The sequence below is a fragment of the Aureibacillus halotolerans genome, from assembly GCF_004363045.1.
Taxonomy (GTDB): domain Bacteria; phylum Bacillota; class Bacilli; order Bacillales; family DSM-28697; genus Aureibacillus; species Aureibacillus halotolerans.
Map to the genome: position 1 here is coordinate 342,020 of NZ_SNYJ01000002.1, position 57,671 is coordinate 399,690.

Annotated in this window: 58 protein-coding genes (1 of these 58 cut by a window edge); 53 read left to right on the forward strand and 5 right to left on the reverse strand. The window is 44.0% G+C overall.

What is annotated here, in order from left to right:
* Window positions 1–282 precede the first annotated feature (282 nt).
* Window positions 283–1,206, reverse strand: coding sequence for a COX15/CtaA family protein (locus EV213_RS03800; protein ID WP_133579160.1), 924 nt, complete (start codon window positions 1,204–1,206; stop codon window positions 283–285).
* A 426-nt stretch (window positions 1,207–1,632) separates the two neighbouring features.
* On the opposite strand from EV213_RS03800, the gene cyoE reads away from it, so the two are divergent.
* The 9 genes from cyoE to EV213_RS03845 all read left to right on the forward strand — a co-directional run bounded on the left by cyoE (window position 1,633) and on the right by EV213_RS03845 (window position 9,823).
* Window positions 1,633–2,592 (forward strand): heme o synthase, encoded by a 960-nt coding sequence (gene cyoE / locus EV213_RS03805; protein ID WP_133579161.1) that lies wholly within the window; start codon window positions 1,633–1,635, stop codon window positions 2,590–2,592.
* A gap of 51 nt (window positions 2,593–2,643) precedes the next feature.
* A complete protein-coding gene (coxB, locus tag EV213_RS03810) occupies window positions 2,644–3,699 on the forward strand; it encodes a cytochrome c oxidase subunit II (RefSeq protein ID WP_133579162.1) in 1,056 nt (351 codons plus the stop codon).
* Window positions 3,700–3,723: 24 nt separating this feature from the next.
* Window positions 3,724–5,613: a cytochrome c oxidase subunit I gene (gene ctaD, locus EV213_RS03815; RefSeq protein WP_133579163.1), complete on the forward strand. Its 1,890-nt coding sequence runs from the start codon at window positions 3,724–3,726 to the stop codon at window positions 5,611–5,613.
* On the forward strand, window positions 5,613–6,221 hold the full coding sequence (locus EV213_RS03820; RefSeq protein WP_133579164.1) for a cytochrome (ubi)quinol oxidase subunit III: 609 nt from the start codon (window positions 5,613–5,615) through the stop codon (window positions 6,219–6,221). Before ctaD ends, EV213_RS03820 begins: the two co-directional genes overlap by 1 nt.
* Window positions 6,222–6,224: 3 nt before the next feature.
* On the forward strand, window positions 6,225–6,566 hold the full coding sequence (gene ctaF / locus EV213_RS03825) for a cytochrome c oxidase subunit IVB (protein ID WP_133579165.1): 342 nt from the start codon (window positions 6,225–6,227) through the stop codon (window positions 6,564–6,566).
* Between the two features lie 78 nt (window positions 6,567–6,644).
* Window positions 6,645–7,556, forward strand: coding sequence for a cytochrome c oxidase assembly factor CtaG (gene ctaG, locus EV213_RS03830; protein WP_133579166.1), 912 nt, complete (start codon window positions 6,645–6,647; stop codon window positions 7,554–7,556).
* 31 nt (window positions 7,557–7,587) lie between these two features.
* Window positions 7,588–8,055 (forward strand): DUF420 domain-containing protein, encoded by a 468-nt coding sequence (locus tag EV213_RS03835; RefSeq protein ID WP_133579167.1) that lies wholly within the window; start codon window positions 7,588–7,590, stop codon window positions 8,053–8,055.
* A gap of 115 nt (window positions 8,056–8,170) precedes the next feature.
* The gene (locus tag EV213_RS03840; RefSeq protein ID WP_133579168.1) at window positions 8,171–8,665 is read left to right on the forward strand and encodes a GNAT family N-acetyltransferase; all 495 of its coding nucleotides are present in this window, start codon (window positions 8,171–8,173) and stop codon (window positions 8,663–8,665) included.
* A complete protein-coding gene (locus EV213_RS03845; RefSeq protein WP_133579169.1) occupies window positions 8,666–9,823 on the forward strand; it encodes a GNAT family N-acetyltransferase in 1,158 nt (385 codons plus the stop codon). It begins immediately after the preceding gene.
* Between the two features lie 166 nt (window positions 9,824–9,989).
* Here EV213_RS03845 and EV213_RS03850 read toward each other — a convergent pair whose 3' ends face one another.
* Entirely contained in the window at window positions 9,990–10,355 is a 366-nt protein-coding gene (locus EV213_RS03850) for a YugN family protein (protein ID WP_424923023.1), read from the reverse strand.
* Window positions 10,356–10,536: 181 nt separating this feature from the next.
* Here EV213_RS03850 and EV213_RS03855 point away from each other — a divergent pair, with 181 nt between their 5' ends.
* The 12 genes from EV213_RS03855 (at window position 10,537) to EV213_RS03910 (ending at window position 19,902) form a co-directional block, all read left to right on the forward strand.
* On the forward strand, window positions 10,537–11,580 hold the full coding sequence (locus EV213_RS03855; protein WP_133579171.1) for a CAP domain-containing protein: 1,044 nt from the start codon (window positions 10,537–10,539) through the stop codon (window positions 11,578–11,580).
* A gap of 82 nt (window positions 11,581–11,662) precedes the next feature.
* The gene (locus tag EV213_RS03860; protein WP_133579172.1) at window positions 11,663–12,661 is read left to right on the forward strand and encodes a Gfo/Idh/MocA family protein; all 999 of its coding nucleotides are present in this window, start codon (window positions 11,663–11,665) and stop codon (window positions 12,659–12,661) included.
* Complete coding sequence (locus EV213_RS03865; protein ID WP_133579294.1) at window positions 12,661–13,638, forward strand: Gfo/Idh/MocA family protein; 978 nt, start codon at window positions 12,661–12,663, stop codon at window positions 13,636–13,638. The genes EV213_RS03860 and EV213_RS03865 overlap by 1 nt, the downstream gene beginning before the upstream one ends.
* Window positions 13,639–14,267: 629 nt before the next feature.
* Window positions 14,268–14,663: a spore coat protein YlbD gene (ylbD, locus tag EV213_RS03870; protein WP_166639148.1), complete on the forward strand. Its 396-nt coding sequence runs from the start codon at window positions 14,268–14,270 to the stop codon at window positions 14,661–14,663.
* A 3-nt stretch (window positions 14,664–14,666) separates the two neighbouring features.
* Window positions 14,667–14,909, forward strand: a complete 243-nt coding sequence (locus tag EV213_RS03875) for a YlbE-like family protein (RefSeq protein ID WP_133579174.1) — start codon at window positions 14,667–14,669, stop codon at window positions 14,907–14,909.
* A 259-nt stretch (window positions 14,910–15,168) separates the two neighbouring features.
* Window positions 15,169–15,834, forward strand: a complete 666-nt coding sequence (locus EV213_RS03880; protein WP_133579175.1) for an ABC transporter permease — start codon at window positions 15,169–15,171, stop codon at window positions 15,832–15,834.
* 17 nt (window positions 15,835–15,851) lie between these two features.
* Entirely contained in the window at window positions 15,852–16,850 is a 999-nt protein-coding gene (locus tag EV213_RS03885; RefSeq protein ID WP_133579176.1) for an ABC transporter ATP-binding protein, read from the forward strand.
* 4 nt (window positions 16,851–16,854) lie between these two features.
* The gene (locus EV213_RS03890; RefSeq protein ID WP_133579177.1) at window positions 16,855–17,592 is read left to right on the forward strand and encodes an ABC transporter permease; all 738 of its coding nucleotides are present in this window, start codon (window positions 16,855–16,857) and stop codon (window positions 17,590–17,592) included.
* Between the two features lie 25 nt (window positions 17,593–17,617).
* Window positions 17,618–18,523, forward strand: coding sequence for an ABC transporter substrate-binding protein (locus tag EV213_RS03895; RefSeq protein WP_133579178.1), 906 nt, complete (start codon window positions 17,618–17,620; stop codon window positions 18,521–18,523).
* Between the two features lie 146 nt (window positions 18,524–18,669).
* The gene (locus EV213_RS03900) at window positions 18,670–19,020 is read left to right on the forward strand and encodes a hypothetical protein (RefSeq protein ID WP_133579179.1); all 351 of its coding nucleotides are present in this window, start codon (window positions 18,670–18,672) and stop codon (window positions 19,018–19,020) included.
* A gap of 72 nt (window positions 19,021–19,092) precedes the next feature.
* On the forward strand, window positions 19,093–19,536 hold the full coding sequence (locus tag EV213_RS03905; protein ID WP_133579180.1) for a YlbF/YmcA family competence regulator: 444 nt from the start codon (window positions 19,093–19,095) through the stop codon (window positions 19,534–19,536).
* 45 nt (window positions 19,537–19,581) lie between these two features.
* Window positions 19,582–19,902, forward strand: coding sequence for a YlbG family protein (locus EV213_RS03910; protein WP_424923019.1), 321 nt, complete (start codon window positions 19,582–19,584; stop codon window positions 19,900–19,902).
* A gap of 60 nt (window positions 19,903–19,962) precedes the next feature.
* On the opposite strand, the gene EV213_RS03915 is transcribed toward EV213_RS03910, so the two are convergent.
* The gene (locus EV213_RS03915) at window positions 19,963–20,358 is read right to left on the reverse strand and encodes a DUF7147 family protein (protein WP_133579181.1); all 396 of its coding nucleotides are present in this window, start codon (window positions 20,356–20,358) and stop codon (window positions 19,963–19,965) included.
* 1,569 nt (window positions 20,359–21,927) lie between these two features.
* On the opposite strand from EV213_RS03915, the gene EV213_RS21195 reads away from it, so the two are divergent.
* The 3 genes from EV213_RS21195 to coaD are packed head-to-tail and all read left to right on the forward strand — an operon-like array spanning window position 21,928 to window position 23,155.
* Window positions 21,928–22,053 (forward strand): hypothetical protein, encoded by a 126-nt coding sequence (locus EV213_RS21195; RefSeq protein ID WP_279512745.1) that lies wholly within the window; start codon window positions 21,928–21,930, stop codon window positions 22,051–22,053.
* Window positions 22,054–22,105: 52 nt separating this feature from the next.
* Window positions 22,106–22,663: a 16S rRNA (guanine(966)-N(2))-methyltransferase RsmD gene (gene rsmD / locus EV213_RS03925; protein WP_133579183.1), complete on the forward strand. Its 558-nt coding sequence runs from the start codon at window positions 22,106–22,108 to the stop codon at window positions 22,661–22,663.
* Window positions 22,664–22,669: 6 nt separating this feature from the next.
* Window positions 22,670–23,155, forward strand: coding sequence for a pantetheine-phosphate adenylyltransferase (coaD, locus tag EV213_RS03930; protein ID WP_133579184.1), 486 nt, complete (start codon window positions 22,670–22,672; stop codon window positions 23,153–23,155).
* Between the two features lie 138 nt (window positions 23,156–23,293).
* Here the strand turns inward: coaD and ylbJ are convergent, their stop codons facing one another.
* Window positions 23,294–24,499 carry a sporulation integral membrane protein YlbJ gene (gene ylbJ, locus EV213_RS03935; protein ID WP_133579185.1) on the reverse strand — a complete coding sequence of 402 codons (1,206 nt, stop codon included), beginning with the start codon at window positions 24,497–24,499 and terminating at the stop codon, window positions 23,294–23,296.
* 84 nt (window positions 24,500–24,583) lie between these two features.
* Here ylbJ and EV213_RS03940 point away from each other — a divergent pair, with 84 nt between their 5' ends.
* Complete coding sequence (locus EV213_RS03940) at window positions 24,584–25,621, forward strand: SepM family pheromone-processing serine protease (RefSeq protein ID WP_133579186.1); 1,038 nt, start codon at window positions 24,584–24,586, stop codon at window positions 25,619–25,621.
* A 6-nt stretch (window positions 25,622–25,627) separates the two neighbouring features.
* Here EV213_RS03940 and EV213_RS03945 read toward each other — a convergent pair whose 3' ends face one another.
* The gene (locus EV213_RS03945) at window positions 25,628–26,848 is read right to left on the reverse strand and encodes a nucleotidyltransferase (RefSeq protein WP_166639149.1); all 1,221 of its coding nucleotides are present in this window, start codon (window positions 26,846–26,848) and stop codon (window positions 25,628–25,630) included.
* A 148-nt stretch (window positions 26,849–26,996) separates the two neighbouring features.
* Between EV213_RS03945 and EV213_RS03950 the strand changes: the two genes are divergently transcribed.
* The 28 genes from EV213_RS03950 to EV213_RS04085 form a co-directional block, all read left to right on the forward strand.
* Window positions 26,997–27,536, forward strand: coding sequence for a YceD family protein (locus EV213_RS03950; protein WP_133579188.1), 540 nt, complete (start codon window positions 26,997–26,999; stop codon window positions 27,534–27,536).
* Between the two features lie 14 nt (window positions 27,537–27,550).
* Window positions 27,551–27,724 (forward strand): 50S ribosomal protein L32, encoded by a 174-nt coding sequence (gene rpmF / locus EV213_RS03955; RefSeq protein ID WP_133579189.1) that lies wholly within the window; start codon window positions 27,551–27,553, stop codon window positions 27,722–27,724.
* Window positions 27,725–27,887: 163 nt separating this feature from the next.
* Window positions 27,888–28,385, forward strand: a complete 498-nt coding sequence (locus EV213_RS03960; protein WP_133579190.1) for an RsfA family transcriptional regulator — start codon at window positions 27,888–27,890, stop codon at window positions 28,383–28,385.
* 1,213 nt (window positions 28,386–29,598) lie between these two features.
* Window positions 29,599–29,976 carry a DUF3397 domain-containing protein gene (locus EV213_RS03965; protein WP_133579191.1) on the forward strand — a complete coding sequence of 126 codons (378 nt, stop codon included), beginning with the start codon at window positions 29,599–29,601 and terminating at the stop codon, window positions 29,974–29,976.
* A gap of 124 nt (window positions 29,977–30,100) precedes the next feature.
* Entirely contained in the window at window positions 30,101–31,723 is a 1,623-nt protein-coding gene (gene bshC, locus EV213_RS03970) for a bacillithiol biosynthesis cysteine-adding enzyme BshC (protein ID WP_133579192.1), read from the forward strand.
* Between the two features lie 439 nt (window positions 31,724–32,162).
* Entirely contained in the window at window positions 32,163–32,594 is a 432-nt protein-coding gene (gene mraZ, locus EV213_RS03975) for a division/cell wall cluster transcriptional repressor MraZ (RefSeq protein ID WP_133579193.1), read from the forward strand.
* A 45-nt stretch (window positions 32,595–32,639) separates the two neighbouring features.
* Window positions 32,640–33,572 carry a 16S rRNA (cytosine(1402)-N(4))-methyltransferase RsmH gene (gene rsmH, locus EV213_RS03980; RefSeq protein WP_133579194.1) on the forward strand — a complete coding sequence of 311 codons (933 nt, stop codon included), beginning with the start codon at window positions 32,640–32,642 and terminating at the stop codon, window positions 33,570–33,572.
* A gap of 25 nt (window positions 33,573–33,597) precedes the next feature.
* Window positions 33,598–33,960 carry a cell division protein FtsL gene (gene ftsL, locus EV213_RS03985; protein ID WP_166639150.1) on the forward strand — a complete coding sequence of 121 codons (363 nt, stop codon included), beginning with the start codon at window positions 33,598–33,600 and terminating at the stop codon, window positions 33,958–33,960.
* A gap of 14 nt (window positions 33,961–33,974) precedes the next feature.
* The gene (locus EV213_RS03990; RefSeq protein WP_133579196.1) at window positions 33,975–36,257 is read left to right on the forward strand and encodes a penicillin-binding protein; all 2,283 of its coding nucleotides are present in this window, start codon (window positions 33,975–33,977) and stop codon (window positions 36,255–36,257) included.
* Between the two features lie 60 nt (window positions 36,258–36,317).
* Window positions 36,318–38,267 (forward strand): stage V sporulation protein D, encoded by a 1,950-nt coding sequence (locus EV213_RS03995; protein WP_133579197.1) that lies wholly within the window; start codon window positions 36,318–36,320, stop codon window positions 38,265–38,267.
* A 34-nt stretch (window positions 38,268–38,301) separates the two neighbouring features.
* Window positions 38,302–39,780: a UDP-N-acetylmuramoyl-L-alanyl-D-glutamate--2,6-diaminopimelate ligase gene (locus tag EV213_RS04000; RefSeq protein WP_133579198.1), complete on the forward strand. Its 1,479-nt coding sequence runs from the start codon at window positions 38,302–38,304 to the stop codon at window positions 39,778–39,780.
* A complete protein-coding gene (locus tag EV213_RS04005; protein ID WP_133579199.1) occupies window positions 39,770–41,134 on the forward strand; it encodes a UDP-N-acetylmuramoyl-tripeptide--D-alanyl-D-alanine ligase in 1,365 nt (454 codons plus the stop codon). The genes EV213_RS04000 and EV213_RS04005 overlap by 11 nt, the downstream gene beginning before the upstream one ends.
* Before the next feature lie 15 nt (window positions 41,135–41,149).
* Window positions 41,150–42,124, forward strand: coding sequence for a phospho-N-acetylmuramoyl-pentapeptide-transferase (mraY, locus tag EV213_RS04010; protein ID WP_133579296.1), 975 nt, complete (start codon window positions 41,150–41,152; stop codon window positions 42,122–42,124).
* Window position 42,125: 1 nt separating this feature from the next.
* The gene (murD, locus tag EV213_RS04015; protein WP_133579200.1) at window positions 42,126–43,478 is read left to right on the forward strand and encodes a UDP-N-acetylmuramoyl-L-alanine--D-glutamate ligase; all 1,353 of its coding nucleotides are present in this window, start codon (window positions 42,126–42,128) and stop codon (window positions 43,476–43,478) included.
* A gap of 48 nt (window positions 43,479–43,526) precedes the next feature.
* A complete protein-coding gene (gene spoVE, locus EV213_RS04020) occupies window positions 43,527–44,618 on the forward strand; it encodes a stage V sporulation protein E (RefSeq protein WP_341770320.1) in 1,092 nt (363 codons plus the stop codon).
* A 21-nt stretch (window positions 44,619–44,639) separates the two neighbouring features.
* Complete coding sequence (gene murB, locus EV213_RS04025) at window positions 44,640–45,539, forward strand: UDP-N-acetylmuramate dehydrogenase (protein WP_133579202.1); 900 nt, start codon at window positions 44,640–44,642, stop codon at window positions 45,537–45,539.
* Window positions 45,540–46,826: 1,287 nt separating this feature from the next.
* On the forward strand, window positions 46,827–47,627 hold the full coding sequence (locus EV213_RS04030) for a cell division protein FtsQ/DivIB (RefSeq protein ID WP_133579203.1): 801 nt from the start codon (window positions 46,827–46,829) through the stop codon (window positions 47,625–47,627).
* Window positions 47,617–48,318: a DUF881 domain-containing protein gene (locus EV213_RS04035; RefSeq protein WP_243739981.1), complete on the forward strand. Its 702-nt coding sequence runs from the start codon at window positions 47,617–47,619 to the stop codon at window positions 48,316–48,318. The genes EV213_RS04030 and EV213_RS04035 overlap by 11 nt, the downstream gene beginning before the upstream one ends.
* A 4-nt stretch (window positions 48,319–48,322) precedes the next feature.
* Window positions 48,323–49,033 (forward strand): DUF881 domain-containing protein, encoded by a 711-nt coding sequence (locus tag EV213_RS04040; RefSeq protein WP_133579205.1) that lies wholly within the window; start codon window positions 48,323–48,325, stop codon window positions 49,031–49,033.
* 1 nt (window position 49,034) lies between these two features.
* Window positions 49,035–49,406: a small basic family protein gene (locus EV213_RS04045; RefSeq protein ID WP_133579206.1), complete on the forward strand. Its 372-nt coding sequence runs from the start codon at window positions 49,035–49,037 to the stop codon at window positions 49,404–49,406.
* A 221-nt stretch (window positions 49,407–49,627) separates the two neighbouring features.
* Window positions 49,628–50,914 (forward strand): cell division protein FtsA, encoded by a 1,287-nt coding sequence (ftsA, locus tag EV213_RS04050; protein WP_133579207.1) that lies wholly within the window; start codon window positions 49,628–49,630, stop codon window positions 50,912–50,914.
* A 39-nt stretch (window positions 50,915–50,953) separates the two neighbouring features.
* Entirely contained in the window at window positions 50,954–52,123 is a 1,170-nt protein-coding gene (ftsZ, locus tag EV213_RS04055) for a cell division protein FtsZ (protein WP_133579208.1), read from the forward strand.
* A gap of 1,082 nt (window positions 52,124–53,205) precedes the next feature.
* Window positions 53,206–54,120 (forward strand): sigma-E processing peptidase SpoIIGA, encoded by a 915-nt coding sequence (spoIIGA, locus tag EV213_RS04060; RefSeq protein ID WP_166639151.1) that lies wholly within the window; start codon window positions 53,206–53,208, stop codon window positions 54,118–54,120.
* Window positions 54,121–54,123: 3 nt separating this feature from the next.
* The gene (sigE, locus tag EV213_RS04065; protein WP_133579210.1) at window positions 54,124–54,855 is read left to right on the forward strand and encodes an RNA polymerase sporulation sigma factor SigE; all 732 of its coding nucleotides are present in this window, start codon (window positions 54,124–54,126) and stop codon (window positions 54,853–54,855) included.
* 54 nt (window positions 54,856–54,909) lie between these two features.
* On the forward strand, window positions 54,910–55,722 hold the full coding sequence (gene sigG / locus EV213_RS04070; protein WP_243739988.1) for an RNA polymerase sporulation sigma factor SigG: 813 nt from the start codon (window positions 54,910–54,912) through the stop codon (window positions 55,720–55,722).
* A 162-nt stretch (window positions 55,723–55,884) separates the two neighbouring features.
* Entirely contained in the window at window positions 55,885–56,133 is a 249-nt protein-coding gene (locus EV213_RS04075; protein WP_133579212.1) for a YlmC/YmxH family sporulation protein, read from the forward strand.
* 82 nt (window positions 56,134–56,215) lie between these two features.
* Window positions 56,216–57,004, forward strand: a complete 789-nt coding sequence (gene pgeF / locus EV213_RS04080) for a peptidoglycan editing factor PgeF (RefSeq protein WP_133579213.1) — start codon at window positions 56,216–56,218, stop codon at window positions 57,002–57,004.
* Between the two features lie 3 nt (window positions 57,005–57,007).
* Window positions 57,008–57,671 carry the 5' portion of a YggS family pyridoxal phosphate-dependent enzyme gene (locus EV213_RS04085; RefSeq protein WP_133579214.1) on the forward strand. It continues 17 nt past the right edge of the window, so 664 of the gene's 681 nt are visible here — the first part of the coding sequence; the start codon lies at window positions 57,008–57,010; its stop codon lies beyond the right edge, outside the window.

Here is a 57,671-nt window from a genome sequence, read left to right on the forward strand (position 1 = left end):
TGTCTTTCGAGGCGCGAAGGCTAGAGAAGCGCGGAGTTGCCATAAGGCAATGAGCACTGAACATGCCAAAGCAACAAAGAAAGCGAGCGTTTCTCACAATGAGGAATCAGGCTAGTTGAAAACGCTTGTCTTTCGAGGCGCGAAGGCTAGAGAAGCGCGGAGTTGCCATAAGGCAATGAGCACTGAACATGCCAAAGCAACAAAGAAAGCGAGCGTTTCTCAACAGCCTGGCGAGCGTTTTCATCCGCCTGAAAAAGTAAAAGCAGCGTAGAGGATGCCCCCCTACGCTGCTTTTCTTTCTGCCTTTTCAACTCGATAACTTCGGTATGAGAGCAAGAGCAAATAGCTTAATGTGCCGAACAAGCAAGAAATGAACAATGCGTGTAACAAAGAAATGGACAAGGAAAGCAATGTAATAATGATGAGTGCTCCAGAGATCACTTGTAGACTGACGAACATGAATGCGAGGGTCAGAATCCATTTCACCGATTTTGAGACATCTGATTTACGCCAAGTTCGAATGAGGAAGAAGAGCAACCAGAGAAAAAACAGGCCTGCGGCGGCACGATGTCCCATATGAACCCATTCGTACATATTTGTCGGAAGTATGCCTCCCTCATTTGAACAGAAAGGATAGCCTTGACAAACGATGCTTGCACCAATATGACGGACAAATGCGCCTGAATAAACGACGGCATACAAATACACCATAAGCCATACGAGCTCTTTTCTCATCCCATGAGGAATGCTTACGAGTCGCCGTGGCTTTGTTGAAGTATTTTCAAAGACGAATAAGGTTAAGAGTAGCGTTGAAGAAAACGAGACAAGGGAGATTCCAAAATGGAGAGCCAAAATAAAATCAGACTGCCCCCAAACGACGGCTCCAGCTCCAATGAGTGCTTGTAGAACGAGAAAAAAAACGGATAAAATGGATAAGAGGCGTGCTTCCTTAGAGCGAAAGCGAACGAATGCCCAAACGGAAAAGATACCTACGATAATACCCGTATACGCTGAAATCGAGCGATGACTCCACTCAATTAATGTATCTTTAGATAAATCCTGTGGAAGAAACTCTCCGTGGCACAAAGGCCAAGTCGTTCCACAGCCAGCACCTGAGTCTGTTTTTGTTACGAGCGCACCGCCTAATAGAACGAGCAGCATACAGAAAACAGAAAAGACGCCTAATGCTCTCATTAGTTGTTGCAATTCATCACCTTCTTATGTTGTAAAGACGCTTCCTCTGTATCATATAGTGTCATCAGCCAAAGATCAAAAGGAAACGACTGCCGATGACAAAGAAACTCCCCAATACCGAAATTTCTATGAAGGATTTCATAAATAGCTTGAAACTTGTCCTGCATTTTGCTAGAAATAGATGAGGGGATTATGATGTTAATGCACACATATTTTTCCTAGTCGCGCACTAGGAATGATTGGAAAAGGTAGGGACACAAAACTGTCATACATATTTTTGCGACAGTCCTCCTAAAAACCATGGTTTGTGTTTTAATTGGGTACGACAACTGTCTTTTTCCATTTAAACACGAGGTCGTCTGCTTTTTATCCACAAACATGGTACAATGTAATTTGGACAGGGTCATAACCTTTGTTCTAAGGAGAGGGAGGATGACGATGAGCATAAAACAGTCGTCTCATATTGTAGAAGAAACAGGTTCCACAGTCGAGAATGCTGAGACTCAACCAATAAATAAAAGCTTTGTTGCAGAGCTTTTTTCACTTGTTAAAATTGGTATTATTAATTCCAATGTGATGACCACCTTTGCTGGTATATGGTTGGCATTGTATTATACAGATAGTTCAATTACGTCCAATTGGATACCTGGCGTTTTGGTATTGCTCGGTTCAGCACTCCTTATGGCTGGTGCTTGTACAATAAACAACTATTATGATCGAGATATTGATGCCATTATGGAACGTACACAAAGCAGACCAACTGTTACTGGGAGGTTTAGCAATAGTTTCGTCATCGCTGCAGGAGTTGCGTTCACCTTTTTAGGTCTTGCAATGTTGTTTTCCGTGAATGCAACAGCTGGTGTCATTGGCCTAGTTGGTTGGTTTTTTTATGTCGTCTTGTACACAATGTGGTCAAAACGTCGCTATACATTAAACACAGTTGTAGGAAGTGTCCCAGGAGCCGTTCCGCCATTAATTGGGTGGGCAGCTATTGACCCAACACTTTCTCATCCAGCTGCATGGATATTGTTTATGATCATGTTTTTGTGGCAGACACCACATTTTTTGTCACTCGCCATTAAGAAAACAGAAGACTATCGCAAGGCTGGTATACCGATGCTCCCAGTTGTTTACGGTTTTGCAATGACAAAGCGGCAAATTTTGATTTATATGGTTTGTTTGTTGCCTTTGCCTTTCTATCTTGCATCACTTGGGACGATTTTTCTCATCGTAGCGACACTGCTAAACGTGGGCTGGATTTTTCTCACGATTTACGGAATGAGATGGAAAGATAAAATGAAATGGGCAACCGGTGTGTTCGTCTATTCATTAAACTATCTAACAATTATGGTCGTTTTAATGGTAGTAGTTACGCTTCCACACGTGTTGTTGCCTTAAGCAACAACACGTATGAATATACAACAATGAGGAAAGTGGGGGACTAAACGCATGAAAAGTGCTGAAAACAACTGGCGCCGACGTATAATGTATTCCCTTTTTGGCTTGTGTGCAGTAATGCTCGCTGGCTGTGGACGGGAAAATTTATCTGCGCTTCAGCCTAAGGGCGAAGGGGCAAGCATGCTTTATGACTTAATGGTGATCAGCATCGTAATAATGATCGCTGTCTTCTTAGTCGTTATTGCCATTTATACGTATGTGCTTGTTCGTTACCGTAAGAAAAAAGGGGATCAAGATATTATCCCAGAACAGGTGGAAGGAAACCGTAACCTGGAGATTCTCTGGACGGTTATTCCAATCCTATTGCTGTTGATTTTAGCCGTACCAACAGTCAATTACACGTTCCAACTTGCCGATACTTCAGAGATGGAAGCTGAAGATAGCGACAATTACGTTGTGGATGTTACGGCAAACGCTTTCTGGTGGAATTTTGAATATCAAGGGCAAGAAGTGACAACGTCTCAAGATTTATACATACCAACAGGCGAAAAAGTTTTTGTCAATCTTTCTTCTGCAGATGTTATTCACTCATTTTGGGTTCCGGCTATTCAAGGAAAAATGGATAATAACCCTGGAGACAGCAACGTAAATACGATTTATTTGGAGACTGATGATGAAGGCGTTTACTGGGGGAAATGTGCAGAATTTTGTGGGCCTTCCCATGCGCTCATGGATTTCCGTGTCATCGCAGTCTCTCCTGAAGAGTTTGACGCATGGCTTGCCAACATGAAAGAAGGACCTGGAGAGCCTTCCACTGAGATTGCTGCTGCGGGCGAAGAAATTTTTGCGCAAAGTTGTGCAAGTTGCCATGCAGTTGAAGCTGGAGCAGTTGGTGGAGTTGGTCCAAATCTAACCAGCTTTGGCGACCGTGAGAAAATTGCAGGAATTCTTGAACATAACAGTGAGAATTTAAAAGAATGGATTCGTAATCCACAAGAAATTAAGCCGGGCAACAATATGCCTCAATTTAGCGAGGATCAAATTTCCGATGAGGATCTTGATGCGCTAGCAGAGTATTTGCTCGGATTAAAAGTAAGTGATGAATAATTTGCTACAGGGGAGGTAGGATTTGTGAGTACTATTGCTCAAAAAAAGGGCTTTGGCGCTGTGTTGTGGGATTACCTTACAACAGTTGACCATAAAAAAATAGCCATACTGTATCTCGTAGCTGGAGGTTTCTTCTTCTTAGTGGGGGGACTTGAGGCTGTATTAATTCGAATTCAATTGCTCATACCTGAGAATACATTTTTAGATGCGCAATTGTACAATGAAGTTATGACAATGCACGGAACGACGATGATCTTTTTGGCTGCTATGCCGATGATTTTCGCATTAATGAATGCCGTTGTTCCTTTGCAAATCGGTGCAAGGGACGTTGCCTTCCCGTTTTTAAATTCTTTAGGCTTTTGGCTCTTTTTCTTTGGGGGCGTCTTTTTAAACGTTGGTTGGTTTATTGGTCAAGTGCCTGATGCAGGCTGGACAGCGTATGCACCATTATCTACGCTTTCAGAAGGTTTCGGTGTTGACTTCTATGTGCTAGGCTTGCAAATCTCTGGTGCAGGGACGTTGGTTGGGGGGATTAATTTTCTCGTTACTATCGTTAACATGCGTGCACCTGGAATGACGTATATGCGTATGCCATTGTTTACATGGTCCGCATTCGTCACATCGGCACTTATTCTATTTGCCTTTCCAGCATTAACTGTTGCCCTTTTGTTTATGATGTTTGATCGAATATTTGGGGCTTCGATCTTTGATGCCTTTAATGGAGGAAATCCGATTATCTGGGAGCATTTATTTTGGATCTTTGGGCATCCTGAAGTGTATATCCTTATCTTACCTGCATTCGGTGTCTTTTCCGAGGTATTCGCAACGTTTGCTCGGAAACGATTGTTTGGGTACTCGGCAATGGTATTCGCAACTGTACTGATTGGCTTTTTAGGCTTCATGGTATGGGCTCACCATATGTTTACGGTCGGACTTGGTCCAGTGGCAAATGCGATCTTCGCGGTTGCAACAATGGCCATTGCAGTGCCAACGGGGATTAAGATCTTTAACTGGCTGTTTACGATGTGGGGAGGTCAGCTTAAAATGACAACCCCGATGCTTTACGCACTCGGCTTTATTCCGACATTTACGATTGGCGGGATGACAGGTGTCATGCTTGCTTCCGCAGCAGCAGACTACCAGTACCATGACAGCTATTTTGTCGTAGCCCACTTTCACTATGTTATTGTTGGTGGCGTCGTGTTTGGTCTTTTCGCCGGAATCCATTATTGGTGGCCAAAAATGTTTGGTACAATGCTAAATGAAACGCTAGGCAAGATTACGTTCTGGACGTTTCTAATTGGCTTCCATCTAACATTTTTCATCCAACATTTCTTGGGGTTATATGGGATGCCACGTCGTAATTTCACCTTTCTTCCAGGCCAAGGGCTTGAACTTGGAAACATCGTTTCTTCCGCAGGTGCTGTGTTTATGACGATAGGAACCGTAGTGCTTGTGATTAATGTCATCGTCACACAGGTGAAAAACGTTCGAGTTGGTGCTGACCCATGGGATGCACGTACACTTGAATGGTCAATCTCATCACCGCCACCTGAATACAACTTTAAGCAAACGCCACTTGTTCGTGGACTAGATGCATTATGGGTTGAAAAGATGGATGGTCGCAAAGGGATGACACCTGCTGAGCCTTTAGGTGATATTCACATGCCGAACAACTCGTTCATTCCGTTTATGATGTCTTTAGGCTTGTTCATCGCTGCCTTTGGCTTTATGTTCTTTTCCGCTGAAGGAGCAGGTGCCACCTACAAGATGGTCACACTTGGAATTGGTATTCTTGGTTTAGCAATTACATTTGGATCAATGCTCGTTCGATCATTAAAAGATGATCTAGGCTATCATATCCATAAGGAAGATCTTCTTGAGGATGACGACGATAAGGGGGCGGAAGCATAATGGATGTCAATGAACGCTTGACAGATGAGAACTTTCCCGCCGAACCGGAAAAAACGACACTTGAAGGAAAAAACAAGTTTTTAGGTTTTTGGTTTTTCCTTGGTGGCGAGACTGTCCTTTTTGCATCATTATTTGGTACGTTTTTGGCATTGCGTGATTCTACAACGGAATCGGAGCTGTATCAGTTGCCCCTCGTCTTTGGAGCAACAATGATCTTATTAACAAGCTCGCTTACGAGCGTTTATGCCATGTACCATATGAAAAACAACAACTTTATGAAAATGCAGCTTTGGCTGGGCATAACTGTCCTCTTAGGAGTCACGTTTTTAGGTATTGAAGTGTATGAATTTATGCATTACGTACATGAAGGTTTGTTGTTTACAAGTAATGGATACTCCGCGAGTTTTTATGCGTTAGTTGGAACACACGGAGCTCACGTTCTTCTTGGTGTGTGTTGGATCACCGCCTTGATTTTCCGGAATATGAAGCGTGGACTTACGCTTTATAATGCACCGAAATATTATGTTGCAAGCTTGTACTGGCATTTTATTGACGTCGTTTGGGTGTTTATCTTTACGGTTGTCTATCTAATAGGAAAGTTGGGGTAACGTATGGCATCAAATACGACAACTGGCCACCAGGAAAGCGAAGCATTAAAGGCGTATCGTAAAAAACAAAAGCAGGAGGAAATGAAGCATCAAGTCATTACCTTTTCCTTAATGATTTTGCTTACGATTGTATCTTTTATTGCCGTTGCCTACGAAGAATTTAGCCGTGATTTTGTTGTGCCATTTATTTTATTGCTTGCTGTAGTTCAGGTGGCTTATCAGCTTTATTATTTCATGCATATGAAAAATAAAGGTCATCAATCGGCAATGTTGTTTCTGTTTTCAGGTGTATTTGTTGCTGCACTTACGATTGTGGCATTAATGGCACTTGTCAGTTGGTCTTAATTAGAAGGGGACTGCTTCGTGCAAGCGGTCCCTTTCTGACTTTTATGGAGGATTCGAAATTCGCTTGGAGGGATCACCGTGTCCATTGATATTTTTGGCTTTGTCGCTCTCTGGAGCCCTTACTATTTCATGTTTGTCCTGAGCTTGCTTATTGCTTATTTTGTCTTTACAGGACCACTACGTGACAATTTCAAGGATGCTGCTCCGCCGACGACCAAAGAACAGAGTTATTTTGTGGCAAGCATGGTCCTGCTTTACGCTGTTAAAGGCAGTCCAATAGACTTGCTAAGTCATCTTTCTTTTTCTGCACATATGGTGCAAATGGCCCTTCTTTACCTCGTTATTCCGCCTTTAGTGATTAAGGGAATACCGAATTGGCTTTGGCGTGGGATCCTTCGCATTCCTCCTATTCATTTCATTTTTAAACTTGCAGCCAAACCGCTTGTTGCCATTATTTTGTTTAATTTCGTTTTTTCGATGTACCATATGCCAGTTGTGTTTGAAACGGTCAAAAGTCATTGGTTTTACCACGGGATAATGACGACAACGATTTTTATACTGGCATTGCTGATGTGGTGGCCGATGCTAACAACAATTCAAGAGTGGATGAAGTTAAGCCACCTTCAAAAAATAGGTTGTATTTTCCTTGGGGGTGTATTGCTAACGCCCGCATGTGCATTGCTTATTTTTGCAGATGTTCCGCTATATAGCACATATACAGATCCTGATGCGTGGGCACAAGCTCTAGCATTATGCGTACCAGCTGACGTTTTAGCCAGTGCGAATATAGGCAGCCCTGAAATGTTTCAATGGCTTCCTGTACAAGAGGATCAACAGCTCGGTGGTGTGCTGATGAAGATCATGCAAGAGATCGTCTATGGCATTGTGTTGTTTCGCGTCTTTTTTGCTTGGTTTAATCGTGAAAATCGCAAAGTTGATGAGCTTCCAGAAGAATACCGCTTAACAGAAGATCCGCAGCCTACGAAATAACAAGGTTAGATAGAGAAAGCAGGAGGGGCGAATGGCACCATTAGATTTGCATTTTATTATCCCAACAATTACAACCGCTCTTATCGTGATTAGTGCAACACTTGTTGCAATCGGTTGGTATTTAGTAAAAAAGAAAAAATATGATGCGCACATTAACGTCATGAAAACCGCTGCACTATTTGCTATTGTGTTTTTTATCATCTATGTGTCACGATCAATATTTCTTGGAAATACGAAATTTGGTGGACCTGACTTTTTGGTTCCTTATTACACGGCCTTTTTAATCGGACATATACTGCTTGCAACAACAGGTGGCGTTTTTGGGCTTGTCACATTGTCATTAGGCTATAAAGAACGTTATAAAAAACATAAACGAATTGGCCCGATCACAAGTGTGATATGGTTTTGTACAGCAGTGACGGGAACGATCGTTTACTTAATGTTGTACATTTTGTTTCCAGACGGTTCAATAACAAACCTATTTGACGCTATCCTTTAATTGCTAATACATGAGCACTTGCATACACTAATGCAAGGCTTTTTCTTATGTGTGATTTTATTAAAGCACAACAGTGTATGGGCCATTGAGAACTTTTAGGCAGGAGGTCATTAAAATGAGTCGAAAACTATATACAGAACGATTGATTTTGTTGCCGTGCTCGGTTCATTTTGCCAAGAGTATTATTCTCTATTTGAAGGAGCTTCGTGTTCGTTCACCCGTTCTGATTCCACCTCAATGGCCACCGGTTCAGCTGAAAATGTTTTTGCCATTTTATCTAGAAGCGTTAGAAAAAGGGAAAAAGGATACGTATTTCTGGGTGTTAATTAAGGCGGATTCTGCAGAAATCATAGGCGAAATCGTCCTTATTCCAAAGAAGGATCAGCATGGTGTAATAGAATTGTCCTATCGAATAGAAGAAACTCATCGTCGACAAGGGTACGGTTATGAAGCAGTGAATGAAGTTTGCTCATACATTTCGACACAAAAAAACGTACGCATCATCGCTGAAACAGCCGAAGGCAATCTCGCGTCTGAACGATTGCTGATGAAAGCTGGCTTACGCTTAACTTTACAACAAAAAGACTTTAAACAATGGGAGCTAATGTAAATGAAACAAGGAATCCACCAACTTACAATCGAAGACGCACCGGCGCTTGTCGAATTATCACAATATGCATTTCAACGTCCACTAGGTGAAGAAGAAAAACATAAACGAATCAAAGAAACAAAGGCGCATGAGTTCTGGGGCTATTTTGATCAAGGCCACCTGGCATCGGTTGCCCGTATTCATCCTTTGAGTGTTTTTCTCGATGGTGAGCTAGTGAATATGGGTGGAATTGGCAATGTGGCTACGTGGCCAGAATACCGTCGAAACCGTTATGTATCTCACTTGATTACTCACGTGTTAACACTCATGAAGCAAGAAGGCAATGTAGTGTCATTCCTCGCCCCGTTCTCGTTTCCGTTTTATCGGAGGTTTGGTTGGGAATCACTTGTCACAAGGAAGCATTATGAAATAAACAAGGACAACCTTCCCACATCTGTTTTTGTGACAAACTATCTCCTGAAGCGAATGGAGTCCCGCTTTTCAGAAGAGCTGCAGCACGTGTATACGGCCTATGCCAAACGATACAACAGCATGCTCAATAGGGAAAAGGCATGGTGGGAAAGAATATTTACTGCCGATAAAAAGTTACATGTGTATGGGGCGTTTACAACGGATGGGGTATGCAAAGGGTACATGATTTATTCCATGCAGGAACGTCACCTTGACGTGTCAGAATTTGTAGCGCTTGATGAAGAGGCAAAAAAAACGTTATGGAATGTATTTAAACAACATGATTCTATGGCAGACTCTGTAACGCTTCTGTTGCCTGAAGATGATCAAACGCCGTATGCATTTCGTCAGCAAGGCATTACGCAAACATTGAAGCCATACTTTATGGGCAGAATTGTCGATGTCTTCCCATTTTTGCAAGCCTTTCCTTTCAAGCAAAACGAAGCTGAAATCTCTATTGAAATCACCGATGAGGTTGCTCCGTGGAACACAGGCACGTATGTGCTTTCAAAGGATGGAAACGTATCTCGATCTAACGCACAAGGGCAGCTGCAGTTTGATGTACAAACATTGGCAGCATTATGTCTTGCCAGTGTAAGTCCGGAGGTTTTATATAGAGAAGGGTGGATTAGTGGGGCGGCAACTGATGTGGCGACTTTAGCAGAGCGTCTGCCAACGTCAACTTCCTTTTTCTTGGACTTCTTTTAAAGATATTCACGCTTAATCTCTCTTCCAAAGACTTAGCGTTTGGGGATTATGTAGTGTAGCGCGCACCAAAGGGATGCTTGCCAATCTCATCTAGATGATGATGACAGACACAAAAAACACCGATCATAATAAAGCATCTGATCGGTGTTCTTTGAGGCACAGTCCGTTATTGAATGGAAGCTGTGACGGCATCTAAAACCTGGTGTAGTTTATCCTTGCAATGACTTACAATTCCTGCTGGAAAATCTTCATTATCGTATTCGACACCGTGTGGGTAATAATGGCGTCCTAAGTATGCAGCAGGCAAGAGCTGAATAATGGCATTGCCTTTATCTACATCACCTTCAGTTGCAAAGCCCTGAAGTCGCAAATAGTAGACATTTCCTGCGGTCATATCTTCAAATTTAAAATCATATGTTACTCGTTCATAGTCCCACTGTCCTGCTCGAGTAAAGCCGATCTCATCCATTATGCCATCCAAAATAGGGAGTGGCACTTGCTTGCCTTCGAATTCAAATTCACTAAATTTCACTTGTTTCATCACTCCTCGCATCCGTAAGCGTATTCTTTCCTATCATAGTATGTTTAGACAAAAGATGCAATCATCCCTTGGAAAATCTAGCATGTTGTTTTCGCTTCTAATTGATATCAATGATGGCATGAATTTACAATGAATGCATAGTTTAATAGAAAGCTGATTTTTAGGAGGTCCAATGAAACCAGGTCTATTTGTTCGTTTATTGCTTTGTGTATTGCTTGGCATCATTGTTTATTTTATCGCCGTCCCACCTAATGAATACAATGTAAAGCTCGCTGACAAAGTGACGCCGCGCCACTCACTGGATAAATCTCAAAAATCAGCAGGGCTGTTTACGTTTATAGGAATGGCAGCTGATGAGGTCGAACGTCGATTGGGAACACCAAAACGAATCGACCCTAGTGCGTATCAATATGAGTGGTGGGTCTATGAAGATGATGTCTCCTATCTCCTTGTAGGTGTCGAAGAGAAAGAAGTTGTCACGTTGTTTGTTTCAGGACGAAATTTTCCAACCGCCCCTTTTCATTTAGGAGCAAAAAGAGACAACATTGAGGCGCTATCAAAGATGAATGATACACTCTCTTTAACGAATGAATATGGCCATTTTCAATTTACTTTGTCAGAAGAAGACATGAGTGCAAAACCAATTGTGTCTTATAACGATCATTTTCTTCAGCTGTATTTCGATACAGAAACAGACCAACTGTCAAGCTTGCGTGTAATGACAGGTGAGATTGCATTAAGACAGAGACCATATGCCATGACGTACCGAGGGGAGCTGCCTCAAGAAGAAGAAATCGCTCAAGAAGAGCAACGTCAGATAGATACGGCCAATGCAACGCAAATCTTTGAAATGACCAACGTTCTACGAAAAAGATATGACAAGCTGCCCTTCAAATGGAATGAAGAGACGGCAAAGGTGGCAAAAAAGCATAGCATCGATATGAAAACAGACAATTATTTTTCCCACGAGTCTCCGACCGCTGGCGATTTAGGCGATCGCTTGGCTACAGGAGATGTTCCATACAAGCTTGCAGGGGAAAACATCGCGTCCCAATACATTGATGGCCCTGCTGCGGTGGAAGGCTGGCTGAACAGCCCTGGTCATCGGGAAGCGCTGCTTCATGATAATTTTACAAGATTAGGCGTAGGGGTTTATTTCCGCTACTACACTCAAAATTTTGTACAAACATGGGCTGATGCCTCAGCGGCAGAATAATTAGATATATCATTAAAATCTTATTTTCAAAAGGGAAAACGCATTATTTGTCGAAATGACATGAAAAGGAGGTTATTTACCATTGAAAATTGCAATTGTAGGGGCTGGGACAATGGGAAACGTCCATGCCCAAGCCTATTCACAAATGGATGAAGTATCCGTTATTGGTGTGTTCGATACAGACCCACTTAAAAGAACTGTTGCTGAAGCGAATGGTCATGCGTTTTTTCATTCTTTCGAAGAGCTTTTAGCTGCACAGCCAGACGTTGTTGATGTTTGTGTCCCAACAGATGTGCACAAAAAATATGTTCTTCAAGCGGCTAGGGCAAAAAAACATATTATATGCGAAAAGCCAATTGCCCGGACGTTAGAAGATGCGATAGAAATGAAGAACGTGTGCGATGAAGAAGGTGTATCCCTCTATATTGGTCAAGTGGTTCGCTTTTTTCCAGAGTATGCTGCTGCAAAGGCAAGTGTCGTTCGTGAACGAATTGGCAATCCAGGAACTTCAAGACTAAAACGTTGCGGGTCCTATCCAAATGGCCACGACGACTGGTACGGAAATGATGCACGTAGTGGCTCCGTATTTTTGGATGTCTGCATTCATGACATTGATTTTATGTGTTGGCTATACGGGGATGTGGAAAGGGTCTATGCGAAAGGGTTCAAGAATACCCCTGATGGCGCATACGTACATGGAAGTATTTCACTTCGTTTTACATCCGGAGCCATTGCGCAAATCGAAGGGTCTTGGGCATATCCGTCGGGCTTCTTAACTGAATTCGATATTGCTGGGACGAGCGGCATTCTTGAGTTTTCAAGTGAACAAACAAAGCCATTGCAGACAATGTTTAAAGAAACGTTGAGTAAAGAAGGCCAGCCACGCGTACAAGTGCCTTCGAGTCCTACAAATGAGAGCCCGTATGCGATTGAATTGCGCCATTTTCTTGACTGCTTAAGAGGGGATGCGCAGCCTATCGTCCCAACAGATGAAGCGATCTACGCATTGCGTATCGCACTTGCTGCGCGGAAGTCTGCTGAGACGAACGAAGTCATTGAGATAGGAGGACACAACGAATGATTCGAGTAGGAATGATTAGTTTTGCTCACATGCACGCACACAGTTATGCTCAAGCGGTGACGGCATTTGCTAACGCTGAGTTGATCGGCATTTCTGATCCTGACAAATCAAGAGGAGAGGAAACTGCTCGTACGTACAACACTTTATATGAGTCGTCTGTTGATGATTTACTTTCAAAAGTAGATGCCGTTGTGATTTGTAGTGAAAACGCTCACCATAAAGCCGATGTTCTCGCTGCAGCAGCAAAGGGGGTTCACGTTCTTTGCGAAAAACCGCTTGCAACGTCAGTAAAGGATGCTGAAGAGATGATTACGGCGTGTGAAAATGCAGGTGTCATTTTACAGACAGCATTCCCTGTGCGCTTCAATCCTCCTGTTCAACAACTCAAGGCATTAATCGACCGAGGAGATTTAGGTCAAATCAGGGCGATTCATGGAACAAACAGAGGAACGAATCCAGGGGGATGGTTCATTGACCCGTCGCTTTCTGGTGGCGGTGCGGTATTGGATCACACAGTGCATGTCGTCGATTTAATGCGTTGGATGCTCCAATCGGAGGTTCAGGAGGTGTATGCCGAAGTCGGTCAACAATTCGGTACGACAACGGCAGATGATTGTGGACTTTTAAGCTTTTCTTTTCAAAATGGAACGATTGCAACACTTGATCCTAGCTGGTCAAGAAATCGTACATTTCCAACGTGGGGTGACGTCACAATGGATGTGATTGGCTCGGATGGAATGACTCGACTCGACGCCATGAAACAACATATTATGCTCTACAGCGATGTTGAAAACGCTGTTTCTCAACTCAGTTGTGCAGATAATCACGACATAGGTTTAATGAAGGATTTTCTTGATAGCGTAGCTGCAAATCGACAACCAAGCATTACTGGAACAGATGGATTAAAGGCAATGCAAGTTGCTTTAGCTGCCTACGAATCATTCCAGCGCAAACAACCAGTCACCATTCATCATTGATACAAAAGATGCAGAAACCGTTCACTTGATATGAGATCAAGAGAGCGGTTTTCTTTATAGAATAGTTTGGAAACACGATGAGGTCTTCGAATCGATGTTGCTCTTTAGGGTGCAAAGAAATTACGGTCGCTTCGTCAAAATACTTCGCTTTCCGCGGGCACGGCTTCAACTTCCTCGGAGTCTTGCTTTCCTGCGGGATCTTCAGCTCGCGCTGTTCCCGAAAGCAAGCGTATGGCAGCTTGTTTTAAAGCAACCACTAACATCATAGAAGAACAGCTTTATGAAATGAAGATTTCCTATTATTTAAAAGTTGCTTAGTGTGGTTAAATTTACGCAATCAATAAGTGGAGCGCCTTTTTAGTTAGTGATTTTCGACAATCTCACTAACCAAACGAAGGGTGCTTTTTTTTGATGATCGCTAGTTGCGTCCAAAAGAAACCACATGTTAAGAAAATCTTTATACTACAAAACGCCATTGGAGTGGACAATCTGTCAAGCCTAAGTTGACAAAGGGATTAATTAAGACCGTTGTGAGCGTGTTTTCAGATAGCATTTTGGCAAGGAAAAGATGCACACATTCGGGCATCTGCGGATAGACTATAGCAAATAGGAACAAGGGGGAGAGTCCATTGACTTCAAAAGAAGAAACCATTCATTCATTCAAAACCTTTATTAAATCGCACCCAGGGCTTGGCGATGAGGTGAAAAGAAAAAAACAGACATGGCAGCAAATTTTTGAAAATTGGTATTTGTTAGGGGAAGACGATGAGTTGTGGGCATCTTATCGAACAACAAAAAAATCAGCATCAAAAACAGATTATTCGGACATGATGCAACAAGCGCTCTCATTTCTGAAAAATTTAGATCCAGATGAAGTGCAAAAGCAAATCACTTCTGTGAGCTCTGCGATCGACACACTGCAAAACGTCATTAAGCAGTTTCAATCGAATAAAGAAACGTCACGGTTGCCCGTTAAAGTTGGAGGAGAAGAACCATTTGAAGCGCGACGTTTTGGCAGGGATTGATTGATGCGTCCTGAGATCACAAGCTGGTTGGAAGCGAACCCTGATTTAGCCTTTTACCTTCACCGCAATCCTACTTGGTACAGTACACTTTCCAGGCATCCTGAGCAATGGAAGCAATTTAAGCAATCAGCAGATGAATTTTATCAACGAACACTTCCACATAAAGTGAAGCGTGTTGAACAGCAGCTGGGCTTTGCATCCATGTTCTTTTCTATGATGCAACAAGCTGAAGGGCAAGATGAATAAGTCTCTGCAGCCGGTCAATGTGCGATTTGGCATTCAGTGGTTTAACCAGCCGGCTGTTAGGGAATATTTAACCAGACCCAATTTGTGAAAATTGTCGAATAATCTTAATGCCAGCCAAGACAAATGTCTACATACATCTGCTTTTGCTTGCTTACTTGCTTGTGTGTAAATGCAGATGAGAATCACCATTGTTTGCTGTGTAAGAAAGATGGACAACATATGAGGGGTATTTTTTGCGCTAAATAAAAAAGGAGGGATAATGTTGAATGATTGGATTCGTTTTTTAGAAATAAACTATACCCGAATCATTGAACTGACGTTTCAGCATGCGCAACTTGTTGGCCTCGCCATCATTGTCGCTCTAATTATCGGGGTTCCATTAGGGATTTACCTGACAACAAATGAGCATTTGGCTGGGACCATTTTGCAGCTGGCATCTGTTTTTTTAACAATTCCTAGTATTGCATTATTTGGAGTGATGATGCCGCTTTTTTCGTTAATTAATCAAGGCATTGGGTTCTTGCCAGCATTTGTTGCGCTTGTTCTTTATTCACAGCTCCCGATTCTCCGCAATACGTATACGGCGATTAAAAATGTTAGTCCGGAAATGCGAGACGCGGCCATCGGAATGGGGATGAAAACACACCAACGTTTGCTTCGCGTGGAAATTCCGAATGCAATGCCGTTGATTATGGCTGGTGTTCGAACTGCTGTTGTGTTAAACATCGGCATTGGTGCGATTGCGGCTTACATAGGTGCAGGGGGTCTTGGGGTTTTAATCACCCAAGGAATTGGACGAGGGGATACATACTTAATCATTAGCGGCTCACTTGCTATCGCACTATTAGCTATTATTGCAGATGTCATTCTGTTGCTAGTGCAAAAGAAATTTACGAACAAAGCCGTAGCGATTGCAAATGAATAGAGAAAAGGGGATCTGCCATGATTACATTTGATCACGTGTCAAAAATTTATGATGGAAATGTCACTGCAGTAAAGGATGTTAACTTCACTGTTGAAAAAGGTGATATCGTTGTGCTTCTTGGACCATCAGGGTGTGGGAAAACGACACTACTTCGGATGGTGAATCGCCTAGAATCGATTACAAAAGGAACGATACGCATTAATGACAAGTCGACAATGGATTTGGATGCCATTGAGTTGCGAAGAAATATAGGCTATGTCATCCAAAGCAATGGATTGTTCCCTAACATGACGATTGAGGACAATGTCATGATTGTGCCAGATTTGTTAGGCTGGGACAAGCAGAAAAAAAGGAAACGCTATAATGAATTGATGGACTTGATCGGCTTGGATGGAGAGGAGTACCGCAAGCGCTATCCGTTAGAATTATCTGGCGGTCAACAACAGCGCATTGGGGTCGTGCGAGCTCTAGCCGCTGATCCACCTGTCATGTTAATGGACGAGCCGTTTGGGGCACTTGACCCAATCATTCGTGAAAAGATACAAGATGAATTTTTGCAAATTCAAAAAGAAGTGCAAAAAACGATATTGTTTGTGAGTCATGATATTGATGAAGCCGTGCGGATGGCTGACAAGATCGTATTAATGAAAGACGGCGAAATTATGCAATTTGACAAGCCTTCAGAGCTATTGACGCATCCGAGCAATGCGTTCGTATCACAGTTCTTTGGCAAGGACAGGGCATTAAAAAGTCTTAGCCTTCATACCGTGCAGGAGCTTAAGGACAACATCGGGCTTGTCCATTTTGATGAAGCCATCTTAGATACAAAAACGATTAAAGTGAATCAAGACCTTCGAAATACGCTTTCCATGCTCTTAAATCAGGAAGCGGATCAGGTCATTGTTGAAAGCATGGAAGGAGAAAAGCTTGGCGCTGTAACAATAGATCTCGTCCAGCAATATCTCCATTACGAAATAAAAGGAATGGCGTCGGGTTCAACCGTTGAGAAAGGGTGAGTAGATGAACACAAAAAAAGTAGTTGCCATCATTGTTCGTGTGATTCTCTACGCCATTCTTGCAATTTTGTTCGCTTTGGCGCTTTACAACAACTATTTCGGCGTGATTTTTACTGAATCGATTCGATTTTCAATACTACTCGTTCAGCATCTCCAGCTTGTTGCCATTTCTTCCGTTCTAGCGGTTGTGGTTGCATTGCCGGTTGGGATTCTTATCACTAGAAAGCGTATTCGCAAGGCTGAATGGGCGGTTTCTAACATTGCAACCTTTGGACAAACGATCCCTAGCTTAGCCGTGTTGGCGCTTATGATGAGTGTTTTAGGGATTGGTTTACAGACAGCAGTGTTTGCCTTGTTTGTGTATTCATTGCTTCCGATCTACAGAAATACGGTTGCTGGCATTGATTCCATTGACAAAAATTTAATTGATGCCGCAAAAGGTATGGGAATGACGTCTACGCAAATTCTGTTCAGAATTGAATTGCCAAATGCAGCGTCTTCTATTATGGCAGGGATTCGAACGGCGATTGTTTTAAATATCGGTACTGCTGCCCTTGCCTATGTGGTAGGCGGTGGTGGACTAGGTGTGTGGATATTTACGGGTATCCGTCTGTTTGACAACAGCTATCTTATCTCTGGTGCATTGCCCGTTATTTTAATGGCTGTGCTCGTTGATTTATTATTACGTTGGCTTGAAAAGGTCGTTGTTCCACAAGGGGCAAAGCAGACAACAGACGCCTAAAACTGATGAGGGGAGTTGTTTTGACGTGGCTACATTTATAAAAACGATTGTGCTACTATTCCTTGTCGCCACCCTTTCCTCCTGCTCCGTTTTGGGTGTAGGTGGAAAGTCAGTGACGGTAGGAGGCAAAAATTTCACTGAGCAATATTTGCTTTCTGAAATGACGGCATTTTTACTAAGGGAAGAGGGCTTTAACGTAAAGGAAATGAATAATCTCGGAAGTAACGTTATCCGACGAGCGCTCATAAATGGTCAGATCGATTTAACATGGGAATACACCGGAACGGCTCTTGTTAGCTATATGGGCAAAGAGCCGTTGCCAGAAGCTGAAGCAACGTTTCAAAAGGTGAAAGAGTTGGACGAGAAAAACAATATTCATTGGATGAACATGTCAGAGGTAAACAATACATATGTGCTCATGATGCAAAAGCCTAGGGCGAAAGAGCTTGGGCTAACATCAATAAGTGATTTGGCGAACTATGTGAAGGAAAACCCTGGAGAATTAACCTTTGCGACGGATGTTGAATTTGCGAACCGTGTTGATGGTCTGCCTGGTGTTGAGGAAACGTATGGATTTGAGTTTGGGGTCAGGCAAGTTGTTTTAATGGAGCTAGGGCTCACGTATGAAGCATTGAACAATGGTGAGGTCGATGTGGCGATGGGATTTGAAACGGATGGTCGTATATTGGAGTATGATTTTCTAATGCTTGAAGACGATAAAAACTTTTTCCCTCCTTATACGGCAGCCGTAGCAATCAAGGATGAAGCGATCGAGAAGTATCCTGAAATTGAAGAAATCACAGCTCCACTAGCTGAGAAATTGACCAGTGATATTATGCGAGAATTAAATTATGCAGTTGATATTGAAGGGAAAAGTGTCTCATTGGTCGCTTATGATTGGCTGCTTGAAAATGGCCTCATTGAAGAATAAAAAATGCCTCTTTTTGTGCCTTGATAGGGTGCAATGAGAGGTTTTTTTGACAGACAATCACTTTGCTTCTCTGTTGCTATCGTTCGAGCGTTTTTAACGTATAAAAGCGGTTGATTTTGCCGAACGTATGAACAGGAGGTGTGTGGATGGGTTTTCTGAATAAGCTAATGATGGGTTTGCTTTTAACACAAGTGGTGACCCTAGCTCCTTCTTCGATTCATTTAAACTGGCATGTCAAGGAAACCTCTGTTTACGTAGAGTGTGATATTCCGGGTGTGACCTATAAGCACGCTCATGCAAACCATCGGACGAAACCGGTTGGAGAGATCAGTGTGACAGTCGATGGTGAGCCTTTTGATACCTTCCATTCACCAGCATTTATTCTGAAAAGACTTCCCCCCGGAGTTCACAGAATTGAGGTTACGCTTGTTCCTTCGAGTGACAGCCCTTATAATGAAACAGAGTCATTTATTGTAGATATTCCTCATGCTAAGTGAAAGCGCCCGTTATGAACGATGCCGAGTGATCGAATAAAGAACAAGCCGCAGAGGTATTGTGGAGGTGGTCTGATGATAGCAACAAATGAAAGCGTAGAAGTGCTTGAACAGGTTGACCATGTCGGAACGATGATTGTTCAATCTGAGTGTGCACATGCCTACCATTATGCAAGGAAGACATTGGCTGAGGACAATGAAGCGCAGTCACTAATACGTGAATTCGGGGAATTGAAAGTGATTTATGAGGAAGTACAGCGTTTTGGTCATTACCATCCCGATTATAAAAAGGTGATGGGAGAAATGAGAGATTTAAAGCGCGCATTAGATACACAGACGAGCATTGCACGATATAAAAAATGCGAAGACGAGCTCCAACAGCTGCTCACAGATGTGGCACAGGCTTTCGGTGGAGCTGTGTCTGATCACATAAAAATTCCGACGGGAAATCCGTTTTTTGACAATATGTCTTCATGTAGTGGAGGCTGTGGCAGCGGAGGCAGTTGTGGGTGCAGTTAATCAATCTCTCCATAGCTATAGAGATTGCAGTGAGAGGTGAAGGAAATGATCATTACAGAGCGACAAGGGATTGTGGTTTATATGCATACATTAAAACAGGTCAGGCAGCTTAGGAAGTACGGTCATGTGATGTATGTGTCCAAAAAGTTAAAATATGCCCTTTTATATTGTGATCGAACGGACGTTGACGGTGTAATGACGAAATTGGGTAATTTGCATTTTGTGCTGCGCCTAGACCCATCCTTTCGTCCAGATGTTCGGGTAGAGTTTGAGAAGTCCAAAGATTTAGCGAAAGAATACGATTACCAATTGGAGGCAAAGGACGGGGAAGAGGAAGAATCCCTTGTGACGGTTACGCCGTTGTGATCGACGAATTGATTTACTGCTCTTTTTGCATGGCTGCGAAAAAGAGCAGTTTTTTTGCGCTTACGACCAAATCGACTGATCACGCTCGAGGAGTCGCTGTAGCTTTAGGATAGACAAGAGGTAAGCTTGATATTGGTGCTGACTGTAAAAGGTTGTGCTGTGCTTTACCTCAAGCTCCAAAGGAGTGAAGCCAGACTCTTCTGCTGCGCGAACAAAAGATGTATATCGTTTGGAATCTACAGAAGGAATACCCTCTCTGCAAAGATAGAGAGGCTGAAAGCGACTCTTTTCTGCAGAGGCAAGAATGAGCAAAAGCGAATAGGCGGCTGTTTCGTGTTCTCCCGGGGCCTTGAGGATAACAAAATGACGTAGTCGATGCTGGTTCGTCCGTGCAATCTCAAGCAACTCATGTACGTCTGTATAACCTTCCCCCAAAGGGACGATCTTATAGATCAAGTAAAGCTCTCCTCTCTTAACGAATCATATGTACTCTGGTTGTTCAATCTCACTTTACCATAGAGGCTTAGCCGAAAAAAGCACAGGTGGCGCACATGAATACTTAGTGCCCTTTCCACTAACTTAGTTGGTCATGGTCTATCTCATTTCATTCGTTACTTACACTAACCAAAAACGGTCATTAGTGAGACTCTAGTAGTAAAGAAAACATGACGAGGTCTTTATGGATCGCTCCGTCAACAAACTTCGCTTTCTGTGGGGCACGGCTTCAGCTTCCTCGGAAAGCAGGCTTTCCGAGGGGATCTTCAGCTCGCGCTGATCCCACTAGAGTCTACGTATGTTGGCTACGCTGATGTTTGTTTCTGCGTACATTTGTTATTGTGGCTCAGTCTCGTATAGAGAGTAAAAAGCCTTGTTGAAACCAATTAAGGCAAGGAAGTGCAATGTTACCCATTAGGGTGAAAGCGAACGTATAGCCGTTTGCCTATAGAAAATGTTTTCCAGCAATTAACTTGTGCGAAAACAAGAACCATGACTCATCCTGAATAAAATAAGATCTACGTTACCTGATGGGGCACTAGAGGGCCAAATGCACTCTCTAAATCATAGGCAAGTTTGAACAAGATTGGCAAATGGTATTAAAGCTCTCAACTGAAGCCCTCTGGGGACAATCTTAGATATAGATAATGGGACACCTGCAATTCAATGTTGGCGTATGTATTAGCAGCCAAATGCTCGCTTACACCATAATGAGCATAAGCGCAGCATCGATTCGAAAGAACCCCATCGTGTTTTCTTCTCGATTTGGAGTCTCGCTAGTGACCGCTGGTTTTTAGAAGTTTACTTTTTGCATTTTCTGAATCGCTTGTTCCTTAACAGATTTGATTTGTAAAGACACTCAATTGGCTAGGATAGGCAGAATTAAAGGTTTTAACGAAACCATTAATCGTTTTTGGGTAAGATCCTATAATTTGAAAAAAAGCAAAATTTACCGTTACATCAATCCTGAAAATCAGATGATCTTCGGGCACTAGGTGAATTTGAATGAGAAGATGCTCTTACTTGTCATGTTTGCCGAAGCAAAGCAGCTCAATTCTCTTTTCCATTCTTGCCGTTGTTTGAGAGAGGGACAAAATAAAAAAATTCAAGTGAAAAAACATCGGCGTAGTCAAAATACGTAGACTCCAGCGGGAACAGCGCGAGCTGAAGATCCCGCAGGAAAGCTTTTGCTTTCCGAGGAAGCTGAAGCCGTGCCCGCGGAAAGCGAAGTATTTTGACGGAGCAGTCTTCATTGCAACATCGATTCGAAAAGACCTCATCGTGTTTTCTTTGCCGCGAGAATCTCACTAGTGGCTTTTGATTTACTCTTTCTTCTTGTCCAGGTATGGTTTCACTTTCAACAGTAAACTAATCAAATTGGTGGAAGTAGAACTAGTGATTAGTTCGTTACTACGAATAATGTTCTCCAAAAAAAAAGCCCTGCACGTATACGGCGCAGGGCTCTTCTCATGCCAGAACCACGTTCTGATCGAGAAGAATAAGGGAGAGGAGAAACCGGAGGAAGAACTTATGGGGAAACGTAAGTCTTCGCCACGGTTGGCAACAACATCTCGTAAAAATGCTGTTCCATATCAGTTTGTCCAGAAAAAAAGAATTTATACGATTGGGAAACACCAGCAAAATATGATAGGATAAAATTCAATTTATGAAGAGTTGATTCGACTTGTAAAGAAAGGCATTGAGGCAAATGAGAGTGATTTCAGGGACAGCTAAAGGACATCCGCTAAAAAGTGTAAGTGGTCAAGGCACACGGCCAACAACGGATAAAATCAAAGAGTCCTTGTTTCAAAAGATAGGACCATATTTCGATGGAGGAACTGCATTAGATTTGTTTGCTGGGAGCGGAGGATTAGGTATTGAAGCGTTAAGCCGAGGTGTGGAGCACTGTGTTTTTGTTGATAAAGATCCACTTGCCATAAAAACCATTCATGCAAACGTCACCAAATGTAAATTCGAAACGCGTGCAGAGATCTATCGCAATGAAGCGCTGCGGAGCTTAAGTGTTGCGGCAAAAAACGGCACACGGTTCGTTCTTATCTTTTTGGATCCACCGTATCACTTGTCCATTCTTCCAAAGGCATTAAAAAAGATCGATCAAGAGCAACTGCTTGATCAAGGTGGCTTAATTGTGACTGAGCACGATACGGACGTTTCAATGCCAGATAAATTTGATACGTTTGCTTTATGGAAAAGAGAAGAGTATAGCCGCCAGACAACGATGACTTTATACCGCTCAACGAGGTGAAAGAGGATGGGGAAAATAGCTGTATGCCCAGGTAGTTTTGATCCAGTGACATTTGGTCACTTAGACATTATTCAAAGAGGATCAAATGTGTTTGAACAAATCTATGTTGTTGTTTTAAACAACCAAGCGAAGGAGTCCCTTTTTGATGTTGAGGAACGAGTTTCGCTCTTAAAGCAGGTCACTTCAACGATGCCTAATGTGACTGTGGAGAGCCATCAGGGACTTTTGATCGAATATGCGAAACAAAAAAACGCCCAAGTCATTTTACGAGGGCTTAGAGCTGTATCTGATTTTGAATATGAAATGAAAATCGGTTCAATCAATAAAATGATGGCCGAGCATATAGAAACCTTTTTTATGATGACAAGCAGTGAGTATTCCTTCCTCAGCTCGAGCATTGTAAAAGAGATTGCGAAATATGATGCGCCAGTTGATCAGCTTGTGCCGGCGGTTGTTGCATCTGCCCTACATAAGAAGTACGCGAGTAAATAAAAGCCGCGATGAGATTTATTTCATTTCCAGATTGAAACTGCGTTTGTGAAATAAATCAATCCCATCGGTGTTGCCTTCGATGATATGACGTTTAACCTCTTGTGTTCCAATCATTTGATAAGTTCACCTCTCGCACACCTATTTGCTCGTGAATACTTTGTCAGATGCATAGCAGACACAATAGAGTGCCAATCCGCCAAGCGTGATGACAGGGCCAAAAGTGTGCATCCCATTGAGTAGTTCGCCAAAAAATGTGACTGCTTGGCTTGTCTCACCAACTTCTCCACTCGTTTGCATCGATGGGGCTGTGTAGAGGTAAGGAAACAATAACAGGGCAAGGACGGCTGAAAACAGTCCATGTAGACAGCGGGCTCTAAAAAATGGGGCATACCGAATGTCGGTTTCAGCAATGATGGATGCGACCTGAGCATGCACCGATAAACCGCTAAAAGCAAGGACAAAGCTGACGATAACAGCCTGGAAGACGATCGGTGCGGTCGTTTCACTAGCAAGCTGTGCCCCGAGTGTAATTTCAAAGAAACCACCAACGAAACTTCCTGAAAGCTCAGCAGGCAAATGAAGGATCGAAAATATTATCGCAACAACGTCTTGAAATAAAGCTGCGATGGACAGGGAAGAGAGCAGCTGATTCAGGACGGAAAACAGGATAATAAACCCTCCAATGAGCAATAGGGTTTGCACAGAGGAGCGAACGGCTTCTCCTAACAGTGCCCCGATTGGTTTGTGATGCTTTAACCTGTGCTCATGGAGAGTCCGGAATGCGTTCCGTAGTGATGGCCATCGAAAAGGGGCCGTTGCGGCTTCACTTCGACGATGAAATCGCATAGCCAGTCCTACAAAAAGGTTTCCTCCGTAGTGCGCGGCAGCGAGCAAGTAGCCTAGATGAGCGTCGTGAAAAAAACCGACGGCAACTGCCCCGAAAATAAACAATGGGTTAGAGGCATTTGTAAAGGCTACAAGGCGTTCGGCTTCGGCTTGTGTGATGGCATTTTGCTTGCGGAGCTGTGTGGTCATCCGTGCGCCTGCAGGAAATCCGGAGGCCATGCTCATTGACCATACAACGCCTCCTGAACCAGGCACTTTAAATAAAGGCCGCATAAATGGCTCAAACAAGACACTGAAAAACGTTACAATACCAATGGCCACCATGATCTCTGATAAAATAAAAAAAGGCAGCAAAGATGGGAACACGATGGTCCACCACATCGTTAACCCTTTTACAGAAGCTCCAACGGCGTCTTGTGGAAATGTGATGAGAGCTGCGGTTAATAGCAGTGCGCAGAGGGAGAGAACGACCGTGTATGTTTTTGTATATTGACCCATCCACACGTCTCCTTTCGTTCGTCCTTAAATATATATCAGTGAGATGTACACAATATACGTATTAGATTGGGAGGAGTCCTTGATTTGACAGAGCAGCGAAATCGTTGGCTAACGAAACAGAGAATAGTAATCATAACAGGGATTATTTTAGTGGCGGTGCTTTATTTTTATCGACTGCCTTATTATTTGACGATGCCAGGTCACGCAATTGAGCTCTCGCCAATGATCGAAGTGGACGACGTACGTTCAGAAAAAGAAGGAGAGCTCATGCTCGTGACGATTTCAATGAGCACGAGTGAAACGAATCTTGTCGAATATGCCTTAGGGAAGATGAAGGAGTATTGGTCACTGTACCCAGCAGATAAGCTTCGTATGGACGGAGAGAGCAATGAAGAGTACAACCAGCGACAATTAAAGCTCATGGATACGTCCAAAGAGTCCGCCATATATGTGGCGTTTACGGCGGCAGGAGAAGACGTTTCAAGAACCTTTCTGGGTGCTTATGTAAGTTATATCGAAGATGGATTGCCAGCCGATGGTCGGCTTCAAATTGGCGATACTCTTAAAGCAATTAATGGAGAACCAATTACGAAGGGAGACGATTTGTCACGCATGATCACGAGCATTGGTGCAGACAGTGACGTCACTCTTACTGTCGAACGGGATGGGGAATCGATCGACGTCACTATGCCTATTGTTGTCGATGAAATTGCAGGAGAGAAGAAGCCAATGATTGGCATCGGCATGACGTTTGATTATGACGTGCAAAGTGACCCCGATGTGCATATCAAGAGTGAGAGCATTGGAGGGCCGTCTGCGGGTCTAATGTTTACGCTGGAGATTTATAGCCAGCTAATGCATGAGGACATTACGAAGGGACGTTCTATTGCCGGGACAGGCACGATGAATTTTGAAGGGCTCGTTGGTCCGATTGGCGGAATCAAGCAAAAAGTGGTTGCGGCAGACAATGAGAACGCGGATGTGTTCTTTGCACCTGTTCTTGGTGATAATTATTCCGACGCCAAGGAAACGGCGGATGATATTGGCACAGACATGGAGATTGTCCCAGTTCAGACGTTTGATGATGCGCTACGATATTTAGAACAGATGCAAAGCAGCTAACCGCTATTAGATTTGAATAGGGAAACGTTTCTTTTCGTCGTCCCAAACACGCGCGCGTAATGCTGGAGGGTGAGCTAACGCGTGAATGGCAGCTGACCGCTCATCATACGACAACATCGATCCGCGCCTTTCCTTCGTCTGCGTGACGAGGTGAATGGAGCGGCTTTTTTTCGTTTCCTGAAGAAAGGCTTGCCCTTTTTTTGTAAAGCCTAAAAGGCGTACTTCTTCTGGAAGATGCTGCAAGGGTCGTTGGCTGAGTGGTTTATAATCAAGTTTTGGAATGCTGTGTATCATGTGGGTACAAACTCGCTGCAGTCTCGTCCATGTATAACGTTTCGTTTTAGCGGCAGAGAGAAATGCGTTAAACGAACTAGCCCGAGCGTATTTTTGCAGACGATGCTCAACACCTTCCTCCATCTCATACAGTTGATGAAGCTGACGAGGTGATTGTGACAAAAGGCAGAGCTGCACAAATGCAAAATAGTCTTCCCATTGATGGAGGCGACCAAATTCATCTAAATAATGTTTCATGATATCGAGTGTAGGTGCCGGCAAGGTCTCTACTAGGGCAGAAGAATGGATACCCTCTGAAAAAAATGTGTTCCGAATGGCTGTCGCACTAGCGATAGACCCATTAGGTGACGGTTCATGGTACTGTGCTTGTTTTCGTTGGATCGTATGAGGCGTTAGTGCCTTAATGCCGAGCTGTTTGATGGCCGCGACATAATGCAAGCCAAGGCTATTGTTCGGCTGTGAAACGTCTAAGTCAAGCTCTGGTGCGATGGCTTGAAAGGCAGCAGCAGCAGCCTTGGGATAGGAGACTCCGGAAGACAGCTCATCCTTGAGCCATTGATCGATACGTTCCTTATCCCTTTGCATGCGTGATACTGCTCCTTGAAACGCACCAATATCACCTGATTCACTACCAAAGCATACATCGCTGACACCTAATTCTGAAAGGATATGAACAGCACCAAGGGCAAAGAGATCGGCTCTTGCCACAGCAAATGCATAGGGAAGTTCTACGATAATATCCACACCGGCACGTAAAGCCATCTCCGCACGTTGCCATTTGGGAAGCAATGCAGGCTCGCCTCGTTGTAGGAAATTGCCACTCATGACAGCGACAGTGACATCCGCTCCTGTGATATATTTACTTTTTTGAAGATGATACAAGTGGCCGTTGTGAAACGGGTTGTATTCGACAATCATTCCAACAGCTTTCAAAACGTTTTCACCTCCGAAGACATTTGAAGAATGCATTCATTTGTGCTAGAGTAACGGGTAGTCTTCCATCATTATAGTCAGTCGTTCAATCGTTGACAAACCATGACAGGAAGATTATAATAATCCTTGTGCTTTGGAGGGATACAACGTGAAATGGCATATAAATGAATTGCTTCGCAATCACGAGATGTACTCGTTTGATGAAACCTTAGAATTAACGAGTGTTATCAAGCAATTATCTCCTGATGTTCGTGAGGCAACACCCTTCCGCATTGTCGGGACAGGATATGAATCAGAGGGTCGATACGTCTTTCAACTGAAGATTTCCGGTACATTGACGCTACCGTGTGCAAGAAGTCTTGCTGATGTTGAATACCCACTTTCATTTCAAACGATTGAGCTGTTTTCATTAGCAAACAATCCGTCAGATTATGATGAGGATTGGGACGATGACCTTCATCCAATTGTGGATGGAACGGTTGATTTATATCCGTTCATTGCAGAAAGCATTGTACTGCAAATTCCAATGAAAGTATATAAGGATGAAATCCCTGAAGACAGTCCTGCACCTCAAAAAGGGTCGGATTGGGAAATTGTAAACCAAAAAGAAAAAACAAACTCTATTGATCCTCGTTTTGCGTCATTGCAAAATTATTTCAATAAGGATACAAATGATACAAACAATTGAAGGAGGTGTTAGGCATGGCAGTACCAGCTAGACGAACATCAAAAAAAGTTAAAAATCAACGCCGTACGCATTTTAAAATGAGCATTCCAGGTATGGTTGAGTGTGCAAACTGTGGAGATATGAGACTCTCTCACCGTGTATGCAAATCTTGTGGCCATTACAAAGGTAAAGAAGTTGTAAGCAAATAATGTATTCAGAAAGCATCCTTCTTATAGGGTGTTTTTTTTTTGTATAAAAGGACGTTAATGCAGGCTCTTTTATTATGAAATTAGAGTGCCCTCTCTTTTTTGCGATTCTATCTATTTCACTATGTGCATACATTGAAAGCAAAGAAAGTAGGGAGGGATTCGATTGACGGTACGGCAGGATGCATGGTCTGATGAAGAGGATCGAGTGTTGGCTGAAACGGTCCTGCAATATATCGAAGAAGGAAGTACACAGTTAAAGGCGTTTGAGGAAGTGGGGAACAAGCTGTATCGAACAGCAGCGGCATGCGGCTTTAGGTGGAACTCTACGATACGTAAGCAATACCAAGATCAAATTGTAAAGTCGAAGCGCTCGCGTAAACAACGAACGTCTCTGAAACCATCGATACCAAGGAAAGAGCTGCCAGCTTCCGCAACAAACGAAGTCATTGGAGCCTTAGAGCAGATCAAAAAAGCGTGGCTCTATCAACACGACAAGCAGGGAGATCTTCAATCAATAAATGATAAATTAAGTAGCGAACGGGACAGACTGGCTAGTGAAGTGGTCATACTGGAAAAGAAATTGTCGCAAACTTCTGCGGATTATACATCATTGCTTCATGTCATTGACCGTGCGCGTCAATGGTCCAGTGAAAAAGAATAGCAAACACTAGAGCAAAAATGTCTTTCCGATAAGAGAGCTCCGTAAAAGTTTTGCTTTTGACAAAAAACACTACGAACTTGAAGATCCAATCCTTAGTATGGAAAAAGCAGACCATTCCTCAACCGAGGGTGAGCTGCTTTTTCTCTATTCGCTTTCCCACTCGTTGGTGTTTACCACTAACGCTGTTAGGAAGGCTTGTAGTATCATGCTGAAAAACTCCACACGTTTAGGGCGTGTCTTAAAACTCGCTAAGAGGCATCTGTCACCGCCTTTTCGTCCCCTGCTGCGTTCCTTTTCCTTGACGTACGTCTGGTACGTCTGCGAAAAAGCGCCTTGCTTGGAACGAAAATTCGGCAACATCTACTCCCTTCTGAGTTCTCAGACACACCCTAGTTATATGCACACCGTAGAATCGCTTTATTCTTTTTGTAACATTTCGCTTGAATCAAATTTAATTTGGCCCTTGAAATGTATCGCGATCATCCGGACCAAATAGATTTTACCGCTAGAGGGCATGGGAATGACGACCGCTCCGTCAACAAACTTCGCTTTCTGTGGGGCACGGCTTCAGCTTCCTCGAAAAAGCATGGCTTTTTCGAGGGGATCTTCAGCTCGCGCTGATCCCACTAGAGTCTACGTGTGTTGACTACGCTGATGTTTGTTTCTGCGTACAATGTTTATTGTGGCTCGGTCTCGTATAGAGGGTAAAAAGCCGTGTGGCAACCAAATAAGGCGAGTACGTGCAATGTTTCAAGGTAGATGACCTGGTGCCTTTTTCACGAATGTCGTTTGGTAACGGTTGAAAATGAAACCAAAAAAGATCTTTCTCATTTCATTCGTTCTTTATCATAAACCAAAAACGGCGACTAGCGAGACTCCAGCGACAAAGAAAACACGACGAGGTCTTCTCGAGTCGATGTTGCACTTGTGCCCTTTAGGGTGAAAGCGAACATATAGCCGTTTGCCTATAGGAGAGTGTTTTCCAGCTGTTCATTTGTGCGAAAGCAAGCACCACAATTCATTCTATTAAAATAAGATCCATGTTACCTGTGGGGCACTAATCTGTTCACAGAAATTGTATACGTATCGCAAGGCTCTCGCTAAGGGAAGTCTTTTTTTGTGCGTGCTAGAAATTGAAAAAGTCATGGCATGATTGGAAAGTCTTCCTGTATAATGCAATTGAATTGGCTGAAAAAAGGAAGGCTGTTGGGTCATGCTCGTTTACATCGTTTCCTCATTGATTATTATGCCACCACTCGTATTCTTCCTCGTGTTCAAACTCACGAAACGGTGGTATCCAAAAAAGAAGCGCGTACATGTTGCAGGAGATGCAACGACACTTTTGTTTGTATTTGCTGTCTATTTTCTTTTGAGAATGCAACTAATGGCGTTTGAGTTCTATCATCTTTTACTTTTTCTATGTAGCATGTTTTTGCTTTTTGTCATTCTGCACTGGAAGCTCGCAGATGAAATTAAGCTCATGAAGGTATGGAAAGGATTTTGGCGAAGCAGTTTTTTATTGTTTAGCACTGCGTATATTATCCTAATTGTCCTCGGCATTGCCACAAGAATGTTTCATGCATTCTCCTAATCATCGCTAAAATCATCCTGTGAAGCAGTTCAATTTTGTTTCCCGCTCACATTTGCTATACTTCTTATGTTATTCTTTTTCAAATAGATGAACGGAACACTGGCGAAAGAAAGGAAGGCCGAGTATGCAAGTAAGAAAGACAACACATGTGCAAGGCAACGCATTGCTTAAGCATTACATAGATCAGAACAGCAGCGTTTTAGAACGTTTTGATTATACGCTCACGGAAGAAAGTCTCTTAGAAAGACAAAAGGAGCTGTCGGCACGATCCTTTCCACGTCAGTCAGTGGCGCGTGTTCTCGAGACATTTAACCACTCGATTGGGGCAGATGACGCAACGTTTGCGAACATCGCTCGTCTTCAACAAAAGGAAAGTCTTGTCGTGGTATGTGGACAACAAGCTGGCTTCCTAACGGGTCCGCTGTTTACGATATTTAAAACGATCAGTACGATTCAATGGGCAAAGCAACAAGAGGACGTATTGGGTGTTCCCGTTATTCCTGTATTTTGGATCGCTGGAGAAGATCATGATTTCCCTGAAATCAACCACCTTTTTGTCCCTGTGGAGCGCGGCGTCACCAAGCTTTCATTGCCAGTGTCTCAGGAAGATACAAAAACCTCTGTTGCACAGAGATCGTTAAATGCGACGCATGGAGAGGAATTGATTAAACAAGCCTTTGCCGGTTTTGGAGAAACCGCTTATACGCAGGATTTATTGAAACAAACGCTTGATGCTTTTCACTCGTCAACCAATTACGTCGATTTCTTTGGAAAGCTAATGGTGTCCTTGTTCCCTGGAGAAGGGCTTGTTTTCTTAAATGCACATGATGCTTCGTTAAGAGAACTAGAGGCTCCCTTTTTTCGTGACTTCGTCATGGAAAACGAGGCTGTGCATAGGGAAGTTGTTTCTGCGCAACAGTCTCTAAAAGAAGACGGATTCACGGGGCCATTGGAACTCGACCGTGAACTGGCACACTTGTTTTTGCATGTTGATGGCGAGCGCCACTTGCTTGAACGGGCAGAGGACGGGGGCTTTCATGACCGACATCAAAAGCTTCACTTACAAACAGAGGATCTGCTCGCTGTTATAGAAGAAACGCCTGAACGTGTTAGCAACAATGTCGTGAGTCGGCCACTCATGCAGGAATATCTGCTTCCTGTCTTAACGTTTGTCGCTGGTCCAGGGGAACTCTCGTATTGGTCTCTTTTAAAGTCTGCATTTCACGTGTTTGGATTCAAGGTTCCCCCGCTATTGCCACGCATGCACGGGACGATCGTTGATTCGCAAACTGCGAAATGGCTCAACAAATATGAGCTTTCTTTAGAGCAGGTTTGCGAAAGTGGCGTAGACGCTTATCAATCCGAGCATGAAAAGCGCCTTCAGAATTTACATCTTTACGATACACTCGCTGAATTGCAGGGACATTATGCTAAAATCAATGATTTGCTAGCCGGCATTGCAGAGGACATGCCGGGAACGCAATCCTTGGCAGCGGCAGCACAAAAAAAATGGGCAGCGCAAGAGGAGTGGCTTCAAACCAAATATCGTCACGCAATTAATGAATCCTACGAGGATGAGATGGCAGGGTACTGGCACTTAAAGAAAATGCTCCTTCCCGAAGGTTCCCCTCAAGATCGCGTGCATAATGTGTTTTTTTGGTTGAATGTCTACGGTCCTGAGCTCATTCAGCAGCTGCTTTCACAGCCGTTCGTCGAAGATCATACGATGACCGTTTTTGAAATGTGACTATGGCCACCTAAAAGCTGAAGATATCTGCTCGCTTTCTTTGGTGCGTTTCCTTGCCCGCATAGCAACGCTGCCCCTTGAAAGCCAAACGTTTTAATCGGTCCTTGTATTTCATATTGTCTACACTTTGAAACAACGCTTCCTTAATCATTGGAGTGTTGTTTTTTCTATGTTCGGATCGCGGACTGCTTGACCTCATCAAAAAAGTTGTAGCTACTATGCATAGGACATTTGTTGAGGATTGAGAGTCATTCTAAGTGGCACCAATGTGCAACAAATGCAATCCCAAAGTTAAAAAATCAGATCAAGATCAACGGAAAGATTGTAAAAAAACTTGCGAACGACGGCAGGTTTTTTTTAATTGCAGCAGAATAACTATTTATAGTGGTGAAAGGTGGGGCATTGTGGTAAGTTAGTAGGTGAAAGTGGGGCAGCCGACATGTTCATGGGAGAATACCACCATTCGATCGATACAAAGGGTCGCATGATAATACCTGCTAAGTTTAGAGAGCCCTTAGGTGAAACCTTTGTTGTCACACGTGGCTTGGATAAATGCTTGTTTATTTATCCAATGACAGAGTGGCATGTGCTTGAGTCTAAGTTAAAAACGTTGCCTTTAACTAAAAAGGATGCGCGCGCATTTACTCGCTTTTTTTTATCAGGAGCGTCAGAATGCGAATTGGACAAGCAGGGAAGGGTAAACATAAGCTCTCCGCTTTGCAGCTATGCGAATCTCGACAAAGAATGTGCCATCATAGGTGTTTCCAACCGCATTGAAATTTGGGGGAAAGCGGAATGGGACGATTATGTGGGTATGTCTCAAGAGTCATTTTCCGATTTGGCTGAGAACATGATGGATGTGGACATTTAATCGCCACACAATCATAGATAAGGGCATTAGAAAGGTGTGGCAACAATGTTTCAACATACAACTGTGCTGCTGAATGAATCCATTGAAGCACTACATATCCAACCTGACGGAACGTACGTCGATTGTACATTTGGCGGTGGCGGACATACACGCCTCCTTTTAGAAGTGCTGAATGACAACGGGCGTGTTATTGCGTTTGATCAGGACCTAACTGCTTTGGAGGCAGCAAAAGAAACGTTTGCCTCTCACAAAAATCTCCACTTGATTCATAGCAATTTTAGAGAGTTTAAACACCAAATAGAGAATCTCGGCATAGAGGGAGTACAAGGCGTATTGTTTGATTTAGGTGTCTCGTCGCCGCAACTTGATGAGGCGGAACGAGGGTTTTCTTATCATCAGGATGCTCCGCTTGATATGAGGATGGACCAAACACAGATGCTTACCGCCTACCAAGTCGTCAATGAGTGGCCATATGAGGATTTAGTACGCATTTTTTTCCGTTACGGGGAAGAAAAATTTTCTAAGCAAATTGCGAGAACGATCGAAGCCGGTCGTGAAAAAAAAGAGATTAAAACAACAGGCGAATTGGTCGAAATAATTAAGGATGCGATCCCAGCGCCAGCAAGACGCAAAGGTGGTCACCCAGCGAAGCGCGTTTTTCAGGCGATTCGCATCGCAGTGAACGACGAATTAAAAGCATTTGAAGATGCACTTTATCAGGCTGTTGACCTACTGCAACCTGGGGGAAGAATTGCCGTTATTACGTTTCATTCACTTGAGGATCGCATTTGCAAGCAAGTGTTTCAGGAATTGAGCAAAACACCCGAATTGCCGAGGGGGTTGCCGGTTATTCCTGAGCACGTAAAGCCGATGCTTGAGCGAGTGACGAAAAAACCGATTTTGCCATCTGAGGCAGAGCTTTTGCACAATAATCGTGCGCGGTCTGCAAAATTACGAGTTGTAGAGAAAAAACGCTAGCGTTTTAGTAATGGGAGGGAAGGCTATGGGCAACGCATTAGCCAGAGAGAGAAGGCAACAAACGCAGTCTACATCACCAGCGGCACAACCGAAAATTGTTTACAAAAAACCCCGTTTGGTTCCTGCGGAGATATGTTACTATATTTTATTGCTGTCCATGATCGTCGGTATTTCCGTCGTCGTTCTGATGAATAGTTCTTCTATCTACCAAGCAAGTATGACGGTGAACGCGTCTGAAACAAAGATCGAAACCTTGCAGGATGAAATTGAAGGCTTAAAAGAAGAGAAAGCGATCTTAAGCCAGCCTGAACGCATAAAATCTATTGCTGAAAAGCACGGTCTATCCCTTCAGCAAAATAAAGTGAAAAATGTGCAAAGCCAGGAGTAAAGGGAGTCTCTTCGATGAGTACTAAAAAAAACCCAGCGGTGAATGTTGGAGTCAGGGTATTGCTTTTGGCTTTTATCCTGCTCTTTTTTGTATTATTTGGACGTATTGTTTACATTCAGGCGGCAAAAGAAGTAGATGGTGTCCAGCTGTCTGATTACGCAGAAAGTCAGCGAACTGTATCCAAAACATTAGAGGCGAAACGCGGGACCATTTACGATCGGAATGGAATGCCACTTGCCGAAGACGTCCAATCCTATACGGTGTATGCCATTGTCCGTGATGGATTTCAAGGACGTGTCAAGGACGAGGAAAAAGTTGCTGAAGAACTGGCACCGATTTTAGGAGTGGATCAGGCGTATATTCTTGATCAGCTTAACGTCACGTCTACAGAAGAAAACCCTGGTCCCTTTCAAGTTGAATTTGGATCAAGCGGGAGTAAGCTAAGCTATGAGAAAAAGGAAGAGATTGAGGCTCTTGACCTTAAAGGAATCTATTTTATTAGAGAAAACAAACGGTTTTACCCAAACGGTGTCTTCGCCTCCCATGTTTTGGGGTACACAACTGAAAACGACGAAGGGGAAATCGTCGGCGTGATGGGGTTGGAAAAATCCCTCGATGACTATTTACAGCAGACACCAGGGAAAATCCAATACAAGCGCGACAAGCTAGATACCAAATTGCCGAATGCCGAGGAAATGGTGGTGCCACCGCATAATGGGGCGAGTGTTTATCTGACCTTTGACCAAAAAATCCAAGGCTTTTTAGAGGATGCGATGAAAAAAGTCGAAGAGGAATACACACCATCCAATATGATTGGCATTGTCGCTAAGCCGGAGACGGGCCAAATTCTTGCCATGGCTAGCTATCCTTCGTTTGACCCGAACGTTCGCGACATTACACATTATCAAAACGATGCGATTTCCTATCGGTTTGAGCCTGGATCGACAATGAAGGTGTTTACCGTAGCGGCAGCGATAGAAGAGGGCGTTTTTAATCCAAATGAACTCTATCAATCAGGACGGTACTCGTTCAATGGATCAACAGCAATCAGTGACGTTCGCACGAATTGGGGCACGATCAGTATGCTAGAAGGCATTCAGCGCTCCTCAAATGTTGCGGCCGGAATTCTCGGCATGGAGAAGCTAGGGCCTGATCGTTTCCTTGAATATTTGAAGAAATTTGACCTCGACAAGACAACAGGGATTGACCTTCCTGGGGAAACAAACAGTCGGTTTGTTTACAAAGAGCCTATTGAGAAACTCACAACAACCTTTGGTCAAGGAACGGCCATTACACCTATTCAACAAATAAAAGCGTTGACGGCAGTCGCCAATGATGGAAAGATGATGACGCCGTACGTAATCAATGAAATTAAGAATAGCAATAACGGCGAAACTCTGTATAAAGGCAAACCTGAGGTTGCAGGTACGCCAATTTCTGCAGAAACAGCAGAGCGAGTACGTACGATATTGGGGACAGCTGTCTCTGAGTCTGTTGGTTCAGGGAAACCGTACGAGATGGAAGACTACGATGTGGCAGGAAAAACTGGAACTGCGCAAATACCAGGTAAAGATGGCAGTTATATGACGGGTCACAACAACTATTTCTTCTCATTTCTTGGTATGGTTCCAGAGCAAGATCCCGAATTCGTCATTTACATCGGCATTAAACAGCCACAGCTAGGCTTAAATCAATACGGCTATCCAGAATCAGGTTCATCGCCTGTGTCTAAGGTGTTTAAACCATTTGTTCAAAACACGATGCAGTACTTGGATATCGCACCGCGAGAAGAAGAGCAGAAGCAAGAAAAAGCACAAAAAGGATTTACGGTGAAAGAGTACAAAGGAACTGACATCACCGCTGTTTCTCAGCAACTACAAGAAGCTGGAATGACGCCTGTTGTTGTCGGCTCAGGGAAGATTGTACGCCAAGAGCCTGCAGCTGGTGAAACGATACTTCCCGGCGCGAGAGTGTTCCTTCTCGGGGAAGAGAACCCAGCCATGCCTGATCTTACAGGCTACAGCTATCGAGAGTTTCTACGGTTATCCAGCTTGCTTAACGTACAACCAAATCCGACTGGAAGTGGGTATGTCGTAAAGCAAAACGTGGAAGCCGGTCAGCCTGTGCAAGAAGGAGACTATCTCGTTGTCGAGCTTGAGCCTCCAGCACCTTCTTCTACAGCTAACGAAGATGAAACGAATGGCGGAGAGGACGACACAACAGATGAGTACGCGGACCCTTCTTCTCAAGGAGCGAATGAAGAAGACGATGCCTCTTCGTCAGCACCAGTAGAATAGTTCTAGCACATACTAGACAAGCATATAGTGGACTAGCCAGTAAAAGGGAGGGTCCACTTTATGTTTGTTTCGAATCGAACCGTTCGAAAACGACTATTTTATATATTGCTAGGCGGCATTTTATTGTTTATCGTTATTTCTGCGCGACTGGCCTATGTTCAGGTGATTCAAAGTCCGTGGTTGTCTGGTAAAGCGGAGGATCTTTGGAGTCGTGATCTCCCTTTTGAGCCTGAACGAGGGGAAATTCTTGACCGTAACGGGACCCCTTTAGCAACAAACGTAAGTGCGCCATCCCTCTATGTTGTCCCTCGTCAAATTGAGAATCCTGCTGAAGCATCAAAATCCCTTGCACCTGTGCTAGGCATGACGGTTGAAAAGCTTTATGGCATGATGACAAAGAAAGAAAGTATCGTAAAAGTGCATCCTGAGGGACGTAAGCTCACTGATGATAAGGTGGCTGCTGTGCGAAAGCTTGAGTTAAATGGCGTTTATTTAACAGAGGATTCAAAACGGCATTATCCTTTCGGAAGTTATTTATCCCATGTGTTAGGGTTTACAGGCATAGATAATCAAGGGCTAACGGGCTTGGAGGCCATCTACAATCAAGAACTGATGGGGAAGCGAGGGCAATTGTCGTTTATGTCAGATGCTAAAGGGCAACGCCTAAAAGGGGAGGCTGATCGTTACAAAGCCCCTGTTGATGGATTAGATCTCAGGCTAACCATTGATTCCAACGTACAAACGATTATTGAACGCGAGCTTGATGCCGCAGAAGAACAGTATTCCCCTGATGGTCTCGTTGCCATTGCGATGGATCCGAACACTGGTGAAATCCTTGGCATGTCGAGTCGACCTGATTTTGATCCTGAATCATATAAGCAAGTCCCTTCAGAGGTGTATAATCGAAATTTACCCATTTGGAGCTCGTATGAGCCGGGATCTACTTTTAAAATCATAACACTGTCGGCAGCATTGGAAGAAAACTTAATTGATCTGCAGCATGATTCGTTTTATGACCCAGGCTACATTAAGGTTGCAGGCGCTACAATTAAATGTTGGAAACGAGGCGGCCATGGGTCGCAAACGTATTTAGAAGTTGTGCAAAACTCCTGTAACCCAGGATTTGTGACGATGGGTCAGAAGCTTGGAAAAGAACGGTTGTTTCAGTATGTCGATGAGTTTGGCTTCGGCAAAAAAACAGGCATTGATTTGCAAGGCGAAAGCTCCGGTATTCTGTTTGATATTGATAATGTAGGACCCGTCGAACAAGCGACGACATCCTTCGGTCAGGGCATTAGTGTGACTCCGATCCAACAGGTCGCTGCGGTGGCTGCGGCAGTGAATGGCGGGTACTTATACAAGCCTTATGTAGCGAAGGAATGGGTCGACCCTATCTCTGGCCTTATCGTTGATAGACAAACGCCAAGCCTTAAACGCCAAGTGATTTCAGAAGAAACATCGAAAGAAGTTCGCTACGCTTTAGAGAGTGTGGTAGCACAAGGGACGGGCAAAAATGCCTTTGTGGAAGGGTATCGTGTAGGGGGGAAAACAGGGACTGCACAAAAAGCAGTCAATGGGCAATATTTGCAAAACAACTACATTGTTTCTTTCATTGGCTTCGCCCCAGCAGATGATCCGCAAATCGTCGTTTATGTGGCAGTAGACAATCCAAAAGGGACGGTACAATTCGGTGGCGTTGTCGCTGCGCCAATTGTTGGCAATATTATTGGGGACAGTCTGCAAGCGATGGAGGTGCCGAAGAGGCAGAACCAAATTGAAAAAGAGCGTACCTACCTTGATCCTGTGCTCTATGAGGTGCCGCATTTGTTAGGGTTAACGAAAAAGGATATCCGCAATTCTCTCGCCAGTTTTCACCTAAAGCATAGCGGTGAAGGAGAAGTGATCGTTGCTCAAGCACCAGCACCTGGAGAAAAAGTGGAGCAAGGGGCAGTAATTCGTGTATACTGGGGCGAGAAAGCAACGCTTAACAATGAAAAACAGCAAGATTAACAACGTACGTGTAGCATGATAGGAGTGATGGAGCTTGAAATTATCGACGTTATTACAGCAAGCAATTCCCTTTTATACAGCAGTTCATGGAGAAGTCAATGTGACAGGCATTTCGATGGATTCTCGTAAAGTGTCCGAAGGGGATTTGTTTGTTTGCATAAAAGGCCTTCAGCATGATAGCCATTTGTATGCTGCAGATGCCGAAGCCAATGGCGCCGTGGCGATTATTGCCGAGCGCCCATTGGCTTCTACCCTCCCAGTCATTGTTGTCGACGACTCACGAACGGCGCTCGCCCAACTGGCGGACGCGTTTTTTCAGTCTCCAACAAACCAATTGCACTTAACTGGCGTGACGGGAACAAACGGAAAGACGACGACAACCTATTTAATTGATGCCATTTATACGCACGCAGGAATTCGGACAGGAACACTAGGGACAACTGGTTTAAAAGTGGGGGACTCGTTACAAGCGTTACCAAACACGACCCCTGAATCTCTGACTTTACAGCAAGCCTTCCGAGACATGGTAGATCAACAAGTGACAGCAGGCATTATGGAAGTGTCTTCCCATGCGTTGGTCACTGGGCGAACACGTGGCTGTCAGTTTGACGTGGCGATTTTTACGAACCTAACACAGGACCATCTCGATTATCATCAAACGCTTACGGCGTATCAAGATGCAAAACGTTTGTTGTTTGCCTCACTGCCAGCAAAAACAAAAACGGGCAAACCGACCTTTGCTATATTAAACGTCGATGATAAGGCATCTGCAGGGTTTCGTGACGTTACCCAAGGTCTTGTCGTAACATATGGTCTTGAAAATGAAGCTGATTTTTCAGCGTCACAGCTCGTTCTAAAAAGCAAGGGAACTACGTTTAATCTGAAAACTCCAGATGGATTTTTTGCCATGACCTTGCCGCTCGCTGGCAAATTTAATGTGTACAATGCGCTCGCTGCTGCCGCAGCATGTTTTGTCAATGGCATTGACAGTAGAACAATTGCCGAAGGGCTTGAGAACGTTCCTGTCATTCCTGGCCGTTTCGAACTTGTGAATGCAGGGCAAAAATTTCCTGTTATCGTCGATTACGCGCACACACCAGACAGCTTAAAAAATGTCCTCGACACTGCCAAGGAGCTAACTGAAGGGCGTGTTATCGTGGTTTGTGGCTGTGGAGGCGATCGTGATCGAACAAAACGTCCTATTATGGCAAAAAATGCAGTGGACGGCGCTGATTATGCCATCTTTACGAATGACAATCCACGAAGTGAATCGCCTGAGCAAATTTTCACTGATATGACCCAATCGTTTAAGGGCGAGACGGCGTTTGAGGTGATTTCTGATCGACGTGAAGCAATCACTAAGGCGATTCACATGGCAACAGACTCCGACCTAGTATTAATTGCTGGTAAGGGCCATGAAACGTATCAAATCATCGGTAAAGACACGTTTCACTTTGATGATCGTGAAGAAGCAACAATGGCGATTCAAACGAGGGATCAAAATGAGAATTAAACTTAAAACAATGATGCAGCATTGGCCAGAGTATCGTTTAGCACCTGTAGCCCCAGAAGAGATTTCGCTTGTTACAAAAGATTCCAGGAGCACGCAGCCGAATGCCCTTTACGTGCCTATCGTTGGGGAGCGGCTAAATGGGCATCTGTTTGCTGAAGAAGCGGTTTCTAATGGTGCTGAAGTCCTTTTTTGGCAAAAGGAAGAGCCTGTCCCACCAACATTACAAAGCGTTTGCTCGATCTTTTTCGTCGAGGATACGACGGTGGCATTACAGCAGCTTGCTCAGCTATATCGGTTTCAAGTGAACCCATTCGTCATTGCGATTACAGGGAGCAACGGCAAAACGACAGTGAAAGATCTTGTCGCCGGGGTATGCGAAAAAAAGGGGAAGACGCATAAAACCGCTGGAAACTTAAACAATCATATCGGTGTGCCGATGACTTTATTGAGCATGCCAGACGACTGTGCGTTTCTTATCGTAGAGATGGGAATGAACCACGCAGGAGAAATTGAAGTGTTGAGCAAGCTTGCAGCACCTGACATGGCGATCGTTACCAATGTCGGCGAATCACATATTGAGTTTTTAGGCTCACGTGAGAATATTGCCAAAGCAAAGCTTGAAATTGCCGAAGGCTTGAAGGCAGACGGTGCCCTTTTAGTTGATGGCGATGAGCCATTACTGTCGCATCCTGCTATACAAGCGGATGGTCGCATTGGTTTTACAGATCGGGCTAGCGTTCGACTACGCATTGAGAAAACCGATTTGCACGGTCAAAACTTTGTCTATCGCGGCGAAAGCTATTCATTGGCATTGCTTGGTGCGCATAATAGTAAAAATGCAGCATATGCGATCGAAGTTGGATCTCGCTTAGGTCTTTCACACGAACAGATTCAAGCGGGGCTGACACAAGCAGCGTTTACACCGATGCGTATGCAGCTGCTTACTGGACCAAATGAAGTCACCATCATTAATGACGCTTATAATGCAAGTCCAACCTCCATGCGAGCTGCCTTGACAGTGCTAAAAGACATGGCACATCGAAGCGCCAAAGTGGCTGTATTAGGGGATATTTTTGAGCTTGGGGAACCATATGATGAAGAGATGCACCGAAGTGTAGGGGGAGAAGTCACTTCTCCGATCACAGCGTTGATTGCGATTGGAGAGAAAGCTCGATGGATCGCTGAAGAAACGATGCTTGTCACAGACGGTTCAGTTCATGTACATCATGTGAAAACGAAAGAGGAAGCCCTTGAATTGTTGCGCCCATTCTTGCATGATGATGCCCTTTTATTATTTAAGGCTTCGCGTGGTATGGCCTTGGAATGGTTGATCGATCAATTGATGAAAGAATAGGAGGTGGCTGGTTTGATCCCAGAGGAAACGTTACTCATGACTTTAGGTCTTGCTTTTATTTTGACGGTGTTGCTGTCGCCAGTCGCAATTCCGATGTTAAAACGCCTTAATTTTGGGCAGAAAATCCGCGATGAAGGACCAAAATCCCATCAAAAAAAATCAGGGACACCGCAGATGGGTGGACTCATTATCATCATGGCAGCACTGCTTGGTTCAGTGCTAATTGCACAGAGGTTTTACACTATTAGCAATGAATTACTGCTACTGCTTGCTGCCTTGCTCGGCTTTGGCCTTGTAGGCTTTCTTGATGACTTCATAAAAGTTGTCTTGAAGCGAAACCTAGGGCTCACATCTAAACAGAAAATGGCTGCTCAAATCCTCGTCTCGGTAGGATTCTGTGTCGGTCTTTGGTTGTTGAATCATCCTACATATATTGAGCTGCCTGCAACAGGCGTAAGTGTGAACTTTGGCATTGTTTTTTTCCTGATCGCGATTTTTATTCTGATTGGAACATCCAATGCCGTTAACTTGACGGATGGTCTTGACGGTCTAGTTGCGGGCACATCTGCTGTGGCGTTTAGTGCCTTTGGTGTGTTGGCCTGGTATCAAGGACAACCGGATGTGGCGATCTTTTGTGTCGCCATCGTAGGCGCTGTCCTAGGATTTCTTGTGTTTAATGCACATCCCGCTAAAATATTTATGGGGGACACGGGCTCACTTGCCTTAGGTGGCGCACTCGCAGGTGTTGCATTGCTCACAAAGCTAGAGCTGTTGTTGGTGATCATCGGCGGCGTGTTTGTCATTGAAACTCTATCGGTGATTATTCAAGTTCTTTCCTATAAAACAACAGGCAAACGAGTGTTTAAGATGAGCCCTTTGCACCATCATTATGAGCTTTCTGGCTGGTCGGAATGGCGTGTGGTTGCGACGTTCTGGGCGGTTGCATTCGTTTGTGCGGCACTTGGAATCTATTTAGAGGTGTGGGTCTAAAGTGAAGGAATACACTCAGTTACAAGGAAAATCAGTGCTCGTTGTTGGTCTCGCAAAAAGTGGAATGGCAGCGGTCCATGCCTTACGTAAATTAGGGGCCATTGTAACGGTCAATGATCAGCTTCCCTATAAGGATAACCAGGACGCACAAACGCTCTACAAGCAGGGCATACAAGTGGTGTGTGGGTCACATCCACCTGAGTTGGTAGGAGGCATGGATGTGGTCGTAAAAAACCCAGGCGTTCCTTATACCAATCCAGTCATTGAAGCGGCAATGCAAAGAGGACTACCCATCTGGACAGAGATCGAGCTTGCGTATTTGTTGTCGGAAGCGCCGATCATTGCCATCACCGGATCAAACGGCAAAACGACAACGACAACGTTGATTTCCAAAATGCTTATAGCTTCAGGAATTCGTGCCCGGACGGCAGGAAATATCGGCAACGTTGCTGTAGAAGTCGCTCAGCAAGCAACAGCTGAAGACGTTCTTGTGATGGAATTATCCAGCTTTCAGCTTGCTGGAATCGAGTCCTTTACACCACAAGTGTCGGTGTTGCTTAACTTATACGATGCGCATTTGGATTACCACGGGCATCGACGTGATTATTTTGCGGCAAAAGCAAAACTTTTTCAGCATGGAGAGAACCAACAGGCTATTTTCATCCAAGAAGCTGCTGTTGAGACGTTACGGGCATACGACTTATTGACGATTAGTGACTTCGAGTCGTTTACGTCAATTGGTCTTTCGGAAAACGGCACAGGCATCGATAATGGTGCGCTTTATGTGAAGCATCAGCAGGTGATGAAGCTAGAGGAGATTGTCCTGCCAGGTGAGCATAATCATGAGAACATCGTCGCAGCTGTCAACGCAGCGTCGATTTTTGGAGCGACGACAGTAGGTATTCGACAGGTTTTGACAACTTTTGAAGGCGTCTCTCACCGGCTGCAATTTGTGCGTTCATTGCATGGGCGGTTATTTTATAATGATTCTAAAGCAACAAACACCCTTGCGACCATTACAGCCTTAAAGGCGTTTAAAGCGCCTGTGATATTAATTGCTGGTGGGCTGGACCGTGGACAAGGTTTTGATGACCTTAAAGGACAAATGAAAAACGTGAAGGCAATGGTTGTGTTTGGAGAGACGAAGGAAAAATTGACAACCTTTGGTGAGTCTGAAGGGATAGATCAGATGAAGGCGGTCGATAATGTGGAGGAAGCTGTTCAGACTGCCTACACCCTTTCAGCGTCAGGCGATGTCGTGTTGCTCTCCCCTGCATGTGCAAGCTGGGATCAGTTCAGAACTTTTGAAGAGCGAGGAGACATGTTCATTCAGTCTGTGCATACCTTGAATTAGGTGGGGTTGTCTACCTGCTAATTCATGTTGACAGAGGTGTCCTTGGTCATGAAAAAACAAACCCCTGATTTCTTTTTGTTCTCGGTGACGATGCTTTTGCTCGCTATTGGCATCATCATGGTGTATAGTGCGAGTGCGATTTGGGCGGATTATAAATTTGATGACCCTTTTTTCTTTGCCAAACGGCAGCTTCTTTTTGCAGGTCTAGGGATCGTCGCAATGCTCTTTGTTATGCAAGTGGACTACTGGAATTGGCGATCGTGGTCCCTCGTCTTGCTTATCGTCTGCTTTCTACTTCTCGTGCTTGTTTTGATCCCTGGGGTCGGTCTTGTTCGAGGCGGGGCAAGGAGTTGGCTCGGCGTTGGCGCCTTTTCAATCCAACCCTCGGAGTTTATGAAATTAGCGATGATCGCTTTTTTAGCACGCTTTTTAGCACAGCGGCAAAAGTACATTACGCAATGGCGAAAAGGGATGCTCCCTGTTTTAGGGCTTGTCTTTTTGGCGTTTGGCATGATTATGTTGCAACCGGATCTAGGCACTGGCACGGTGATGGTCGCTACTTGTATGGTGATGCTGTTTGCTGCCGGTGCGAAAATCAGGCACTTTATCATGCTTGGACTGCTAGGTGTTGTTGGTTTTGCGGGATTGGTATTATCTGCACCGTATCGAATTAAACGTATTACGTCCTTTATGGATCCCTGGTCAGATCCACTGGGGAGTGGATTTCAAATCATTCAGTCATTGTATGCGATTGGCCCTGGTGGTCTTTTAGGACTAGGCATTGGACAGTCACGACAAAAATACTTTTATTTACCCGAGCCTCAAACAGATTTTATTTTTTCAATTGTTGCTGAGGAATTGGGATTCATTGGTGGGGTGTTCGTTCTGTTGTTGTTTGCCATCATTCTATGGCGAGGGATACGTATTGCCCTTGGCGCACCGGATTTGTATGGGGCATTCATCGCTTTGGGCATCTGTACAATGATTGCCGTTCAGGTGTTTATCAACATTGGCGTCGTTACAGGGCTAATGCCAGTGACAGGAATTACACTTCCGTTTTTGAGCTACGGAGGGTCTTCTTTAATGCTAATGCTTGTTGCTGTGGGAGTGCTTCTTAATGTCAGTAAACACGCAAAATAATACTTTCAGGAGTGTGAAGATATGACACAATTGGCGGCAGAGCTACAGCAAATTAACGACACAACTGTCCGACAAAACGAGTCGTTGCAAAAGCATACGTCACTTAAAATTGGTGGCCCTGCAGACATCCTCGTCATTCCTGGATCTATGGATGCCATAGGGGCAATTGTCGCCGTGTGCAACGACCATAAAGTGCCTCTGTTTGTCATCGGACGGGGCTCGAACTTGCTCGTTCCTGATGAAGGAATCAGAGGCGTTGTTCTCAAGTTAGGCAAAGGAATGGATCATTACCAAAAAGAGGGTCAGCTTGTAACTGTAGGTGGAGGGTATCCTCTCGTAAGACTTGCTATGACGACAAGTAGAGACGGTCTCTCGGGATTTGAATTTGCAGGAGGCATTCCAGGGTCATTGGGTGGCGCAGTCTATATGAACGCGGGCGCGCATGGATCAGACATCTCGCAAGTGTTAAAAAGCGCGCGCGTTTTATTCAAGAACGGGGAAATAGCAGAGCTTTCGAACGAAGACATGCAGTTTGCCTATCGCACGACGGTGTTGCAGAAAAACCGCCCAGGAATTTGCCTTGAAGCAACGTTTGCACTTCAGCCAGGGGATGCGGATGAAATTACAGCCAAAATGGTTGCTAACAAAACCTATCGAAAAACAACACAACCTTATGAGTTTCCAAGTGCAGGAAGTGTTTTTCGTAATCCGTTGCCTGAATTTGCAGGGCATCTTATAGAACAAGCTGGATTAAAGGGCCATCAAATTGGTGGTGCTCAAGTGTCTGAGCAACATGCCAATTTTATTGTCAACGCAGGTGACGCAAAAGCAAATGATGTAAAAGCACTCATAAAATTCATTCAAGACACGATTTATGAAAAAAATGGCATCTCACTTAAAACGGAAATTGAAATCATTTGAGACAGGAAGTTTCTAAACTGTGTTAAAATAGATGAATACCGAAAAAACGGTGAACGTGCGGTCAGCTGTTGATGAACGTTTGCTTTCCTTGTTGAGTTCCCTTGCAATGTCTAGGATATTCACTTAGAAAGTCAAATGGTCATTTTTCAGCTTGCTAGTTGTTTTTTCTACATGATGACGGCGAATGGGCCGTTTTTCTTTCGTTTTATCTGGCATTTTGTAAAACTGATCTTTTTTTATAATGACACGCTGGTTGTGTCTGATTAGAAGCAAGGTGAGATAGATCGAGTGATTGACATCTTGAGAACAATACCTATTAAATTACTAGTTGAGTTCCCTTTTAACTTTTTCACTTCATAAAAAAATGAGTGCATCATTAAAAGCAGTTATTAATGAGACTACAGAGGCAAAGAAAACACGATGAGGTCCTTTCGAATCGATGTTGCGCTTATGCCCTTCAGGGTGTAAAGAAAACAAGACCGCTTCGTCAAAATACTTCGCGTTCCGCGGGCACGGCTTCAGCTTCCTCGGAAAGCGAGCTTTCCTGCGGGATCTTCAGCTCGCGCTGTTCCACCCTAAAGGGTACAAGTGCAACATCGACTCAAAAAGACTTCGTCGTGTTTGCTTTGCCGCAGGAGTCTGCGTATTTTGACTACGCTGATGTTTGTTTCTGCGTAAATTGTTTTTATTTTTTATTGGTCTCGTATATCGAGTAAGAAAGCATTTTAAGGCGCGATTGCTTACCAAGCAAGACAAGTATTGTTTCATGCAAAGTGTTACTTCACCTTGTGCAGTATTGATGCAACGATGGAATTCGGGGCTGGCAGTGCTTGAGTGAACGCAAGGTGACATAGATCAATTGACATCTTGTGAGCAACTTTTGCTGTAACCAATAAAATAGATTACTTATGCTCACGATCCTATTTTTTTTTAAAATCGTTTTTCAGTATCGAAGCGGACCTCTAATTGTTAAATCACTAGTTGAGTTCCCTTTTCACTTCATAAAAAATGAGTGCATTATTATAAACAGCCACTAGCGAGACTCCAGCGGCAAAGAAATCACGATGAGGTATTTCCGAGTCTCTGATGCACTTGTACCCGTAAAAAGGGTGGAAAAGCGAGCTAAGCGAGTGTATGGCAGCTTGTATAAAAAGTAACCATAAAATGAAGGTTTGCCCAGCTATATAGGCGTATCTCCCGAATGTAAGGTACTAAAGTTGAGTTAATATATTGTGTGTTGTCCAATTCATTGTTCAATTGTGTTTGTGAATTAAAGGGGGCTGTAGTGTGGAAAATGAAAAGAAAGTATACAACATTGAGGACCGCATTCCAAATCTGAAAAAACATCGAAAACGAAAAGCCAATCGGATGCTTATACTGTATGTGTCTGTGTTTTTCCTACTCATTTCAGCGATACTCTACTTTCAATCCCCTTTTAGTCATGTGCAGTCTATTTATGTTTTTGGAGAGCATTATGTATCAGAGGAAAACATAGTCCAGCTAAGTGGCCTTTCGGATGATGTCAGCTTTGTACAAGTAGATCCAGACACCGTCGCTACCCAAATTGAAGCGCACAAAGAGATCGATACAGTCTCTGTTACAAAAGAGTTCCCAAACACAGTTCGCATTGAAGTGACTGAGCACCAGCGACTTGCGTATTTAAAAAAAGATGGCTTATTTCATCCGCTGCTGGATAACGGAACGATGTTAGACGCCCTGCCAGAGGAAACAGTACCCTCAGCTGCCCCGTTGCTCGTCGATTGGACAGATGATGAGGCGCTTAAAATTATCGCAGCAGAGTTGGAAAATGTTCCTGGAATTGTATTAAATGCAATCTCAACGGTCACTTATGCCCCTACTGACGACGAACCAATGCGTGTAATCGTTTATATGAATGACGGTCATGAGGTCCATACAGTAACAAAAGGGTTTGCACAAAAAATGGCAGACTATCCATCCATTATTGCTCAGCTTGAAACTGACCAAAAAGGCATCATTTATTTGGATGTTGCGTCTTATTTTAAACCGTATGATCAAGAAGAGACATCTGAGCTTCCAAATGAGGGGGATTCAAGTGATGCGGAATAAGCTCCCGCAGAAGCTGTTATTGTTTTGCGTTATTGTCTCGCTAGGCTTCTTGCTCTCGTTTTCCTATCAGCAAACGAAGAAAAGTCCAAAAGAGCAAGCAGTAAATGGCTGGGAAGAAGAGTATACCTTCAGACAGGAACTGATTGATCTGGAGGAAAAAAATCGCGAACTAGCAATGACTTTAGAAGAAAAGAAAAGTGATGTTCAGGAGTTGGAAGCAAGCTTCGCTGACCAAGAGTCAACACTATTTAATCTTGTTGAAGAGGTTGAGAAGCTGCGTATGTTTACGTCTAGTGTTGGGATTGAAGGAAGTGGTGTCGAAGTTCAGCTTTCTGATGCGTCTTACATACCGGATGAACAGAACGTCAATCAATATCTCGTCCACGAAAGCCATATTCATAAAGTTGTTAATGAATTAAAAGCCTCAGGAGCAGAAGCCATTGCGATTAATGGTCATCGTCTACAACATGATTCCTATATTGTTTGCACGGGTCCAGTGATTACGATCGACGGCTACCAATCCGCTGCACCGTTTGTCATTACCGCTTTAGGTGACCCGGATGTACTTGAATCCTCTCTCCAGTTGCCGAACGGCGTTGTTGAACAACTTGTTTCTGACAATATTACGGTAAGAGTGGAACGGAAGGATACATATAAAATGACGCCTTACTTCACAAAAGAGGAGGCGTAATTCAGTGAAAAATGTAGTGATCACTTTCACTGTAGCTGTTGTTCTCGGACTGCTGCTTGCCGTCCAATTTAACACCTCTGACCAGCCTGAACAAAGAGACACGAGAGACAGCTGGCAGCTTCGTGAAGATTTGCAGGAGGAGCAACAGCTCAGTATGAATCTACTTGACGAAATAACAAAATATGAAAACACAATTCGTTCTTATTCATCTAGGGAAGAGGTTTCTCGTGAAAAGGCGTTACGACAAACGCTGATGGAATTAAAAAAAGAAGCTGGACTTACGGAAGTAAAGGGAAAAGGCATCGTACTTCGAGTCGATGTATTGTTTGACGAGAACCTCGTTGGTCTGCCTGTTGAAGAAGTGTCGCCAGTACTTTTGATTCGTCTTGTGAACGAATTGAACCGGTATGGTGCTGATGCGATTGACATTGCAGGACATCGCCTCGTATCGACCTCTCCAATTCGAACCGTGAATGGGGAAACCTACGTAAACAATAAACCTCTACCACCGTATCCTTTTGAAATCAAGGTCATTACGGCCGAACCAGACAAATTGCATGCTCATATGATGTATTCAAAATCCGTAGATGAATTTGCTAGAGATAATTTTTCTTTGCATTCTAGTGTTCAAGATGAGGTCACTGTCCAACCTTATTCAGAGCTTATTCGAATGATCGGCATAACACCTGTGGAGGAAGTAAAGGGGGAATCGTAGCATGTGGGTGCCATTAATCGGGTTCCTCATTGGCATATTTTTTGGGTTGTTTTCCGGCCTTTCAGTCCCAGAAGATTATGCAAACTATTTATCTATTGCTGTTCTAGCTGCCTTGGATACACTCTTTGGCGGAATCCGTGCTCATATGCAACAGGTTTTCGACAATGCCGTCTTTGTGAGCGGCTTCTTTTTTAATATGCTTTTAGCGGCAGGTTTAGCTTTTCTGGGTGTGCATATTGGTGTAGACTTATACTTAGCGGCGGTGTTTGTCTTCGGTGTTCGACTCTTTCAAAACATTGCTGTGATTCGTCGCTTGTTGCTTGCGAAATGGGCTGCGAATCGTGCACAAACCAATGGAAAAAAATCTACATAAAAAAAGGGAAACAGATTCGTTTGTTGAATACATGTGTGTAACGATTTGATGACACAGGTTACAAATAGTGAATATTGAGCGAAAGTTTATAACGTATAACGCATTAGATGAGCAAATCGCCTCAAGTGAATAATAGGAATTTTTTCTTAGAGTAGCCCTATCATTCTCACTTGATATAGATGATTAATGTGATTCGCTTTACTCAAAGGAGGTGCCAAGGAATGAACAACAATGGGATTTATGTGAGCTTAGACATCGGTACGTCCAATGTAAAAGTCATCATCGGTGAACTGTCTGGTGATGTCCTGAATGTCATAGGAGTAGGTAATGTTGTCTCAAAAGGCGTACGCAAAGGATCGATCGTTGATATAGATGAAACGGTACTTTCCATCCAGAAAGCTGTAGAACAGGCCGAACGCATGGTCGGTGTTGAAATTAATCGCGTTATTGTAGGGATTGCTAGCAATCATATCCAATTGCTTCCTTGCCATGGTGTTGTTGCTGTAGCGAGTGAAAACCGTGAAATCTCTGACGATGATGTTGCTCGCGTGATTGATGCGGCTCAAGTAGTATCTATTCCTCCAGAGCGAGAAATTATTGATGTCATCCCACAACAATTTATTGTGGACGGTTTGGATGAAATTAACGATCCAAGAGGCATGATTGGTGTTCGCTTAGAAATGGAAGGTACGATCATTACCGGCTCAAACACAGTTTTACATAATACGCTACGGTGTGTAGAGCGAGCGGGCTTGGATATTATTGATATTTGTCTGCAACCGTTAGCGGCAGGGTCTGTAGCGCTTTCTAAGGATGAAAAAAACATCGGGGTAGCGCTCATAGATCTTGGCGGTGGCTCAACGACAGTTTCTGTGTTTGAAGAAGGCACCTTACAGGTCACCTCGATGCTTCAAGTGGGGGGAGATCATATTACAAAGGACCTTTCTATTGGTCTTCGAACCACCACTGAAGAAGCAGAAAAAATGAAAAAAACTTATGGGCACGCCTATTTTGATCACGCCTCTGATGAGGAAACGTTCGATGTTTCGATGATTGGAAGCAATCAGACGCAGACGTTTTCTCAGCTTGATATTGCTGAAATTATTGAAGCAAGACTTGAGGAATTATTTATAATGGTAGGCAAAGAGTTAACGGCTCTTGGGTATCCTCATTTGCCAGGAGGTCTGGTGCTTACGGGTGGAGTCGCAAGCATGCCCGGCGTACTGGAACTGGTCCAGGATGTCACACAACACAATGTGAGAGTAGCGATTGCAGATTACATTGGCGTCCGTGAACCACAATATACAACAGGGGTTGGTGTGATTCAATTCGCACACAGAAATATGAAAATCCAGGGGAAGGAAGTCGCAGCTTCCATCGCTACAGAAGAAAGCAATCGACCTGCCACGACGAAAAAGAAAAAAGCCCCTGCAGCAGAGCCTAAGGATAAAAACCAACCTGGGCTATCAAAAAAAGTGAAACACTGGTTTAACAATTTTTTCGAGTGACCGCGAATTTCGTGAGTAAATCGTTTAGGAGGATCTTACATGCTGGAGTTTGATACAAGTATGGACCAATTAGCAACGATCAAAGTGATCGGTGTTGGCGGTGGCGGAAGCAATGCTGTCAACCGCATGATAGAGCACGGGGTACAAGGGGTAGAATTTATCGCTGTAAATACAGACAATCAAGCGTTGAATCTATCAAAAGCTGAAGTGAAAATGCAAATCGGTGGGAAACTTACTCGTGGACTTGGCGCTGGAGCCAATCCAGATGTCGGAAAAAAAGCGGCTGAAGAAAGCAAAGAGCAGCTTGAAGAAGTATTAAAAGGCGCCGATATGGTGTTTGTAACGGCAGGTATGGGAGGCGGCACGGGAACAGGCGCTGCTCCTGTAATTGCATCGATTGCAAAAGAACTTGGCGCTCTCACGGTAGGTGTAGTCACACGTCCATTTACGTTTGAAGGTCGCAAGCGTGCGAACCAAGCGAGCGGTGGCATTGGGGCAATGAAGGAAAAGGTAGATACACTCATTGTCATTCCAAACGACCGACTGCTCGAAATTGTTGATAAGAACACACCGATGCTTGAAGCCTTCCGAGAAGCAGACAATGTCTTGCGTCAAGGGGTTCAAGGCATATCGGATTTAATTGCGACGCCAGGTTTAATTAACCTCGACTTTGCTGATGTAAAAACCATTATGTCGGATCGTGGGTCTGCGCTAATGGGCATTGGAATCGCGACAGGTGAGAATCGTGCCGCTGAGGCAGCGAAAAAGTCCATTTCCTCACCACTGCTTGAGACGTCTATTGATGGCGCTCAAGGGGTAATTATGAATATTACTGGTGGTACGAACCTTAGCTTGTATGAGGTTCAGGAAGCTGCTGATATTGTTGCGCAAGCCTCTGACCTAGAGGTTAATATGATTTTCGGTTCCGTCATTAATGAAGAACTGAAGGACGAAATTGTTGTCACTGTCATTGCGACAGGATTTTCGGACAAGGATTTAGAACAACAGCCAAAAAGTCAAAGGACGCCACAGCGTTCTCAGGCAACTGGTCCTTCAGCGAATCAAAAGTTTCGCAATCCACCACAGGAACAAGCGCAGTCAACAGAGGAGCCGCGTGAACAAAGCCGCCCTCAGCAAGGATACCAGCAACAAGAGGATACGCTTGATATTCCGACATTCCTTCGCAATCGCAACCGTCGCAAAAAATAATGAATACAAGAAACGGCCAGACATTCGTATGTCAATGGCCGTTTTTTTGTCCTCTTCTCCCTTTTCCTTCACGTCTCATCGTGTTTTCTTTTCACCGCGATCGTGTTTTCTTTGCCGCTGGAGTTTCGCTAGTGGCTGCTTTTAATGATGGACTCACTTTTAATGATTTGATCACAATAAAAAAAGACTCTTTTAGTGATTTAGGGGATAGAAGTCAGCTTCGTTACTGAAAGACATTCTTTTAGAAAATAAAGGATCGAGAACATTGACACTTTTATATTTACTGAATACAGCAGGCGTCGTCTTGAATTGTTCTATGTCACCTCGCGTCCACTCAAGCATAGCCAGCGTTGATGTTGGTTTTGCACTACGCAAGTTCTCTAAACATAAGTCCACCGCTGATCAATACTGCACTAGAAGATCCAACTTGCATGAAGCGATCCACTTCCTTGTCTTGTTTGGGTGCGACACGCCTTAATACGTTACTTACATCAGCGTAGTCAAAATGCGTAGACTCCTGCGGCAAAGCAAACACGACGAAGTCATTTTGAGTCGATGTTGCACTTGTACCCTTTAGGGTGGAACAGCGCGAGCTGAAGATCCCGCAGGAAAGCCGCTTTTTGCTTTCCGAGGAAGCTGAAGCCGTGCCCGCGGAAAGCGAAGTATTTTGACGCAACGGACGTAATTGCAACATCGACTCGAGAGAAGCCCTCGTGATTTCTTTGTACCCAAATGGTCATAAGGGCAACATCGATTCGAAAATACCTCATCGTGTTTTCTTTGCAGCTAGTTATTTTGAGCGTAGAAATCTTCTTGGTAACACTAGACCCAATATAAGGTGCGAAATTTGAGTGATGAACATACGAGGTATCCTCCGTTTGACAATCTATGAAACATCCGCACATCTTTTGTGGAATTTTAGCAAAGAAATTTTTGCCTCCCCCACATATTTTGACACACTTTCTCATAGTGAATAGATATACTGGAAATCAGTTTAAAGGAGAAATGACGAAGCTCCAAAAGCAGATTAACTTGCGTCGTTTTCGCAACAACTATGCATGGAAATGCAGGTGACTCCAAAAATGTATGCAGACGTGATCTGGTTGTTGAATCTACTGTTTGATACGTGGCTTCTTTGGCTGACCGCTATCGTACTGAAACGATCGGTGTCGATAAAACGTTTGCTGCTCGGTGGTTTTGTAGGATCGGTCATTGTCATTGGTGTGTTAAGTCCGTATAGTGTTTGGTTTTCTCATCCATTGACGAAGTTAGTCATCTCTGTGCTCATGGTATTGACGACCTTTGGATTTCACAAATTCAAAGCGGTAGGACAAGCGTTGCTAACGCTTTATTTTTTAACCTTCGCTATTGGAGGCGGCATGATTGCCATTTTAAATCTGCTTGACTCCTCGTATTCGGTGGAGGGCAACGTGTTGACGACGACTGCAGGTGGGTTTGGTCATCCAGTAAGTTGGGCATTTGTTCTTGGCAGCTTTCCTGTGCTTCTGTACTTTTCCAAGAGACGTCTTACACAATTCGAAACAAAAGCGCAGACATATGAAGGGGTGTTTGATTTTCGTTTGACCCTCCATGATTCAGAAATTCGAGGTAAAGGCTTTGTCGATACAGGCAATCATTTACGTGAGCCTGTTTCTGGTCACCCAGTCATTTTTTTAAACGCCGCTCTTTTTAATGCGATGGATCCATGGATGGAGAAGATGATTGCTGCACCAATGGAGGCTGTGGCAAGCCCCCTAGGCAACGAACGCGCATTTTGTTTGATTCCCTTTCGGACAATGGGCAACACATCATCAATGGTTGCTGGGTTTTATCCGGAGGAGCTTATGCTGTCTAAAGGAGCTTCTGTGTGGACAACAACGAAGGTCCTGGTGGCATTTACATCAACCAACATTTCTCCAAGTGGGGAGTATGATGCCCTTCTTCATCCATCACTTGTCTCAAGCCATCCTATAACTTACGGGGAAGCAGGAGGATAAACAATGAAAATACGTTTGACAAACTGGCGACTTTCCGCACGACGTATCTGGCTTAAGCTCCTTAGAAAACTCAAAATAAAACCAGATGAGGTGTATTACATAGGCGGCAGTGAAGCACTTCCTCCGCCGCTGCCGAAAGACGAAGAGGCGATGTGGCTTGAGAAGTTGCCTACTGGGGATGAGCAGGCACGATCTGTTTTAATTGAACGCAATTTACGTCTTGTCGTCTACATTGCTCGTAAATTCGAAAACACAGGCATTAATATTGAAGATCTAATTAGCATAGGGACAATTGGTCTTATTAAAGCCGTCAATACGTTCAATCCTGAGAAGAAAATAAAACTGGCTACGTATGCGTCACGATGTATCGAAAATGAAATTTTGATGTATTTGCGCAGAAACAACAAAACAAAATCTGAAATTTCATTTGATGAGCCCTTAAACATTGATTGGGATGGCAATGAGCTCCTTCTCTCCGATGTCATGGGAACAGAGGAGGATGTGACGACCAAAAATGTAGAGCATGACGTCGATCGTGCCCTGCTCGTTACATCACTTGAAAAGCTGAATGAACGTGAGAAGCAAATTATGGAGCTACGCTTTGGTCTTGTCGGTGGCGAAGAAAAAACACAAAAGGATGTCGCTGACTTACTTGGCATCTCGCAATCATACATTTCAAGACTTGAGAAGCGAATTATTAAGCGATTAAAAAAAGAATTTAACAAAATGTTGTAATTTTGCAACGTTAGCCCTTCTGCATAAATTCCCTTCTGACGGAGATACTGATTCCTGACATCAGTAAGACTGTTAGGAGGGACACGATTGGCCCGGAACAAAGTGGAGATTTGTGGCGTTGACACATCAAAATTACCTGTACTTAAGAACGAAGAAATGCGCAAGCTTTTTCGAAGCATGCAGGCAGGAGATGACACAGCACGAGAAGAACTTGTCAACGGAAACCTTAGACTTGTTCTGAGCGTCATCCAGCGTTTTAACAACAGAGGGGAGTTTGTTGACGATCTTTTTCAAGTTGGATGCATCGGTCTCATGAAATCCATTGATAATTTTGATCTTGGACAAAATGTGCGTTTTTCAACGTATGCGGTGCCAATGATCATTGGTGAAATTCGTCGTTACCTTCGTGATAACAACCCGATACGTGTGTCACGGTCACTACGGGACATTGCGTATAAAGCGCTTCAGGTGAGAGAACGTCTGGTGGCAGCAACGTCAAAAGAGCCAACTCCCCAAGAAATTGCAAAAGAGTTGGATATCCCTCATGAAGACGTCGTATTTGCGCTCGATGCGATTCAGGACCCTGTGTCGCTGTTTGAACCGATATACAACGATGGCGGGGACCCAATCTTTGTGATGGATCAGATTAGCGATGACAAACAACAAGACCTTCATTGGGTGGAGGAGATTGCGCTTAAAGAGGGTATGAAGCGTCTAAATGATCGTGAGAAAATGATATTAACGAAGCGGTTTTTTCAAGGGAAGACGCAAATGGAAGTGGCCGATGAAATTGGCATCTCTCAAGCGCAGGTCTCTCGTCTAGAAAAGGCAGCGATTCAACAAATGAATAAGCATATTCAGCATTAGCAAAGACAACGACGGCGCATGATTTTCATGCGACCGTCGTTTTTGCGCGGATAAACAGCGATCAAAGCGCTTTTATTAGACATGAAACACATGCGTTCTTCGCTTCTAAAGGGTGATAGTAGCGCCATATACTGATAGAAGTAGAAGAAGGGAGGCGTAGAATTGAAAATCTCAGAGCTGCAGTCAAAGGATGTTGTGAACGTCGCAGATGGAAAACGGTTAGGCACGGTTGGGGATCTTGAAATTCATCCACGTACTGGAAAAATTGAAGCGCTCATTGTCCCTGGAGAGGGTAAAATTCTTGGCTTTAAACGAGAAGCTGAAACCATCATCCAGTGGGGGCAAATAGTCAAAATAGGTGCCGACGTCATTCTCGTGCGGAAACAAGAGCTTCTACAAGAGGAAGCGTAGTGTAAGTTTGCACATTTCAGCGATACCCACAACTCTTGAGATGTGCTAAACTAAAGGGGACGTTCGAAATGAAGGGGATTAAATGAACTCGGATAACATAACGCTACAAACAAAACATACGCTGCCCATTTTATACTGGGATCGCTTTTCAGATCGCTTATCCGCAGGTGTAACAACCCGACAAAAAGGAAGCAGTGCTCGTCCTTATGATTCGCTCAATTTAGGCACTCATGTAGGCGACGCTTCTACAGCCGTAACGAAGAATTATCAGATACTTGCAGAGGAGCTTCAGTGCAATGTCAACGACTTTGTGACGACAAAGCAAGTCCACGAAACAACCATTATGCAAGCAGATAAAATGATAAACGATGAAGAGGCGGATGGACTCTGGACGGACAAGCATGACAGCGTCATCGGTATGGTCTTTGCGGATTGCATTCCATTGGTGTTTTATGCACCAGAGGCACATCGTGCTGCCGTCCTTCACGCTGGTTGGCGAGGGACAGTGGCTGGCATTGGTTCTAAGCTGCTAGAACGATGGGCGCAGGATGATGTCTCGCAAACTGAGGTGTATGCGTTTATTGGGCCAGGGATTTGCCGAAGCTGTTATCAGGTGAACGAGGATGTCGTTGCGCAAGTGCCCAAAGCTTTGCGTCGACAAACAGTTACGTCACTAGAGAATGATCAATACTTACTAGACCTGCCTACGTTAAACAAAGAGTTGCTTGTTGAGGCAGGAATGCGGAAGGATCATATCGATACAACGACCTACTGCACGAAATGCGATTCAGAATTCTTTTTTTCGTACCGAGGGTCTCAAAGAACAGGAAGACATATGGCCTTTGCTAAACTGTGCACAAAAGGGGGCTAAAGCATGATCAATACGATCCAAGACAATGTGGCCTCTGTACAGACACGCATTCATCATGCAGCCGAGAGAGCAGGACGATCTATTGAGGACGTCACCCTCATTGCGGTAACAAAATACACGACGGTTGATGTCGCAAAAGCATTGCTGCAATCGGACCTAGCAGATCTTGGTGAAAATCGTTTGGAAGGGTTGCAAGAGAAAAGTGCAGTCATTGGCAATGGAGCGAAATGGCATTTTATCGGGAGCCTTCAGTCGCGAAAAGTTGCCTCGCTTGTTGGAATCATTGATATGCTCCATTCGCTTGACCGTGCTTCCCTCGCAAAGGAAATAAACAAGCGTTGGGAGTCACCACTGCCTTGTTTCGTCCAAGTGAATGTGTCAGGGGAACAAAGCAAGCAAGGCATTGATCCCGACAATGTCACTTCATTTATCCAAGAGCTGGCTGTTTATGAGAATATACAAATCGTCGGTCTAATGACTATGGCGCCTTTGACTAAAGATGAGAATCACCTTCGTCACTGTTTTCGCAGCCTACGTCAATTGAGAGATGAGGTTGCGAAAAAAGCCTGGTCTCATGCGCCTTGTTCGTATTTGTCCATGGGGATGTCCAATGATTTTGAGATTGCGATTGAAGAAGGAGCTACTCATGTCCGAATTGGCTCATTGC

Coding starts and splice junctions, on each gene's coding strand:
- ftsL (WP_166639150.1), top strand. CDS start 33,598: ATGGGCAACGCATTAGCCAGAGAGAGAAGGCAACAAACGCAGTCTACA.
- EV213_RS03835 (WP_133579167.1), top strand. CDS start 7,588: ATGGCACCATTAGATTTGCATTTTATTATCCCAACAATTACAACCGCT.
- EV213_RS03890 (WP_133579177.1), top strand. CDS start 16,855: ATGAACACAAAAAAAGTAGTTGCCATCATTGTTCGTGTGATTCTCTAC.
- EV213_RS03900 (WP_133579179.1), top strand. CDS start 18,670: ATGGGTTTTCTGAATAAGCTAATGATGGGTTTGCTTTTAACACAAGTG.
- EV213_RS03905 (WP_133579180.1), top strand. CDS start 19,093: ATGATAGCAACAAATGAAAGCGTAGAAGTGCTTGAACAGGTTGACCAT.
- EV213_RS03845 (WP_133579169.1), top strand. CDS start 8,666: ATGAAACAAGGAATCCACCAACTTACAATCGAAGACGCACCGGCGCTT.
- EV213_RS03820 (WP_133579164.1), top strand. CDS start 5,613: ATGGATGTCAATGAACGCTTGACAGATGAGAACTTTCCCGCCGAACCG.
- EV213_RS03995 (WP_133579197.1), top strand. CDS start 36,318: ATGTTTGTTTCGAATCGAACCGTTCGAAAACGACTATTTTATATATTG.
- EV213_RS04035 (WP_243739981.1), top strand. CDS start 47,617: ATGCGGAATAAGCTCCCGCAGAAGCTGTTATTGTTTTGCGTTATTGTC.
- coaD (WP_133579184.1), top strand. CDS start 22,670: ATGGGGAAAATAGCTGTATGCCCAGGTAGTTTTGATCCAGTGACATTT.
- ftsA (WP_133579207.1), top strand. CDS start 49,628: ATGAACAACAATGGGATTTATGTGAGCTTAGACATCGGTACGTCCAAT.
- pgeF (WP_133579213.1), top strand. CDS start 56,216: ATGAACTCGGATAACATAACGCTACAAACAAAACATACGCTGCCCATT.
- cyoE (WP_133579161.1), top strand. CDS start 1,633: ATGAGCATAAAACAGTCGTCTCATATTGTAGAAGAAACAGGTTCCACA.
- mraZ (WP_133579193.1), top strand. CDS start 32,163: ATGTTCATGGGAGAATACCACCATTCGATCGATACAAAGGGTCGCATG.
- EV213_RS21195 (WP_279512745.1), top strand. CDS start 21,928: ATGGGGAAACGTAAGTCTTCGCCACGGTTGGCAACAACATCTCGTAAA.
- bshC (WP_133579192.1), top strand. CDS start 30,101: ATGCAAGTAAGAAAGACAACACATGTGCAAGGCAACGCATTGCTTAAG.
- EV213_RS03965 (WP_133579191.1), top strand. CDS start 29,599: ATGCTCGTTTACATCGTTTCCTCATTGATTATTATGCCACCACTCGTA.
- ctaF (WP_133579165.1), top strand. CDS start 6,225: ATGGCATCAAATACGACAACTGGCCACCAGGAAAGCGAAGCATTAAAG.
- EV213_RS03990 (WP_133579196.1), top strand. CDS start 33,975: ATGAGTACTAAAAAAAACCCAGCGGTGAATGTTGGAGTCAGGGTATTG.
- EV213_RS03885 (WP_133579176.1), top strand. CDS start 15,852: ATGATTACATTTGATCACGTGTCAAAAATTTATGATGGAAATGTCACT.
- EV213_RS04005 (WP_133579199.1), top strand. CDS start 39,770: ATGAGAATTAAACTTAAAACAATGATGCAGCATTGGCCAGAGTATCGT.
- ftsZ (WP_133579208.1), top strand. CDS start 50,954: ATGCTGGAGTTTGATACAAGTATGGACCAATTAGCAACGATCAAAGTG.
- EV213_RS03910 (WP_424923019.1), top strand. CDS start 19,582: ATGATCATTACAGAGCGACAAGGGATTGTGGTTTATATGCATACATTA.
- spoVE (WP_341770320.1), top strand. CDS start 43,527: ATGAAAAAACAAACCCCTGATTTCTTTTTGTTCTCGGTGACGATGCTT.
- EV213_RS03880 (WP_133579175.1), top strand. CDS start 15,169: ATGTTGAATGATTGGATTCGTTTTTTAGAAATAAACTATACCCGAATC.
- rsmH (WP_133579194.1), top strand. CDS start 32,640: ATGTTTCAACATACAACTGTGCTGCTGAATGAATCCATTGAAGCACTA.
- EV213_RS03840 (WP_133579168.1), top strand. CDS start 8,171: ATGAGTCGAAAACTATATACAGAACGATTGATTTTGTTGCCGTGCTCG.
- rpmF (WP_133579189.1), top strand. CDS start 27,551: ATGGCAGTACCAGCTAGACGAACATCAAAAAAAGTTAAAAATCAACGC.
- EV213_RS04045 (WP_133579206.1), top strand. CDS start 49,035: ATGTGGGTGCCATTAATCGGGTTCCTCATTGGCATATTTTTTGGGTTG.
- rsmD (WP_133579183.1), top strand. CDS start 22,106: ATGAGAGTGATTTCAGGGACAGCTAAAGGACATCCGCTAAAAAGTGTA.
- EV213_RS03875 (WP_133579174.1), top strand. CDS start 14,667: ATGCGTCCTGAGATCACAAGCTGGTTGGAAGCGAACCCTGATTTAGCC.
- coxB (WP_133579162.1), top strand. CDS start 2,644: ATGAAAAGTGCTGAAAACAACTGGCGCCGACGTATAATGTATTCCCTT.
- spoIIGA (WP_166639151.1), top strand. CDS start 53,206: ATGTATGCAGACGTGATCTGGTTGTTGAATCTACTGTTTGATACGTGG.
- murB (WP_133579202.1), top strand. CDS start 44,640: ATGACACAATTGGCGGCAGAGCTACAGCAAATTAACGACACAACTGTC.
- ylbJ (WP_133579185.1), bottom strand. CDS start 24,499: ATGGGTCAATATACAAAAACATACACGGTCGTTCTCTCCCTCTGCGCA.
- sigE (WP_133579210.1), top strand. CDS start 54,124: ATGAAAATACGTTTGACAAACTGGCGACTTTCCGCACGACGTATCTGG.
- EV213_RS03855 (WP_133579171.1), top strand. CDS start 10,537: ATGAAACCAGGTCTATTTGTTCGTTTATTGCTTTGTGTATTGCTTGGC.